Below are 55,253 nucleotides of genomic sequence, written 5' to 3'. Positions count from 1 at the left end.
AGCAGTGACACCGTGGTCAGCACGACGATGCAGATCAGCGGCGAGGGGACAACCTTGGTCAGCCGCGGCAGCAGATAGATGATGGCAAGGCCGGCGGCGACCATCACATAGGTCATCCAGGTGACCCCGATCAGTTCGGGAAGCTGGGCCATGAAAATCAGGATGGCGAGCGCGTTGACGAACCCGGTGATGACCGAGCGCGACACGAACCGCATCACATAGCCGAGCCGAAGGAGCCCGGCGCCAACCTGCAGGACGCCCGCGAGCACCGTCGCGGCCAGCAGGTATTGCAGGCCGTGGTCCTTGACCAGGGTGACCATCAGCACGGCCGTCGCAGCGGTGGCCGCGGAGATCATGCCAGGGCGGCCGCCGACGAAGGCGATGATCACGGCGATGGAAAACGAGGCGTAGAGCCCAACCTTCGGGTCCACACCAGCGATGATGGAAAAGGCGATCGCCTCGGGAATGAGCGCCAGGGCGACGACCAGCCCGGCAAGAATATCGCCGCGCATATTGCCAAACCATTCGGTGCGCAGGCGGGATATGAAAGCAGAGCTTAGCATGGAACTCCTGGGGGAATATCGGGGGAACAGGTAATGGGGCGATGCGACAACGGCGCCCGTGCGGCTGCGGAACCGGGTGGACAGGTTCGGCGAGCGATCAAGGGTGCGGCTGGAGTCACATCGGCGTCGTTCCCCGCGGTGCAGGAGGTGGCGAGGACGCACGGACGCGTCGCGGCAGTTTACTAAAGTTATTGAAGAGACAGCGCAATCCCGGCGTGCGCGGGGCTCCGTTGCGTATATGTTCAGCGACGGCGCTTTGGCCATGCCGCCGGCATGCCTGTCCGCGATGGACCCGAACCGCTATAACGGAGTTCGTGTCCCTCGGGCACAAATGCAGGGTGTGCACGGCGCACGATAAAGGCGACGCCATGGACAATGGGTTGATATACGACGTGGGCGCCCACCGGGGTGAAGACAGCGACTATTATCTCAGGCTGGGCTATCGGGTCGTCGCCGTGGAAGCCAACCCGCATCTTGTCGACTGGCTTCGTACGCGCTTCCGGCAGGAGATTGCTGACGGTTCCTACATTCTCATCCCCAATGCCATTGGCGAGCGCGGCGAGCAAATCGACTTCTACGTAAACCGCGAGAACTCGGCCTGGGGCACCACCAACCCGGAATGGGCGGGACGCAACAGGCTGCTGGGCGCGGAGTCTGACGTTGTCACCGTCGACTGCGTGCGCTTTGCCGACATCCTCCATGAGCATGGCTGTCCGCACTATCTCAAGATCGATATCGAAGGTGCCGACATGCGCTGCGTCGAGGACCTGGCCGAGGCAGCGGTCACACCGGCCTATATCTCGATCGAGTCCAGCAAGACATCATGGCGTGCGCTCCTCGGGGAATTCGAGGCGCTGAGCAGCCTGGGCTACACCCGGTTCAAGGTCGTCGATCAGTGCCAGTTCGAAAAACGGCAGCTCTCCGACAGCGATGGCAACGTCATTGATTATACCTTCGGACCCGGCGCGTCGGGCCCGTTCGGCGAGGATCTGGCCGGCAAATGGCTGACGAGGCGCCAGGCCATCATCCGCTATATTCCCATCTTCCTGGTCTACAAGACGCTGGGCGACAACACTCTGCTGTCGCGGCTGCTCGCGCGTCTGCCGGTTTTCAACCGCCTCCTGCACCTGGTCAGCTGGTATGACACACACGCCAGGAAAGGCTGAGTTCCAGCCCCTTTCGCGCGCCCGGTTACCCGCCGACACGGCGGCGATGGCGCGCTTCCTGATCGGCAAGCTGCTGGTGCGCAACTCGTCCGAGGGCCGCTCGGCCGGGCGCATCGTCGAGACCGAGGCCTATCCGCCCGGCGATGCCAGCGGCCACGCCTTCCGGGGCGAGACGGCGGCCAACCGGTCCATGTTCCTCGAGCCGGGACGCGCCTATGTCTATTTCATCTACGGCGTCCATTTCATGCTCAATGTCAGTGCCGAGCCGGCGGGTACCGGCGGCGGCGTTCTGCTGCGGGCGCTGGAGCCGGTGGACGGCATCGAACTCATGCGGGCACGGCGCGGCCCTGTCCGCGACCGGGACCTTGCGCGGGGGCCAGGCAGGCTGGCGCAGGCCATGGCCGTTCGGCCGGACCTGAACGGTCTGGACATGTGCGGGGCAGGACCCATCTGGTTGGCCGAGGCACCGGGGCCGGTGGGAGAAATCGGCATGAGCGTCCGCATCGGCATAAGCAAGGAAGCGCATCAGCTTCGCCGGTATTACGAGCGCGGCAATCCATACGTCAGCGGCCCGACTGCTCTCAACCGCCCGGACCCCTAGAGCATGGCGTCGGGGCAACGAGATTTTCGGCGCCTGCGTCAGAACTCCAGCGGCAGCTTCAGATAGGTGCGGTAAATCCGGTCCCGGTGCTCGATCAGGATCGGATCCAGGTCGGCCTGCAGCCTCTCCCCCATCTGGCCCCACACCTTCCTGAGAAATCCCGGCGTGGCCGACCATTCCGTGGGAAGCTGCGAGACGCCGATCGACATGCAGGCCCAGAAGATGTCTGCCGCAGTCAGGCTGTCGCCGACGAAATAGTCGCTGCCTTCCTCGCGCTGCCGGTGCAGCTGGGCGGCGAGGAAGCGCAGCACCGTGGCGGCGCGCTCGGGGGCCTGCTCGACCTGCGCGCGGGACGCGCCGTATTGCTTGTGCAGGATTTCGTCCCACGCGCCCTTCTCGGCGCTGGTGTCGTTGGCGGCTTCCTGCGGGAACATCATGAACCGGGAGTTCCAGGCATAGCCGCCTTCGCCGCAGATTTCGTGGCAGATGCCGAATACCTGTGCCCGCTGCGCCCGGTCGGCGGGCAGGAGCGGCGGCTCGGGCTTCAGCCGCTCGGCCAGCATCAGGATTTCCGCCCATCCGGCGCGGGCCGGCTCGTCGTTCCAGACGGCGACGGGCGCGTTGCGGTGACCGCTCCAGGCCTTCAGATCCTCGTTGGGCTGGGCGGCGTGCTGCGCGACCGGCGTGAACGCGATGCCTTTCACATGGAACAGGCTTTTCGCCGCCTCGCAGAACGGGTTCGGGATGTTTTTCGTCACGGCCAGCCTGAGGCCGGGCAGATCGCGGGCGTCCCTGGCGTCGATGTGTTCCATGTGGCGTTCCTCTCCGCGGCAAGACTGGCACAGGCGGTGGGCATCTGTCTCGCGCCCGCGAGCGGGCTCTCCACTTTCAGCCCGGATTCTGCTACCTGTGGCGCGGGGCTGCAACGAGGGTAAAGGGCTGTGACCAGACTGACATTCGCGATCGTCGCCGCAGCGTTCCTGACGCTGGGCGCCGGACAGGCGCACGCCGGCACGACCGAGCAGGCGACCACCGCCTATCAGCGCGGCGACTATCCGCTGGCCCTCCAGCTGTATCGGGGCCTGGCCGACGAGGGCGAGCCCATGGCGTTCTCGATCCTCGGCCTGATGTATGCGAGCGGGCAGGGTGTGCCGCAGAACTTCACCGAGGCGGCGCGCTGGTACAGGCTGGCGGCCGAGCAGGGTATCGCGGTGTCGCAGGCCAGTCTCGCCGGCCTCTATTTCGCCGGCAAGGGCGTGCCGCGCGACGTGATGGAATCGATCCGGTGGTATCGGGCCGCGGCGGACCAGGGCGACGCCTCGGCCCAGTTCAACCTGGCGAGCATCTACGAAAGCGGCGATGGCGTGGAACCGGATTACGGCGAGGCGATCTACTGGTTCAGGCGTGCCGCGATCCTTGGCAACCCGTCGGCCCGCTACAGCCTGGCCAGCATGTACGAAGCCGGGCGCGGCGCCGCGCAGGATTACGTGCGGGCTTATATGTGGCTGGATTTTGCCTCCTCGACGGGCTGGAAGCTGGCGGTCAACGCCAAGAACAAGCTTGCAAAACGCATGACCACCGACCAGATCGTGCAGGCGCGGCAGATGTACCTGTCCTGCCTCGAGAATAGCTTCCAACTCTGCGACTGAACGGTTTACGGGCCTTTGGACCTCATATCGATACGCCTGTGCACGTCACAAACCGACGCGAACCAGCATGCGCTGGTGCTGACCGCCATCGGCATCCAGTCCTATACGGTCGTCGAGGACGCGGGCATCATGTTGTATGTCGGCACCACCGACGCGGGTGAAGCGATCCGGCAACTCGCGGCCTATGACGAGGAAGAGGTGCGCCGTGTCCGCACACGCCCGCGCACCAAATTTCTCGTGCCAAAGCCGGAAGGGCCGCTGGCCTTCATCGCGGTGATGCTGTTCTTCTTCGCGGCTTCGGAAGCCGCCGTATGGGATGCCGGTTGGCTGGTGAAAGGCGCGGCGCAGGCCGGCCTGATCATGAAGGGCGAGTGGTGGCGCACGGTCACGGCCTTGTTCCTGCACGCCGACGGCGGTCATTTGCTGGGCAATCTGGGCATGGGCGTGGTGGTCGGGTTGCTGGTTGCGCAATTGCTGGGATCGGGCGTCGCCTGGCTTTTCATCCTGATCTCCGGAATCGTGGGCAATGCGCTGAATGCCGCCCTGCAATTGCCGTCGCACACCGCCATCGGCGCCTCGACCGCCGTGTTCGGCGGCATTGGCCTGCTGGCAGGCTTCACCCAGATGTCGTCGTCGGCGCCGTGGCACAAGGGCGCCCGGCGCTGGGCGCCGGCTGGCGCGGGCCTGGCCTTGCTGGTGCTGATGGGTACGGCAGGCGAGCGTACCGATGTCTGGGCCCATGTTACCGGCTTCGTCACCGGCGGACTCATGGGACTGGTGTTCGGGCGGTACGGCGCCGGGGTTGTTGCCCGGCCGGCAGTCCAGGCGGCCTGCGGGCTGGCGATTTTCGCGGTGATCGGCGCGGCGTGGACGCTGGCGCTGCGGACATGAAAAAGCGCCGGGAAACGGGCGTTCCCGGCGCTCTATGGATCAGTTTGCCAACCTAGTTCGGCAGGGGCCGATAGGTCTCGCGGTAATATTGCTGCCAGCGCGGACGCTCCTTGTAGAAGGTCCGGGTCTTGTAGTTGGTGTCCCAGTAATCGTCGAGACTGAAGGTCACCACCCCCACATTGGCCTGCGGCGCGACCTCGACCAGCGCAGTGCGGTTATTCTGATATTCAAGCGCCAGGGCATTACCCTCGACCCAGCCGCGATTGTCGCCGATGGTCACATCGCACCAGCTCCAGCTTTGCAGGCAGCCGTTCACCTCGACGGCACTGTTGGTCTCGATGATCCCGACGCTCGGATAACCGGCGCCTGGTCCTGACCGCAGCTCGATGCTGTTGGTGGTAAAGCCCGCAGCGGCCTGCGCGGACGTTGCGGCGGCAAGAGCGCCGGCGGCGATCACCGTGCCGGCCAGAATTTTCTTCAGCATTGGAAGTCCTCCATGGATGCCTGTGTTATCCGGCGTATCCGTGCCGGGGCGGGCCGTCGCAAGGTCCGGATGTTCCGTTCCTTGAACTGTTCCCATCGGCAACGCAAACATCATGTATTCTTGGAAGTTCCATTATTAATTAGGATATGAGGTAGCCGAATACTGTAATTAGTGAGTTGTTTGGGGCCGGTGTCAGGCACGCGACAGGACGCCGCGCCGTTGGGCTGCGCTTATAATTGTTGCCCTGCATCGGTGTGGAATGATATCGGCGAAGACGGAAACCGTCGGGGAGGACGTCCATGGACAGGGTTGCAGGCAAGATCGCGCTGGTTACCGGCGCGGCATCGGGGCTGGGCAAGGCCATCGCCGAACGGCTGGCGGCGGAAGGCGCGGTGGTCGTGCTGACCGATATCGACGCCGACGCCGGCGCGGCGGTCGCCGCGTCGATCGGCAATGGTGCATCGTTTCACCGCCATGACGTCACCAGCGGCGACGACTGGGCGCGGATCATCGGCGGCGTCGAACAGGCGCATGGCCGACTGGATGTGCTGGTCAACAACGCCGGCATCACCCTGATGGGCACCATCGAGGACATTTCCATCGAGGCCTGGCGCCAGACCTTCGCCGTGGACGTGGAAAGCGTCTATTGGGGATGCCGTACCGGCATCGGGCTGATGAAACGCACCGGCGGCTCGATCGTCAACATGGCCTCGGGCGCGGGCATCAAGGCCAGTGCCGGGCTCGTGGCCTATAATGCGGCCAAGGCGGCGGTGATCGCCGCCACCAAGGCCATCGGCCTGCATTGCGGCGAACAGCGCTACGGCATCCGCTGCAATGCGGTGGCGCCGGGTGCGATCCGCACCCCGATCATCGACAAGGTACTGGCCCAGGTACCCGATCCCGACGCCATGCTCAAGGGCATGGAGGCCAGCCACCCGGTCGGACATCTCGGCAAGCCAAGCGACATCGCCAGCATCGTGCTCTACCTGGCGTCGGATGAATCCAGCTTCGCCACCGGCGCGGTGTTCTCGGTCGACGGCGGCATGATTCTCTAGGCTACCTTGTCGAACTGGACGTGCAGTTCCTTCAAGGCGCGCACCCACATGCCGTGGACATGGTCGTAGGTATTCTTCTCCGGGGCCGGCCGGAAGTCGTGGGCCCGGCGCAGCAGGATGTCCCAGGCGCAATTCTGCTCGAACCGGCTCAGTGACGCCCCGGGACAGTGGTGCTCGCCCAGGCTGAACGCCAAGTGACGGCCGGCGTTCTTGCGCCCCAGCTGGAGCTGATCCGGCTCGGGGAACATGCGGTGGTCGTGATTGCCGGCGCCGAAGCGGATGCTCAGGGTGGCGCCCTTCGGCACCTTCACGCCATTGATCTCCACGTCCTGGCTGACGAAGCGATAGAGGCCCTGCGTCGGGCTTTCCATGCGCAGCACTTCCTCGACGAAATTCTTGACCTTGGACAGGTCGGCCTGCAGTTCCCGGTACACGTCGGGGAAGCGGAACAGCAACCACATGCCGTTGGAGATGGCGAAGGTGGTGGTCTCGTTGCCGCCGATCAGCAGGTGGTCGATGATGCCGATGATCTCGTGTTCCATCAGCGGACGATGCTTGCCCAGTTCGACGTCGAACAGCTCGGTCTGCGTCAGATGGGTGATGATGTCGTCCTTGGGATTCTTCAGCTTGTCCTTGATGGTGTCGTGAATGTAGTGCTGCAGCTCGATATGCTTTTCGACCGCCCACTTCTCCTGTTCCTCGGTCAGGCCACGAGAGAACGGCCAAACCCAGGCGAACGACCATTCCTTCAGCATGGGCAGGTCCATGCGCGGGAAGCCCAGCAGTTCGGCGATCACCATCATCGGCAGTGGCTCGGCGAAGTCCTTCATGAACTCGATCTCGCCCTTGTCGATCCAGGTGTCGATCAGCTCGTTGATGGTCGCCCGGATGAACGGCTCCTTTTGCCGCACGGCGCCCATGGTCAGTTTGGGATCGACGAGGCTGCGATAATGCTGGTGCTTGGGCATGTTCTCGCCCAGCGACGTATAGCGGCGCCAGCCCTTGGTGTCGTACAGCGCCCGGTTTGAGGGGAACTTGATCAGCGGCTCGGCGGCCTGCACATCGCCGCCGGTGGTGAAGATCTCGGGACGGCGAATGATGTATTCCAGATCCTCGTACCGCGTGACCACGTACATGCCGATCTGCGGCATGAAATAGACCGGCGATTCCTCGCGGATGACGTCATAGGCCGGGAACCAGTTTTCCTGCACCACAGGATCCATGAAGCTGATCTCGGCGGCGGACTTGAACGGGCAGCCCGAGGCGCTGGCCTGGCTTACGGCGGTTTCCTTGTTCACGGCGTCATCTCCCCGATGTCAACGTCCCGGCGCGGCCGGGCATGCGAGCCGATATCATAAAAGTCATTGGTGCATGAGTCACGGGGTTGTTGGATGAGCCAATAGCAGTTCATGGGTGGCGGCCGGTTCGAATCGCTCGGTCCCGGGTACGAAGTCCCATTGCCGCACGTCGCAGCGACCGGGCTGGTCGTAATGGATCACGTTCACCGAATTGTCGGACTCGTAGCGGATGCGCCGCGACAGCGCCGTGCCGGCCTGCACCGCCCAGACCGGGCGCGTCAGATCCGGGTAGGCTGCGTGGAGCGGACTCGTATAGGGCAGGTGGATATGTCCGCCCATGATGATGTCGGCGCCGGCCTCTGCCCAGGCGTGTACCGCGCGCTCGTGGCCGTGCAGCAGGTCGTTCTTGTCCTCCTCGCGGATCACGAACACCGGCTGGTGCGTGACCACGATCCGCAATTGCCGGGGTGTCGCAGCCCGCAGGCGGGCCGCGACCCGTTCCACCTGTTCGGCCGACACCTCGCCGTCGATGTGGCGGTAGCGGCGGGTGGTCTTGACCGTCAGCGCCAGCAGCGTCTCGTTCTCGAAAGCCGGCTCCAAATCGTTGCCGAACACGCGCTGGAAGCCCGCATAGGGCGCGGCCAGCCGCGCCGCCAGGTTATAGAGCGGTACGTCGTGGTTGCCCGGGATCACCAGCCATTCGGGCACGTGCAAGCGGTCGAGATACGCCCGCGCGGCGTCGAATTCGTGGGCGCGGGCGCGCTGGGTGATGTCGCCGGACAGGATCGCCAGATCGGGCGCCTCGTCCTCCACCAGCCGAAGCAGCGCTTCGGCCACTGGAGGGCGGACGGTGCCGAAATGCGGATCGGAAATCTGGATGATCTTCATTGCGGCGGCTCGGCGGTACCGGGTGGCGGCAACAGCGCATAGAGCGGTTCCTCGGAGACGCGGAACGCCAGCGGTCCCGGCAGTAACTCGATCTCGCCGTCGATCGCCACCTTGACCAGCTTGCCGGGTGTCGAACTGGTCCGAACGGTCATGCGCCTGAAGCTGAATGACGCCACATCGGCTTCCTCGCCCAGCTTGCCAAGCATGCCGCGCAGCGTCAGCCACAACAGTTCCATCGTCCCGGCCGGGCGCAGCCGGATGGCCGCAAGGCTGCCCGAATCCACAGCCTGGTCGAGGGGAATGCCTACCTGCCGCATCTGCAGGGGATTGTTGCCGACGAACAGGGTCAGTGCCGGCACCGTCCGGGACTCGCCGTCGGCGTCCATGGTGATGTAGAGCGGCCGATGCTCACGCTTGATCAGTGTTGCGATGCCCGACAGGAGCGCATTGAACTGCCCGCGGCCATGGCGCTTCTTGAACGCCTCGCGGTCCTCGAGCAGCAGCGGGTACAGGCCGACGCTGGTGTTGATCAGGAAGATGCGGTCGTTGACGAAGCCGACCTGGACCGGCTGCAGTTCGGCCTGCAGCAGCGCCGTTGTGGCCGCCTCGATTTCCAGCGGGATGCCGTGCCAGCGGCCGAAATAGTTGAAGGTTCCCTGCGGCAGGGCGCCGAAGGGGCAGCCACTGCCGAGCACGGCCTGCGCGGCCGCGTTGATGGTGCCGTCACCGCCCGCGGCGATCACCGCGCCATGTGCCTCCCTGGCCCGTTCGACGGTATCCCCGATCGTCGCCTGGATACGCTCGGCGTCGGTGATCACCACGATCTCGTGGTCGCGTCCGGCCGCCTTAAGGACCCGCTTGATTGTCTCGACCGTGGTCTCCTTGTCGTTCTTGCCGGAGCCGGCATTGACGAGCACGAACAGCTTGGTCCGGGATGTATATTCTATCGGCGGCATCGTTGGCCTCGATTGCTGCTCTCATATGGGAAAACGGCGGGGTCTGGACAACCCCGCCGCTGAAATCTCCGAACGCCCGGCGCCGGGCGGTCTGGCTATGCCGCTATGTTATCGCCTTGCCGATGAACAGGCCGATCAGCAGGAAGATGACGAAGATCGCCAGTGCCAGGAAGAACAGGAACTTGGCGATACCGGCCGCTGCGCCGGCGATGCCGGTGAAGCCGAGCAGGCCGGCGATGACCGCCACGACGGCGAAGATGAGAGCCCATTTTAGCATGCTGAAACCTCCGGGTTTGCTTGTTCCCTCAACGCCAGGTCGCGCCGGTTGGTTCCGCGACCGGCTTGATCTATCTCAGGGATAACACAGGCAGCAGGAGACACGCGCATGGCGCAGGCGGAATGGAACGGCGAGGTCATCGCCCGGTCGGACGATACGGTGATGGTCGAGGGCAACCATTATTTCCCCGAGGACGCGCTGCCCCGCGCGCTGCTCAAGCCCAGCGACACGACCAGCTTCTGTCCGTGGAAGGGCACCGCGCACTATTACACGCTGGTGGTCGACGGTCAGGAGAACAGGGATGCCGTCTGGTATTATCCCGATCCCATGCCAGCCGCGAAACACATCAAGGGCCGCGTGGCGTTCTGGAAGGGCGTCAAGGTTTCCTGACCATCGGGAAAATCAGATAAACGTCACCCGGTTCGGCAACTCGTCCGTGTCACCGGAAAGGATCGGGAAATCCTTTTCCAGCAATGCGGCGCAGCGCCCCACCGCGTCGATGTAGCCGTCGGCCAGCTTGCCCTCGCGCAGGCTGGCGGCGAATTTCTCCACCACCACGTTCCAGGCCTTTTCCGGGATCCGCTCGCCGATGGCGCGGTCGACCAGGATCTCGATGTGGTGCTCGGCCAGCGACACGAACAGCAGCACGCCGATACGATCGGCGGTGCGCCGCTGGACGACGGCGGCGAATTGCAGCCGCGCCAGCCTGGCGGCTGCCTCGCGCCGCAGCGAGGGCGGGGCCAGCAGCGGCCGCATACGCGGCAGGTGTAGCACCAGCCCGGCAACCACGAGCACCGCGACCTGCGTGCCGAACAGGTGCGTCGCGGGCAGGCCCGGTTCGATCAGTGACAGCGCGCCGCCCGCCAGCAGAGCCAGAAGGGCGGCCCACAGCGCAGGCCATGCCTCGTAGCCGTCGGCAACCTCCGCCAGCACCAGCGCGAATTCAGCGCTGGTGCGTGTCTCGGCGGCTGCCACGGCCGCTTCGATCCTTGCCTGTTCGCCAGTGCCCAGTTTCATCTCACCACCGTCCCGATGCGCCGCCGCCGCCGAACGAGCCGCCGCCTCCCGAGAATCCGCCTCCGCCGGAAAACCCGCCGCGACCGCCCCAGCCGCGCGATGTGGTGCCCCACACGCCCCGGCTGCCGCGCCGTCCGAAGATCGACCGGAAAATGACGAACAGGAAGAACGCGCCGAAATAAAGGAACGGCAGACCGCTGGAATCGCCGGACCGCGGCGCCGCGACCGGCCGGGCCGCCGCCGGTGCGCCCTGCCAGCCCAGCACAGTCAGCATGGCGGCGGCGCCGTTGACGATACCGGTCTCGTAGTCGCCCTGCTTGAACGACGGGATGATCTGCTGCTCGATGATCGCCCGGCTCATGGCGTCGGTCATCTCGCCTTCGAGGCCATAGCCGACCTCGAAGCGCACCTGCCGTTCATTGGGCGCGACCAGCAGGATAATGCCCGTATCCTTGTCCTTCTGGCCGATGCCCCATGCGCGGCCCAGGCCGACGCCGTATTCCTCGATCTCCAGCCCGTCCAGGCTTGTCACCGTGGCGACGACGGCCTGCTTGCCGGTCTCGGTCTCCAGCCCCTCCAGCCAGCCGGACAGCTGGCCTTCGGTTGCCGCCGACAGGATGTCCGCCTCGTCGACCACGCGGCCGGTGAGTGCCGGATAGTCCGGCGCGGCAGCCCATACCCCCGGCGCGAGGCAGAGCAGCGCCAGGACCAGCCCCGCCCGGACGCCGGCAGAGAACGGCATTGTCACTGGAAATTCACTTTTGGCGCCGACTGGGATTCGGCGGCAGCGGCGAAGGTCTCCTTTACCTTGGCGTCGGGATAGAAGATTCCGGCCACCCAGCGGCCCGGAATGGTGCGCAGCTCGGTATTGTACTTCTGCACCGTCAGGATGTAGTCGCGCCGCGCCACCGCGATGCGGTTCTCGGTGCCCTCGAGCTGGGATTGCAGCGCGAGGAAGCTCTGGTTGGCCTTCAGGTCGGGATAGCGCTCGACCACCACCATCAGCCGGGCGAGGGCGCTCGACAGTTCGGACTGGTTCTGCTGGAACTGCGCGAACGCCTCGGGATTTTCGGTGATGTTGGCGGGCAGGGTCATCTGTGTTGCCTTGGCGCGGGCCTCGACCACGGCGGTCAGCGTCTCCTGCTCGTGTTCGGCATAGCCCTTGACCGTCTCGACCAGATTGGGGATCAGGTCGGCGCGGCGCTGGTACTGGTTCTGCACCTGGCTCCAGGCGGCCTTCACCTCCTCGTCATAGGTCGGCACGTTGTTGATGCCGCAGGCCGACAGGCCCACCGCCAGCGCCATGGCCAGGAAAACCTTCTTGCCGGAAAGCAGTGCACGGATCATGGGTCGTTCCTCTCCAGGGGATGCGTCAGTGTAGCACGCCAGCGGCATGTAGTGATGACAAGCGCGGCGCACAAGCCGTGTCCCCGCGCTGCCCGCAATGACGGCTTGGTTTTGGATGCGGGGCTGGTTTAGTGTCCCGCCACATCGCAGCAGGGAGTGACGCACATGGACACCATCGGAATCGGCTTCTACTTCGAGGACATCCACGAAGGCTTCAAATTCCGCACACTGGGCCGTTCGGTGACGGAAGCCGACATCGCCAACTTCCTGGGCGCCACCGGCATCACCGAGGTGCTGTTCACCAACTTGGATTACCTGCAGAACCATACCGACTTTCCGGCGCGCCTCGTTCCCGGCGCCCAGGTGTTCGCCGTCGCCGAAGGGCTGGTGATGACCGCCTCGATCCAGGAAACCGGCGTCGCGTTCCTGGGGATGGACCTGAACATCGAAGGCCCGGTATTCGCCAACGATACATTGCATGTGGAGGTCGAGGTCATCGAGGCCCGCCGCACCAGCAAGCGCCCCGACCGCGCCCTGGTCCGTACCCGCAACACGGTGAAGAAGCAGGACGGCAAGACGGTGATGGTCTACACGCCCCTGCGGATGATGAAGTGCCGTACGGACGGCCAGGCTTAAGCCTGGATTACGCCCTGTCGGCGTAGATCATGCGGCCCTGGCCGAGGCGCTCGAGGACCGTGTGCAGCTTGTCCTGCTCGAATGCGAAGCAACCCTGGCTGCGGCCCAGCACGCCGTGGTCGCGGACCATGTCGCGGCTGACATACCAGGCGCCGTGAACGACGATGGCCCGGTCATAGGCGTTGTTGTTGCTGGAATCGAGGCCGTGAAGACGCATGGAGCGGCCATGTCGGCCGGTGTAGTAGTCACCGGTCCTGTAGGCGCCCGACGAGGTGGCTTCCGAGCCGACCTTGTTGGAAAAGCGCTTCAGCCAGCCGGTGTGCTTGGGATCCGAGCCCTTGCCGTGGGCGACCAGGAACGAGCTGACGTTGCCGTCGCCCACATTCACCACGTGGAACCGCGGCGCGCGCGAGGCGACCGAGAAATCGGCGATGGCGATGACGTCGCGGTTGGGAATCCGGGACTGGTGCTGTTCCAGTGCGTCGAGCGCGCGGCGCAGCATGGCCGGATCGAGACTGCCGGTGCCGGGGAACTTTTCCGTCCGTCGCTTGTTGATGGCAAGAGCGGGACCCGCGATGACCGCGGTGGAAAGGGTTGCGATGCCTGCGCCCAGAAGGGCGCGCCGTGACAAATCCAAGCTTGTGTCCTCCGCACGACCGTGGCGCGCTAGTTGTACCTGCTAGTTTGCGGGATCGGCGGAAGCCGTTCACCTGTTGCAATCACCCCCTTGTATACACGCCGATCGCCAAAATGGCACCGCCCAAAAATGTCGGGGCGGCGACGCGTGCCGGTATGACTAGGTATTTTTCGTCTTCCGTTCCGCGTCGAGCAGGGCGATTTCCGCCAGCCGCTCGGCGATGATCCGGCGCACCAGCGCCTGGGGCAGCGGCCGGTCGGGCGTGAACCGGATCGTGCCTTTCGACGTGCGCCAGCCCTGAAGTTCCGCCGCCAGCCTGTCGAACACTCGGCTGCTCATGCCGAACAGCGAGCAATGGTGCGTGAACGCGGCGAACGACACCAGCGGCCGGCCGAGCTTGTAACTGGGCATGCCGTAACTGATGTGCTCGGTGGCGTCAGGCACGGCGGCCCGGATCACCGTGCGCAGCGACTGCAATGCCGAGCGCGCGGGCTCGGGCACGGCGGCGAGGTAGTCGTCGACTGAGGCGAACTCCATGGTGGCTCTCCACGCGCTACTTCCGGCAGGATAGGAGTGCGCGGCGCTTCGCGCCATGGCCGCGTAATCGGCGCACAGGGCGCCGATGGCAGCAGGGACGGCACAGATGCAGCACCAGATTTCCGTCATCACTCTGGGGGTCGCCGACCTGGCGCGCTCGCGGCGCTTCTATGGGGACGGTTTCGGTTGGACGCCGGTGTTCGAGAACCCGGAAATCGTCTTCTATCAGATGAATGGGCTGATGCTCGGCACCTGGCTGGCCGGCGCGCTGGCCGATGATCTGGGCCGGCCGGTTGCGGCGGCGCCGGGCCTCGTGTCGCTGGCGCACAACGTGCCCGCGCAGACGGACGTAGCGCCGGTCATCGAGCGGCTGTGCGCCTCGGGCGGGACGCTGGTGATGGCACCGTCCGCGCCGCCCCATGGCGGTTTCCGCGGCTACGTGGCCGACCCGGACGGCCATGCCTGGGAAATCGCCTGGAATCCTGACTGGCCGATCAGCCCGGAAGGTCATGTCCGATTTGGATAGGGCAGGGCACGGCACGGCGGGCGGTCACGCGCCGGCCAGCCGCTGCCGACCCCGGCGGGCGTGTTCGAAGTGGGCCAGCAGCACCACGCTGCCGACGGCCGCGAAGAAGCACCAGACCGAGACATAGAATTCCCAGTAGAACACATAGGCGGTAAAGGAGCCGACCAGCAGGATCGCGCCCAGCGCCGAAACCGCGCGGCGCGACGACAGCAGGAACGGCAAGCCGGTCGCCGCCAGATAGGCCAGGCCTATCCATTCGCTCGAGCGGTGATCGGTCAGGTACATGATATGGCCGTCCTGGATCATGGCGCCGTGCGTGCGGGTCAATATCGACCAGAGCAGATAGGCCGACACGCAGATACCGACGGCGGCGCAGCCCAGCATCATCTGCCGCCGTTTCCTGTCGGTCTCGAGCAGCAGCGCCGCGATCGGCGCGAATACCGGCCAGAACGGTTCCGCGAAGAGCAGGAATGCCAGGGGCAGCATGGTCGCCGCGGCACCGTCGCCGCCATGGGGCAGCGTCAGCCACAGCGCCCCTTCAATTGCTTGCTGGACGGCGAACACGCATGGCATGGCGGCCACCGGGAACTCGCTTTTCCGGGTTGCGCGGGTCATGGTGATCACGCCGACCATGCCCGTGAAACCGGCGGCAACGAAACTGGCCGTGGCCGAAAAGCACATGGGCCTACCTTTGCTTCGCCTTCCACGCTGCACCTGCGGGAAGGTCGAGTCCAGCGCTGCGGTATCGTCCGGCAGGCTGCGGCGCGTCCGATCAGGTAGCGTGCCCCGCCTTGAGGTGATCGGCGAGGCGGATCGACAGGGCCACGATGGTCAACGTCGGATTTGCCCAGCCGCCGCTGGGAAACACCGAGGATCCGGCGACGTAAAGATTGCCGACGCCGTGCACCCGCGAATTCGCGTCGACCACGCCGGCCCTTGGCGAGTGGCTCATGCGTGTCGTGCCCATATGGTGACTGGACGCGCCGGTGCCTTTCATGATGTCGCCGCCCTCGGCCTCGGGTTCCCAGATCAGCCGGCCCATGCCCGAGCGGGCGATCATGTCGGCCAGCACGGCATGAGCGCGGGTAACCCCGTCGCGGTCCAGGCTGGAAAGCCGCCAGTCGAGCGCGGCCAGCGGTTCGCCGAGCGCGTCGCGCCGCGCCGACAAGGTCACCCGGCTGGAGGGATTGGGAATCTGCTCCACGTGGTTGCACAGATGGAAGCACCAGGGCGCGCCGCGCTGGCCGGCGGCCAGCCGTGCAAGACCGGCCGGATGACGCGCCACCTCGGCGGCGGCGGCGGCGATGGTGTCGCGGCCATGGCTGCCGGGGCGCAGCAGCACACTCCTCACCGCCCATCCCAGCAGCGGCCTGAGGAACAGTTCGGCACGGAACTGCGGAATGCGCAGCCGCCTTGCCAGGTCGTCGGTCGCCGCCACATGGAAGCGGACCTCGTGATCCCCGAACGGCACCTGCTGCCAGTAATGCGGATAATCCGCGTGCAGGTCGTAGGGACGGCTCGGCGCCAGGATGCCCCTGAACCAGCCCAGATGATCCATGAAGTAGCGACCGACCACGTCGTGTGCATTCCCGATTCCGGCAGGGAGTTGCTCGTTCGACGCCAGCAGCAGCCGGGCGTTCTCGATGCCGCCGGCGGCCAGTACCACGGTCGCGGCGTGGATCGTACGCATGCGCCCCCCGGCGACCTTCACGGTCACGCCTGCAACGCGGTCCAGCGTGTCGCCGAGTACCAGCCTCGTTGCCGTGCCGTTGACCAGAATGGCCATATTGGGTGCGGCAGCCAGCCTTGCCGCGTGGGCCTTGCCGAAATCCAACGCGTTGTAGTGGGACACCACATTTTCGAAGCCGCTGTCCATCGGGAGCAGCTTTGCCCCCATATCCCGCGCTACGGCGACGGCGTCGAAATCTGCGTCTGGCAGCCCCACTGTCTCCAGAGCCCGCGGGTAATAGCGGCTCAATTCGTCGTGGGAGACCGGCCAGGCGCTGCCGGGAATCCAGTCGCGCTCGCCCATCTCCAGCGGCGACAGTTTCACGCAATGGCCGCCCCAGAGGCCAGACGTGCCGCCCAGGCGAAAGGCGCGTGACGTGCCCAATGTGGTGTACGGACGGCCGATAACATCGATCGGCCCGCGCAGGGCATCGCCCGAGTCATCCTGCCCGCCGCTGTTCAGCAGGCAGACGCGTCGGCCGGTGCCCTCCAGTTCGAGCGCCAGGGTCATGCCGGCCGGGCCGGCGCCAATGATGCAGATGTCGGCGTCGATTACGTCGCCTGCCGCATCCGACCGCATGTCGATGATGCCATTGATCATGTTTCCCCCGCGCCATGCGGCCAATCCCAGCATATAGCGCACGGCGTCATGGGGTTGAACTCTCATATTGATCTGTTTGCATCGATCGCAGGCGCCGCATCGCCGCGCGGGTTTTGCAACCCCATTCTTGCCGCGCACCCATGTTTGCGCCGCTCCGACAGCGCTTCCCACCGGTCAACCGTGACGGTAAGGTCGAGGGCGGAGTGCGCGGCCAACCGGGAAAAGGTCATGACCATCCAGCACAAGCGGACGTTCTGCCGGGTCTGCGAGCCGTCCTGCGGCATGATCGCGACCGTCGAGGACGGCAGGCTTACCGCGCTGCAGCCTGACCGGGATCATCCTGTCACCAAGGGGTTCGTCTGCCACAAGGGCATCTACGGCCTCGATATCCACAACGATCCCGACCGCCTGAACGTGCCGCTGCGGCGGGTCGGGCCGGGACAGTTCGAGGAAATCTCGTGGGACGCCGCGCTGGACGGCATCGCCGCCGCTCTGGCGAAGATCATCGCGCGCGACGGCGCTCGTGCCGTCGCCGGATATCGCGGCAATCCGTCGGCGTTCAACGCCCTGTTCGGGCCGGCCTGGGGCGGCTTCATGTCGAGCCTGGGCGATGTGCGCATGTTCAGCTCGGGCACCCAGGATGCGGCCAACAAGCCGGCCGGCGCCGAGGCCAGCTTCGGGAGCCGCACGGTTCATACCATTCCGGATATCGAGCACACCGATTTCCTGCTGATCTTTGGCGAGAACCCGGCGGTCAGCCACATGACCTATATGTCGATCGCCGATCCGGTCGGCGTGTTGCGCGAGGCCGAGGCGCGCGGCGCGCGGATCGTCTACGTCAACCCGCGCACGATCGAGACGGCCCGCTTTGCCGGCAAGGTGCAGCACATCCGTCCCGATACCGATGCCTATCTGATGGCGGCCATGCTGCACGAGATCGATCGCACCACCGGCTTCGACGCCGACGCGGTGGCTCGCCACGGCCGCAATGTCGATGCGCTGCGTTCCTTTGTGGCGGCCTACCCGGCCGAGCGTGTCGCCGGCATCACCGGCATCGATGCCCAGACCATCCGCGCGCTGGCGCGGGACTACGCGGCGGCGCCGCGCGCCGGCATCCACATCGCCACCGGCGTCAATATGGGCCGCCAGGGTACGCAGGCCTACTGGCTGATGAACATGCTGGCCTTCGTCACCGGCAATCTGGGGCGCCGGGGCGGCAACATCTTCTCGCCGGGCTTTTACACCCGCAGCGCCTCGGCCGGCCGGGGCAGCACCGACGAGGCCGACTATCTGGAAACGCCCTTTGGCACGGTCCGCAAGCCCGGTGGCGTGGGCATCACCTTGCCCGGCGTATTGATGGCCGACATGATCCTCGACAAGGCCGATCCGATCCGGGCGATGTTCATCAATGCCGGCAATCCGGTGTTGTCGGTGGGCGGCGAGGCGCACACCCGCGAGGCTCTGGAATCGCTCGAGCTGCTGGTCTGCGTCGACATCTATCGCAGCCCGACGGCCGAGTTGGCGCATTACGTACTGCCCGCCGCCGGCGCGTTCGAGCGCGAGGACGTCAACGCGCTGGGGATCGGGCTGCAGCATCAGCCCTTCGTGCAATACACCGACGCGGTCGTCGAGCCGGCCTTCGAGCGCAAGCCGGAATGGTGGATCTATGGTCAGCTGGCCCGGCGCATGGGCCTGCCGTCGCTGTTTGACGATGGCGGCAGCCCCGATCTCTGGGGGCGGATGAACGCCATGCTGCGCTCCAGCGGCTACAGCATGGATCAGTTGAGGCGTGATGAGATCATCGTCCTGGAACCATCCGATCCTGAAGCATTTTTCGAAACCGTGATCCAGACCGAGGACAAGAGGGTCGACTGCCTTCCTCCGGTGCTTGCGGAGGCCCGCGACCGGATGGCGGCGATCTTTGAGGAACTTGAGGCCGAACCGGCAGGCCAGCTCAAGCTGATCACCCGCCGCGACGGCTACATGATGAACACGTGGTACGCCAATCTGCCAAAGATGAAGCGCAAGGGCAGGGACCGAAACTTCCTGCTGATGCACCCGGACGATGCCCATTCCCGGCAACTCCGCGACGGCATCACGGTCAAGGTCCGCTCGCCCTGGGGCGAACGCGAGATCGAGCTGAAGGTCGACGCCGACATGATGCCGGGCGTGGTGGCCATCAACCACGGCTGGGGCCACACCACGGCCGCAGGCATGCGGGTCGCCCGCGCCACGGCCGGGGTCAACGCCAACGCGCTGTTGCCATCCGGGCCGGGCGCGTACGAACCGGTTTCCAACCAGGCACATATGACCGGTATTTCCGTTGAGGTAATGCCGGTGCGCCTGATTTGAAGATCGCCTGAGCGCATCCAGCAATATCGCTCCAAGCGTACCCTATAAGGAAATCGGTCTCGCGCGGCGTTCGCAAGCGGAAGACAGTCTTGGACCAATGACGCGAACCGATGGCCTCCAGGAGTTATCCTACATCTGGATTTTCTTACGTTCAGTCAGGTCCGGTTTGCGATCCTTTGCGCGCGCCTTGGCCATTTCCCACATGGTCTTGATGGTGCTGCTGGTGCCGTCCCAAAACTCGGCGTAGGACGGCGACACTGTTACCGCAACCACGCTCGCGTTCTCGGGCCCTCCCACAAACCAGGCGTCGGCTGCCTTGTTCCAGAGTTGCTTGATCAAACCGCGATCTTGGCTGATCGTCGCCGTCCCCGAGATCGAGATGAAATTGCGGTCGGTCGGCGCGATGAAGGCGAGGAGAACATCCTGGTCCTGCTGGAGCTGCACGGCCATGGGGGCGGCATTCTCGACCAGGAAGCGAATAACGCCAGCTTCCTTGTCGACCCTCGGGGCCATGGGCCGGGAGCGCATGGTCTCGCCGTCATGTGTCGTCGCCATACAGAACTCAAAGTCGTCCAGCAGGTCCCAAAGTTCTTGATGATCCGACATCGTCAACTCCTCATGCATCCGGGGAATGTGGAACTGCTCAACGGCTATTTGGTTCCGCTTCGCAGCGCTTCGGCGGCTCCTGCGTGAAACCCGACCACCGTTGACGGCCGGCCGGCGCAGCGTTGAGGTCGCGAGTCCATGTCCAGATCGTGGTAGGCGGCTTTTCTGGGATGAGGCGAAGAACGCGCTGCTCAAGCAAGCCGACCTGTCGCTGCCGTGTACTTGATGGAAGGCGGGGCTGTAGCGGCGGCTGTCCACATCACTGTTTTCGTTGCAGGAAACGTGTTAAGTTCTGACCTTGCAGCGTGACGGGCAGTTTTTTCCGGCCGCGCCGCCAGGATCGGTATCTCCGGGGGGAGAGCAGGCCGGTCTTCAGCCTGGAGGCCAACATCGTTGAAGTGCCGCTCGCGAGGGGATGGGCAATGCAGTGGTGTCGGTTTCGGTTGGTCGCGGCTCTGGCTGCCGCATGCGTGATGTGCACATTATTCTGGGGCGAGGCGCGGGCGCAGAGCATGCTCAGCGGCGACTATGTCGCCACCAACGCACCCTATACGGAAAGCGAGCGCGCCGGTCGCGAGGTCTGGTTCTTCGCCACCGCGTTCAATGACCGCTTTTTCACCTATGCCTATCCGCAGCGTCTGGGCGCCGCCATCGACTGGTACAAGGTGCTGGCGGCCGAGCACCGCGACCAGCTGTTCCAGGGCTGGGGCGCCATTCCCGACCCTGACTGCTGCATTCCCGGCCAGCCCAGTTGCCCGGCGAAGAGCCTGGATCAGACCTACGGCTTCCCCTATTGCCCGGGTGACGCCGACCTGCTGCGCCATGTGGGCAAGCAGGGATACAAGGATCCCGCCTGCCTGTTCCAGGATGGTCCCTACAACAAGTCGACACCCCACGGCGCCGTGGATCAGCGCCAGAGCGCCTGCGACCTGCGGTTCGGCACATCGACCGGCGCGCTGGGATTTCGCAAGTTCCCCAACCCGCGCTTCGACGCGGAGAAATGGAAGGCGCTGAACGGTTCGCTGGCGTCGTGGGACGGCTACCGGAAATTCCTGTCCAACGATCCCGCCAAGGCCGACAGCCGCATGAACCGGCTGTTCGACGGCTCCATCGAGCCGCCGTTCCGCATCGGCATGGCCTGCGGCGCCTGCCATATCAGCTACAAGCCCGACAATCCGCCCGCCGATCCGAACCATCCGCAATGGGAGAACATCGACGGCCTGGTCGGCAACCAGTACAGCCGCGTCTCCCAGATGCTCGCCTCGGGCATGGCAAAGCACCGGCTGGAATGGCAGCTCATCGGCTGGGCACGCCCGGGCACGGTCGATACCTCGGCATTGCCCATGGATACGGCAGCCAATCCGGGCACCATGAACGCCATCATCAATTTCATGAAGCGGCCCTTGCATCAGCACGACGTGCTGAAATGGCGCAAGGCCTCGGCCTGCGCCGAGGGCGCCGATCCGGCAGCCTGCTGGTGCGAGCCGGGCAAGCCGGGCAAGTGCTGGGAACGATCGCAGAAGACCGAGATGGTCGCGAACATCCTGAAAGGCGGCGAAGATTCCATCGGTTACGAGGAAGCCATTCAGCGGGTCTTTTTCAACATCGGCTCGTGTTCGGAGCAGTGCTGGCTGAATCATATTCCTGACCTGCGCGCCGTCGATCCGGCCCAGCGCAATTACGGCCAGACGCCGTTCGACATCGGCCAGTGCCGCCGCGATTGCGCCAGCTTCCGCGCCATCGAGGACCGGCTCGGCGACGTGGTGGCGTTCTTCCTCACCGCGCGGCCGACCGATCTCTACAAGGCGCGCGGCATGGCGAGCGAGCGCGATCTGGAAGTGGCGCTGGAGCGTGAATTCGGCGCGGGCGCCGTCGCGCAGGGCAGAAGGGTGTTCGCACAGGGCTGCGCCCGTTGCCACTCCAGCCAGAAGGGGCCCTACGACAACGTGGATTTCCGCGCCGTCGATCCGGCCGACCCCACCTTGCGCGTCGACTGGCTGGGCAATGACGAGGCGACCTTGGCCACCGAGGTGGGCACCTACGATGCCCGCGCGCTCCACGCCAACCACATGCCCAGCCGGGTCTGGGCGCAATATGCCTCGAACACGCTGCATCAGCGGCCCGCCGATCCGAACCTGAAGGAGCTGCTGAAGGGGAGCGGGCGCGGTTATTACCGGAATATTTCCCTGCTCAGCGTCTGGGCGCATGCGCCGTTCATGCATAACAACGCCGTTGGGCCTGAAATCTGCGGCAAGCCGACCGATCCGGACTATGACCTGTATTACTCACCCTATGTGGATGATGCCGGCCAACCGCTTGCCGATCCGCCGCCCTGCTGGCCGTTCGACCCGTCTGTCGAGGGCCGCTACAAGCTCTACAAGGCGTCCATGGAGGAACTGCTCAATCCGGCATCGCGGGTGCCGAAGATGTTTCTGGTGCAGGACGACATCATCATCGACGTGGCGCCCGAGCTGAAGATCGGCGACATCACCACCGGCCTGACTCTGAAGATACCCCGGGGATTTCCCGCAGTGGCGCTGAACAGCCTGCGCTACAAGGACCTGATGCATGACATGGTGCTGCTCGAGCGCCATCAGGACGAGCTGGACGCCAAATACAAGGATGTGCTCACGCCTGCCCAGTATGCCGACCTCAAGACCGGTCTCAATGACCTGCGTGAGCGTCTGCTGAAGGAACGGGAGGCGTTCGTCATGGATATCACCGGCGACCCCAACACGTTCGTGCAGCGCTACTATTCCAACGTGCTGGAGCGGATCGAGAACAAGGGCCATCGCTTTGGCGAGGACCTGTCACCCAACGACAAGAAGGCGCTGATCGCCTTCATGGCAACGCTGTAGGGATCCGGGCCATGAAAAGGATCGTCAACGCGGCCCTCGTGTTGTCTCTTGCCGCCACCGGCCTTGCGGCCTGCGACCGCAAGCCCGACATCCCGTTCGCACCGGTCGATTCGAGCCTGGTCGACCCGGACAACCCCACCAAGGTATTCTACGCCGACCTGGCACGGGTCGAGTACGAATACCCGCTGACGCGCGAGCAGCGCCTGGCGCTGACGCCCGAGAACCTGAAAAGCTTCACCCAGGAAGAGGTCGACCAGATCTATGGCCGCCTGACCGCCGGCCCGATACCGGACGGCGGTTTTGAGGGCGACCTGTTCTTCGCCCGCGGCGAGGACCTTACGACCAGGTTGGACGAGATCGTCGGCGGGATCGGCGGGCGCATTGCCGATGCCAAGATCAAGACGCTGGAAAAGGTCGGCCGCCATCTGTGGAAGGGCAAGATGTTCTACCGCGACGAGGGCGTGCTGCGGAACTTCATCGAGGATCCGAAGGCGCTCGACGTGCTGATCGATGATCCCGGCGCCATGATGACAACAGAGATCGACAGGCGCGGCTGGCTCGGCATGTTCGACAGCAAGTCCACCGTCTACCTGATGTTTCCGGCCAAGCTCTATTGCGGCCAGAGCCTGATGGATGGACGGCGCGAATCCATCATCGTCGACTACAATTATGGCGATGAGATCCCGTTTTATCAGGAGAGGCCGGACAGCCTGGCCGGCCGCAACGGCCTGAGGGTACGGGATGAGGTGCGAATGGTCCGCCCCGGCTTCTATCTGGGCCGCGCCTACATGAACCGCATCTTCCTGCTGAACTTCACCGTCTACAACGAGGCCCACGCCAGGGCGGGCGAGAAGGCCTTCCGTGACGGCGAGGCCATCGAGGAGGACTGCTGGGCCGGAGAACAGGTTGCGCAGGCCGGTCGGCGCTGACCGGCTGATGTGGGGGGCGGCGAGGGGGACGGAAGGAAGGTTGTCGATGGCTGCTGCGATCGCCACGTTCATGGCACTGCCTTCCGTCTCCCAGGCTGCGCCGCTGGCCCTGACCGATCCGGCGAGCCCGGGAGAGACACGGCCCGCCGCAGGCCAATCGCTGTTCGATGATTTATTCAGGGATGGCGATGGCTATGCTCTGCCCTATCCCTTCGAGCGGCTGACCGCCGCCATCGCCAAGCAGAATGGCGGCGTGCGGCCGCGTGCAGTGCTGATCCCGCTGGGCCGCTCGCTGCAGCGGCTATCGGCCGACCCGGACTATTTCGGCTCGCCACGTGTGGTCGTCGGCGTCGATGCGGCGGGGGCGCGAGCCGCACGGCACCTGAAAGACCGGCTGTTCATTGGCTACCAGCCGAAATCCACGTCCCTTGAAGTGATCAGCTACAACCAAGCGGCGGGCCGTTTCGAGTTCCAGGTGGTCAGCAACTACACGGACGCCCGCAAGCCGCTGGTCGAGTACGCCGACCGCGAGTTGTGCACCGGCTGCCATCAGGGACACGCGCCGATCTTTCCCATCGCCCAGTGGAACGAAACCAACGCCAATCCGGGTATCGCCGCGCGCATGACCGGGCTGGGCGCCGCGTTCCACGGTGTGCCGGTGAATCGTGGCATCGACGAGCCAGACGCTCTGGACCAGGCGGTGTTGCGCGCCAACCGCCTGATCCTGGCGCCTTTCGTGTGGCGGCAGCTCTGTGCCGCCGCGCCTGGCCTGAAGCCGCCGGACTGCCGCGCCGCGCTGCTGCTGGCCGCACTCCGCTGGCGGCTCGGCGGCTCGCGCGGACCATGGCGGACAGCGGAGGACGCGGTCCTGGCAGCCGCGCTTCATGCCGGTCTCCGCAAGCTGGCTCCCGATGGCGTCGCCATCGCCAGTCCCAGCCTGCCCGACCGTAACCCGCTGATCGAGCTGGATGCCGGCGTCAGGCCCATGGAAGCAGTGGAGCCGGAAGGCGTCTACGATCCGGCCCTGCCGCGCGCAGCCCACCTGCTGGTTGGCCCGGCCGACTCGGCGGCGGACCTGTTGGCGCTGGCGGTGGGAGCGATCGGCGAGACGATCCCGCCCGCGGTGATCGTCGCCATCGACGCGGCGCTGGCACGTCACGCGGGGGCCGCGACCAGCGTCGCCGCTGACTGTGCGGTCGAGCGTGTTGCCGGCGAAATCCGTTTCGAAAGCACCGATCCCGCGCTGGCGCTGTCCGGCTATGTATCGTCCAGCGGCGGCGGCGCGATTAGCCGGCTGGCGCTGCGGGGCCGCGCGCCGCTGGGCGGCCTGAAAGTGTCGGCCGGCCCCGGACGGGAATTGAGACTAGCGGAAAGCGCCCTCGGCTTGACCGCACGCCTCGCCACGGGCGAGCGATTGTCGCCGCTGCGCCTTGGTGATGGCAGGGCGGAGATCACCGTCATCGATGACGTGGCCGCGCTGCGAAGGGCGGTGGCGGCCATGGATCCTTCGATAATCGAGGCGGGTCCCCAGGGATTTGCGCCGATGCTTATGGGCGGACTGGCGAGGCCGGCACCATGAAAGCCTGGCTGTCCCGCGCCAGCGCCCGGATCGCCGCGTTCCTCCGCTGGCTGTGGCGTAACCGCTGGAAGCTGGTGCTCGGCGTGGTCCTGCTGGCCGTGCTGCTGGGGCTGTGGCTCTGGTGGCACCTGAGCCGTGACGAGCCGCAGACGTTCGACGACCCGGTGCAGCACTTCAAGTACGGCTCGACCGGGGGGGACAGGATCGCCGGTATTCCCATCGGCATCTGGAAGGGTCTGCCCAAGCTGTGCGCGCCCTATTTCGGCGGCGATACCTGGGAGGCGCTGGGCTTCAATTTCGAGCCGGGCATGGACCGGCCGGTCGGCACCAGCATGCGGCGGACCATCGGGCTCGACCGGGTGTTCCTGAACTGCGCCGCCTGCCACTCCGGTACCTGGCGGGCCGACCCGTCGGCCAATCGCACCCTGGTTGTCGGCATGCCGGCGAACCGGCTCGACCTGGCGCGGTTTGCGCGCGGCCTCGGTGCCTGTGCCGCCGACGAGCGGTTCAATCCGTGGCAAGTGGTGCAGGCCGCGGAAGATGCCGGCGCGCGCTATTCCCTGCTGGAGAAGTACCAGCTTTTCCTGGCCGTGCCGGCGATCAAGGAGTTCCTGATCCTGGCCCGGCACCGCTTCCGGTTCTTCGACCGCGAGCCGGAATCGGGCCGTGGCCGTTTCGACACGTTCAATCCGGCCAAGGCGCTGCTGAACTGGCCGCTGGAAATGCTGCCGGATGAGGAAATGATCGGCAATGTCGACTTCCCGTCCGTATGGCTGCAGGGCCAGCGCACCGACATGCGGCTGCACTGGGACGGCAACAACGATTCCGTCGAGGAACGCAACCGCAGCGCCTCGTTTGGCAGCGGCGGCGTGCCGACCACGCTCGACCGGAAGGCGGTGGAGCGCATTGCCGATTGGCTGCGCGAAAGGGCGGCGCCGCCCGCATACCCGTTTCCCATCGACAAGCAGCGGGCGGCGCGGGGCCAGCAGCTTTACACGATCTATTGCGCCGATTGCCACGGCGCGACGGGCCGGGATTTCTCGGGGGAGCAGGTCGGCAAGGTGGTGCCCATCGAACATATCCGCACCGATCCGTGCCGGCTCGACAATTACACCTACGCACTCGCCGTCGAACAGTCGAACCTGTACGCGGCCTATCCGGACGAGCGCTTCAGGCGGTTTCGCAAGACCCATGGCTACGCCAACATGCCGCTCGACGGCGTCTGGCTGCGCGCGCCCTATCTGCATAACGGCTCGGTGCCGACCATCCGCGACCTGCTGGAGCCCGCCCAGAGGCGTCCCGCGATGTTCTACCGGGGCAACGACGTGATCGACCGCCGGAAGCTGGGCTTCGTGTCCGACCTGCCGGCGCAGGGCAAGGAGCGGTTCTTCCGCTACGAAACCCGCTGCATCGACGACCCGGCCCGCAAGACGCCCTGCGCCAACGAGACGAACCCCGAGAACCTGCACGCGGCCAATAGCTGCGTCGCCGGTCCCTGGGCCGGCAACAGCAACCGGGGCCATGAGGGTCCGGAATATGGCACCGACCTGCCTTCTGACGACAAGGATGCGATCGTTGAGTACCTCAAGACCTTCTGAGGCCGCACGCAGACCCAGGAAATGGCGCCGCCGTGCCATCGGCGGCCTTGTTGTGTTGCTGCTGGGATGCGTTCTCGTGAGCGTCCTGATCTGGAGCAAGTTTTTCAGGTCCGAGGAGCAGCTATTTGCGGCTGACCCGGAAACGGGCGCCAGCGCCGAACTCCAGCGCTTCCAGTATGGGACCATGGGCGGCGACCTGATCGCGGGCATTCCCTATCCGGTGATGTTCATTCTGCCGCGGGTGTTTCCCGACCTGATCGGCGCAGCGGGCGGCTATGGCGCCTTCGGCCTGTCGTGGGAGCCGGGCCAGCGCCTGCCGATCGGCTTTTCAATCAAGCGCAAGGGCTACGAGCGGGTCACGGTGAACTGCGCCTTGTGTCATACAGCCCAGTACCGGCTGACGCCGGGCGAGAATCCGCGCTTTGCAGCCGGCGGGCCGGGGCACACGGTCAGGCTTCAGGCACTGCTGCGCTTCCTGTTCGCCTGTGCCCATGACGAGCGCTTCACCGGCGACCGGATGTTGCCGGAACTGGCGCTTCATTTCCCCATGGATGCGGCCGACTTGGCGCTCTACAAGCTGGTGATCATCCCGGCCACGCGAGCCGCCCTGCTGGAGGCCGAGAAGCAGCTCGCCTGGATGGAGACGCGGCCCGATTGGGGGCCGGGGCGCGACGATGCGTTCAATCTGCCGAAATTCGTGCTGACCCTGGCGGACGAGGACGGCACCGTCGGGACCACCGATTTCCCCTCGCTGTGGAAGCTCGGGCAGCGCAAGGGCACGTTGTATCACGCGGGCGGCGAGGCGGGCGCGCTTTCCACCGTCGTCGCCACCTCGGCGCTCGGCTCGGGTGCGCTGCCCGGCCCGGACTTCAACCGGCGAAACGACTGGACCGAAGCATTCATCCAGGACCTGTCGCCGCCGCCGTTTCCCGGCCAGACCGATGCGGTCAGCGTGCAGGAAGGACGGTCGCTCTTCGGCCAGCATTGCGCCTCGTGTCATGCGCCGGGCGGTGCGCGCACCGGGACCTCGATCCCGCTCGCTGAAATCGGTACCGACCCGGAGCATGTGAAGACCTGGCAGGAAGACGATGCCCGGCGGATGAAGAGGGTCAGCGCAGTCCTCGGCGTCAAGGAGGCGCCCATGCTGGCATCCACCGGCTATGTAGCCAAGCCGCTCGTCGGCGTGTGGCTGCTGGGGCCGTATCTGCACAATGGTTCGGTGCCGACCTTGGTGGACCTGCTGGCGCCGCCGGCACAGCGGCCGCGCGTATTCTGGCGCGGCTACGACGTGGTCGACCTGGAGAATGTGGGATTTGTGTCGTCGGGGCCGGATGCCGAGAAGGCAGGGTTCCGCTACGACACAGGTTTACGCGGCAACGGCAATGGCGGCCACCTCTGGGGCACGGACCTGCCGCCCGGGCAGAAGCGGGCGCTGATCGACTATCTGAAAGGCTTGTAGCCGGAAACGGGAGCCGGCGGACCGGCTCCCGATGGTCCGTCTTACGGTGAAATCGGCTTGTGCTGGCGCTTGCCCGTCGCCATGCCGCTGGCGGCGTCGCGCGGCGCGCTGACATCGCAGACCGAGGCGTCGGTGACCGCCTTGCCGCTGGCGTCGACGCAGGCGCCGGAGGCGCAGACCGAGGAGTCGGTGACCGGCTTGCCGCTGGCGTCGACGCAGGCCGAGCTGCTCGAGGAAGAGCTTGCCGCCGGTGCTGTCATCAATTGTGGCGAGCTCTTGTCGATATTGCCCGCATGGGCCGAGCCGGCAATGGCGAGCGCGAACACGGCACCAAGCGCCGTTCCAAAAAGAGTTCCCTGTTTCATGGTACTTCCTGTCTTGAAGAGGCCCCCGCATTGAATCTAGACGGATGTTGCGGAGACGCAATGGTAGGCTCGATTAAAGTTTCCTGGCCGGTTCGTTGTCCACCGCCTGACCGGAGACCATTGCGATGACGAAGCCGTCATGTCCCTTGACGCCAACCGTCTGCAGCGCAGTCGCCTCCAATCGTGGCTCCGCCGAGATCAGGTCGATGAAGCGCCGCACGCCCTGGATGCGGGGATCAGCGCTGGCCTCGTCCAGGATGCCGCCTTCACGGATCACATTGTCGCCGATAATCAGGGAACCGGGACGGGCCAGGCTCAGCGCCCATTTCAGATAGCGGGGATTGTTGGGTTTGTCGGCATCGATGAAGATCAGATCGAACGGGCCGGCGCCTTCCGTCGCAAGCGCAGGGAGAGTCTCCAGCGCCGGGCCTTCGCGCAGGTCGACCATCTCCGCGGCTCCGGCGCGGCCGAAATTGAGCCGTGCCATGGCGGCGTGATGCGGATTTTCTTCCAGTGTTGTGAGCCTGCCGCCGGGCGGCAAGGCGCGGGCCAGCCAGAGGGTGCTGTAGCCGCCCAGTGTCCCGATCTCCAAAATCCGGCGGGCGCCCATCAACCTGGCCAGCAGATACAGCAACTTCCCCTGGTTGGGCGCAACGTCATGTGCGGGCAGGCCTGCCGCCGCATTGGCGGCCAGCACCGCCGCAAGCACGGGATCGTCCGGTACGAGTTTACCGGTGATGTACTGGTCGATGTCGGTCCATAAGGGCTGGGTCATCAAATCGGTCCCTTCCATCGGGCAAATGACGCATCATGTAGGGACGGGAAGCGGCCCTCAAGCGGCGCCAGAACGAGGAGAGAAATCGTGAGTGAGAAGGTCAGAAAAACCGAAGCGGAATGGCGCGAGCAGCTATCGCCCGTCCAGTATGCGGTCACCCGCGAAAAGGCGACCGAGCGGCCGTGGACCGGCGAGTACAACAGCACCACGGCGCCCGGCGTTTACAAGTGCGTCTGTTGCGGCGAGGAGTTGTTCGAATCCGACGCCAAGTTCGAGTCCCATTGCGGCTGGCCCAGCTTTACCGCACCCATGAAGGATGGGGTGGTCGACGAGGAAACCGACCGCAGCCACGGCATGGTGCGTGTCGAGGTGCTGTGCTCGAAATGCGACGCCCATCTGGGCCATGTGTTCGACGATGGCCCTGGCCCGACCGGCCTGCGCTACTGCATCAACTCGGCATCGCTGAAGCTGGATCCGAAGACGTAGTTATTGCCACAGCGCCGCTTCCCGGGCCGGCACCGGCCGGATGCGCGGATAATAGGGGCTGCGCAACGGATCGCCCGGTTTCAGCTTGAGCTTCAGGCCCGGCGTCAGCGGCACGGTGGGGCGGCTGTCGGGGCGGGTGTCAAAGACGATGTCGTCGCCATAGAGACGCGCCGAGAGCGTCCGCCTGCGCCTGCCATTGGTGGTGTGGCCGCCGCCGTGGAGCACGCCGGGATGCAGCAGCACCACGTCGCCCGGGGCGATGTCGAACGACACGATGTTCCATTTTTCCCGCTCTTCCTCGATGTTAGGAAGTCTGGGCAAGTCTTTTCCATAAAACCCTTTTGTCGGATCGTTCGCCGCATCGGCAGGACTGAAACCGTCATACATGGTCTGGCGGTGCGAGCCGGGAATGAACTCCAGGCACTCCTCCCTGGGAATCGGGTCGAGGGTGATCCACATGGAGGCGACCTGCTCGCCGGCGATCGGCCAGTAGGGCATGTCCTGATGCCATGGCGTCCGGCGGCAGAAGCCACCTTCCTTGACGAATACGTGGTCGAACAGCAGCCAGATATTCTCCGACCCGAGCAGCTTGCCGATCATGTCGGCGATGGGACTGTCATAGAGCAGGCGCTGGAATTCCGGCGTCACCGCGAAGTGGCGCACCATGTCCCTGAACTCGCCGGGCAGGTCCTTGAAGAAGGTCTGGATGTTGGGACTGCCGCTGCCGAGAATGCGCTGGATGCCATAGTCGATCAGCATCAGCCATTCCGGATGCAGCGCCTGCGGCAGGAACACGACGCCGTCGCGTTTGTATTGTTCGATCACTGCGGGCGTGATCAACCCCAGCGGATCGTCCCACGGCTTGGCGCCGGTTGGCGCTGACTGTCCGGCAAGCTGCATCCCGCTCTCCCCTTTGGCTGCAAGCACTCATGACGGTAAAAACCTAGCGTGCTTTTCAACGCGGGGGAACTGTCAGGATTTGCGGTCACGCCGTCACCGCCGGCGCCAGCAACCTGGTACCGTAAAGCGCGCCGAGCGCGGCGACCACGAACACCAGCACCTCGCCGCCATGGGCGGGCAGGGCAAAGCCGACAAGGTTGATGCCCAGCACGTAGAGCCCGACGACGATTGCGGCGCTGAGCACCGCAATGCCCATGGATTTGGCGAATGCACCTGCGGTCTTCGAGCGGGAGCGTTTGCGCAGCAGGCCGCCGGCCACGCCGCCGACCAGCGCCGCACCGAGGAAACGCCAGGGAAAGATATACTCCACCTTGGCCGATGCGCCGTCGAGGCCGGCGCCGCGGCCCGACACCTGGCCGGTGCCGACGGATTCCGATCGGATCGAGACCCTGGCGTTGCCGCCCTTGTCCAGTCGGGCCTCGGTGGCCGACAGGCGGCCCATGGTGGAGGACAGCTGCAACATGTTGGCTCGCGCGGCATCGGCGGCCTGGGCGCTTACCAGCACGTCGGCGGTCTCGAGGCCCCAGCCCTGGATGCGCGGCGGTGTGACGGTCAGGCTCAGTGAGGGCCGCACCTTGAGAACCATCCGCTCGCCGGCGGGCGCCACGCTCGAGACCACCGTCACCTCGACTTCGGCATCGGGTGCCTCGGCGGCCACCTTGATATCCCTGTAGGGCGGCGCGGTCGTGCCGATGCTGAGGGTCTCCGGATCGCTGGCGACGGGGCCCAGCACCTGGAACGCGATCGGCCTGGACAGCGTCCTGGCGCCGCTGCCATCGACCTCGATGACGCCGACGCTGACCCCGCCTTCGAACCTTCTGGTCGCGGCGTTGTATCGCAGCGGCGCCCTTGGGAAGGCGACCGCTTTCAGGATCAGTTCCTTGGCCTGGCTATCCGTGGTCTGTACGACGCCCTGGAACACTGCCGCCTGACCGCGCAACGAGCCCGGTATCGACAGCTTGACGATGTCCCGGGTGGTTTTCTCGGCCTCGTTGTCGAGCTTGATGAACCGGGTATCGCCCAGCTCAAGCGGCGCGGACGTGGCGACCGGCGCCTGGGGCGTAGCCGGTTGCGCCGCCCTTGGCGCTTCGCCGGCCGGTATTGCCGGCGTCTCGAGGACCACCGCCCGATTGCGCAGGATGCGCTGGCGCAGTGACTGGATCTCTTCGGGCGAGCGGATGCTCCCGGTGGCGGAAAAATCGCGCGCCGCGCGCGCAGGCTCCTGCGCCGAGACCGGCACCATCGACAGTCCCGTCAACGCCAGGGCACACAGCACCAGTCCCCGTGCCAGGTCGATGTGTCGCATGCAACCCCATCCCCTCGTTGCTGGGGTCAGTCTCGGTACGGATCAAGGCGGGATTATGGCCGCGTGGCGGGGCCGGCCGATTGCCACTATGATCCGGCGGCTGGAACCTAACGGATCGTGACCATGCCTGACGCGCTGCGGCCCTTCCATCTGGCGTTTCCCGTCCATGACATCGCCGTGGCGCGGGCCTTCTATGGCGGATTGCTCGGGTGCCCGGAAGGACGTAGCGCCGATAGCTGGGCCGACTTCAACCTGTACGGCCACCAGATTGTCGCCCATCTTCAACCCGGCCTGGAACCGGGTCGCCGGGTTCACCATAACCCGGTCGATGGCGACGACGTGCCGGTGCCGCATTTCGGCGTGGTGCTGTCGCTGGACGAATGGGGCGCGCTGGCGGCCCGGCTGCAGGCGGCCGGTATCTCGTTTGTGGTCGAGCCTCACGTGCGGTTCCGGGGCGAGGTGGGCGAGCAATCCACCATGTTCTTCCTCGATCCATCGGGCAACGCCCTGGAGTTCAAGGCGTTTCGCGATCCCGCGATGCTGTTCGCCAGATAGTCCTCAGATGGCCAGGTCTGCGGCCTGTCGGCCTTCCGGTGCGGGCGGCATGAGGTCGTCGCGCAGCACGTACTGCTTGCCCCAGAACAGGTCGGCGCCCACGGTCGAGACCGCGTTCAGCCAGTCCCTGGCGTCGTCGCAGACCTCGTTGTCGCTGGCGAGACCGCGGCAGGCGGCGGCGGAGCCGTCGGGCAGCAGCAGCACGTTCATGCCGGGAAGAGGGCGCACCACCATGCCCTTGGGCATGCGGGTCATGTCCATCACCGAAGGCAGCGGCTCGCCCAGCAGCGACAGCACGACGGACGGCAGGCGGTAAAGCGGCACGCTGCCAAGCTTCACCGGGCCATTGCGGCCATCGATGACGATGAGCGGCGTGGAATACTGGTCGCGGAACATGCGGTCGTCGAATTGTGCACGGTCCCGGGCCAGCACACCCGACTTGGCATAGGACTCCAGGTTGCCGCCGAGGAACGGCAGATGGTCGCCGAACATGACGATGACCGCATCCGGATCCTTGCTCCGCAATTCCTTCAGAAACGCCATTAACTCGCGGGACTTGTAATAGACCGTATTGGCGTAACGCTCGACGACGGGGTCGGCGTTGGCGGCGCGCGCCTTCACCACGATCGGGCGATCGGTGCTGAGCGGATATTCCAGGTGGCCGAAGAAGGTCAGGATGTAGTTGAAGGTCGGCGTCCCGGTCTCGATCAGCGGGTCGATCTTCGACAGAACCTGGCGATACAGGGACGAATCCGACAGGAACGCGCCGTTCATGTCGTCAAGGCTGAAGTCCTTTGCCGACCAGTAGAGGTTGAATCCCGCCCGGTCATAGGCATTCACCCGGTTCCAGAACGCGGCTGCATTGGGATGCGATACCAGGGTGGTGTAGCCCGCGTCATGCAGGGTGCGCGGCAGGCACGGCGAGGGGTTGCGCAGGCGGCCCTCGAAAAACACCCAGTCCTGGGTAACCGGGAAGCCGCACAGGGCCTCGAATTCCGAATTGGCGGTGTAGCCGCCGAACACGGGCACCAGCGCCCGAGAATTGCCGGTTGTCTCCCACAGCGCCCTGAACTCGGCGTCGAACGGATCGCGCGAAAAGTCAGCCTTTTTCAGCACCGACGGGTCCCAGAAGGATTCGAGCAGGATCACATGCACGTTCCGCTTCACCTCCGGGGCGATGTGCGCGGGAACGGGCGCGGTCTCGCCGGTCAGCACCGCCATGTGCACGACGGGTTGCAGCGACTGGGCCGCTTCGGAGACTTTCGCCAGGCCCGGCGCCGCATCGGCGCGCGCCGCGTAGCGGGCGCTCTCCTGCAGGATGTGCACAAGGGGACCGCGGGACAGGTAATTGCCATGCTGGTTCCAGACGACGTTGCCGAAGGTGTCGTCCATGGTGCGGGTGACCTGCTCGGGCCAGCATGCGACGGCGGCGACGATGCCGGCAAGCACGCCCGCTGCCGCCCGCGCCCGGCGGGTCCGCAGATCGAGCGTCAGCCCGAGGGCGATGGCCAGCAGGACGAGGAAGCTGATCGCAAGCGTGAGCCACCAGCCTTTCAGCAGTAGCAGAAGCGAGCGTATGGCCAGCGCGTCGTCGGGCATCAGCGGCCCGCCCAGGATGGACAGCTTGATGGCATTGCCGATGTGCAGCAGGGCCATGACCGCGGTCATCAGCAACAGGAAGGTGATCCGGTTGCGGGACATGGCGAGCAGCAATCCGCCCAGGAGCAGGTGCAGCCCGAGATCGGCCCAGGCGGCGCCCGGGTACAGCGTGGTGCCGAGAAACGCCGACGCGGCCCACTTGAACGCGAAGTACAGGATCGCGACACCCGCGAGCGGCAGGATCCATTGCTGCAGCAACGGGGCCAGGCGCTTTCTCAACAATTCCGTTTTGATCATGTTCTGTCGAGGTGTCCGATTCCTGTGGGCGCACGAAGTGTTGTAACAGAACCGTCATGATCGCAATGCCATATGAACTTTATCTGAACGATCTGGGGGACGCCGCGGGGGGCTGGTGGACGAACATGGCGCTGTCGGCTGCGGCCGATGCCTGCAGGCCGGGAGCCCAAACCCGTTGATTTCGAGAGCGAAAGACCTTCGGCTACGCCTCACTTAGGGCTGGACGGTGGGTCGGGCTCGGACTTAACTTCGAGCTATCCTACGCCCGCCAGGAAGGGGCTCGGCTCTGCGCCGGAATCGGCAATGGGCCGCCTCGGCCGTCAGGGGCGCGCCGTTTGAACACAGGTGATGTCATGGACGTGCAACTCGCCGAAGAGCGCATGTTTGTTCTGAACGACAAGTTCACGATGGATCACGCCGAAGGGCGGGCCGCGACGAAACGTGTCGATGCCTTCGGGACCATGGCCAAGGTTGCCGGGTTTCTCTCCAAGCCGAAGGAAAACGAGTTCGAACTGGTATACCGCGAGCGCCGCCTTCAGCCGTTCTGGAGGGTCACCTGCGATGCGGTATTTGCCTATGAGCGCCAGCGCGAGCACGTGTTGCGGCTGGCGCCCGAAGTCCGCGAGATCACCCTGTTCGGGGAATCGCGTCTCGCGGTGAGCCAGCAGGTGCTGTTGCCGGTGATGGAATCCTGTCGTGAAGAGGTCCAGCGCGACGTGACCTTTGATGCGATCACCGGCCAGACCGCGCCCGAACTGGCGGCCCGGCTGCTTTATGAAACCGAAGTTGTCGATGATTCACGCCTGGCGGCGATTGCGGGCGAGGGCACCGTGATCGTGCCGCCGCAAGCGTCGGCGTCGGTGGTGGTTCGTCAGGTGCTCACCACGCTGATGAACAAGATCGAAGCCGACCGGGTGATCGAGGAGAACGTCGCGTTCACCAGCGTGGATCTCTACTACAGGCCGGTATACGCGTTTCGCTATCGCCGGCAGAACAAGGAGGCCGTGGTGGAACTCGACGGCCTGACCGGCGATGTCCAGACCGGAGGCGCCACCTTCGAGACCTATCTGGGCAAGGTCCTCGATACCCGATTCCTGCTCGATGCGGGCGCCGAGGCGGCCGATCTGCTGATTCCGGGCGTCAATCTGGCGCGCCTCGTCGTCGGCAAGGGCATCGAAATGCGCAAGAGGCGGCCCTGAACGTCAGGATGGGCCGGCTGGACGGCAAGGTGGCGCTGGTCACCGGAGCGGCGCGCGGTATCGGCAGGTCCATCGCCGCCTCCATGGCCGCCGAGGGCGCGCGGGTGCTGCTGACCGACATCCTCGACCTGGAAGGGGACGCCGCCGCCACCGAGATCCGTGTACAGGGCGGGCAGGCCCTCTACGTCTCCCACGACGTGACAACCGAACAGGGCTGGCGGCGCGCGCTGGAGGCCGCCAACGATGAATTTGGCGGGCTCGATGTACTGGTCAACAACGCCGGCCTGTTCCTCGGCAAGCCGCTGGCCGAGACCAGCGTCGCCGACATGAACCGCCTGCTTGCCGTCAACGTGGTCGGATTGATGCTGGGCAGCAAGCTGGCGCTGCCGTTCCTTGCCGCCCGCGCGTCGCGCTGGGACGGTGGCGGCGCCATCGTGAATCTGTCGTCGGTGGCCGGCCTGATCGGCGCTTCGTTCCAGACCGTCTACAGCATGACCAAGGGCGCCGTGCGGCTGTTCTCCAAGTCGCTTGCCATGGAATGCGCCGACCTGAAGCTGAACATCCGGGTCAATTCCATCCATCCCGGCGTCATCGATACCGACATGGCGGCCGAGGTGGTGCGCGGCCAGATGGAGGCGCGGGCCATGGACGCCGAAAAGGTGCAGCGTTTCATGGTCGGCGGCCATCCGCTCGGCCGCCTTGGCCGGCCCAGGGATATCGCCGATGCGGCGGTATTTCTCGCGTCCGCCGAGAGCTCGTTCATGACCGGCACGGAACTGGTCGTCGATGGCGGCATGACGGCGCGGTAGCCTCGCACGCGCACGCGCCGGCTAATGGTAGGTGATGTGCTCCGGCTCCATCTCGCCGGTTACCAGTCTCGTGTTCGGCGTGATTTCGCGCGCCGGCGTATCGGTGTGGGAGGACAGCACGCCCAGCAGCGCTTTCCAGATCGCTTCGGCGTCACCCGCCGCACCATCGCCGCGGAGCCTGGCGTAGTTGAGACCGGCGGCTTTTTCCGCGAGGTCGCGGACCGTGCGGCACCCGGCGGGGAAGCGGCCCGGATCGAACAGCGGCAGCAGAAACGCCAGTGCCAGGGTCATCAGGGCGGCGGGCCAGTTCAGCGGCAGCGGGGGAATGCCGAAGGCAAGGCCGGCGGCGGCGCCGAAGCACAGCATCATGGCGGCCCAGCCGAGCCATGAGCTGTCGTGCTCGGGCATCTTCAGTCCGGTCTGGCCAGCAAGGCGCTTGAGGAACCGGCGCGGCTGAAGCAGCTCCAGCTCGCGCAGCGGCAGGTCGGGCGTCACGTCGTCGCCCTTGCCCAACTCGCGGATGCCCCGGCGCAGATAATAGTATGTCAGCGTGCCGGCATTCGCCTTGCCGCCGTCTGTGGCGGGGCCCAGCCGCATGGCGATCGAGCGATAGATGTCGCCCACGAAATACCACATCTGGGTCTCGTCGACGGGCAAGCCCACGCCGAAGGACGCCTGCAGGTCCTGCACGAGCGCGGCCTGGCCGAATTCTCCCTTCAGGACCAGTGTGTCGGCGCTTCCGTGCATGGTCAGTTGCGGGCGCTCATGCCGCCGTCGACGGTGTAGATGACACCGCTGGTGTAGCCGGCGCGCTCCGACGCCAGGAACGCCACCAGGTCGCCGATCTCGCGCGGGGTCGCACCGCGTCCTTGCGGCATGGACGCGGTCAGCTCGCGCCAGCGGCTCTCGTCGCCCCATTTGGCCTGCGCCTGGCCCTTCAGCAATGTCACCATGCGGTCGGTCTCGACCGGGCCCGGGTTGATGCCGACGGCGCGAATGTTGTCCTCCAGCAGGCTGCGGCCGCCCAGCGCGCGGGTAAATGCCATCAGCGCGGCGTTGCCGGCCGATCCGGTGATGTAGTTGAAGTCGAAACGTTCGCCGGCCGCGCCGATGACGTTGACGATCACGCCCTGGCGGCGCGCTTTCATGGCGCCGTAGATCTGCCGGGTCAGGTTGATGTAGCCGAACACCTTCAGCTCCCAGGCATGCCGCCAGCGCGACTCGTCGACCTCGGTCAGCGCGCCGCGTGGAATGTCGCCGGCGTTGTTCACCAGGATGTCGATATCGGCGCAGTCGGCGGCGAGATTCTGGAGATCGCGGTCATTGCGCAGATCGGCCACATGGGCTGTGGCCTGTACCTGGAAGGTGGCGCGGAGCCGTTCCGCATGGGCTTTCAATGCGTCGCCGCTGCGGGCGGCAAGACGCACATTGCATCCTTCCGCAGCCAGCGCTTCGGCGGCCGCGAGGCCGATGCCTTTCGATGCACCGGTAACCAGCGCTGTCTTGCCCCTCAGATTCAGATCCATCGGCTTCCTCCCACGGTCGGTCGGCGCCACCGTAGCGGACAAGCCCGGGCCGGGAAATGGTCAGTTGGAGGGCGGATAGCGTCTGATCAGATTCTGCTGCTTCAGATGGGCCCGGGCGAGCGCCCTCCAGCCGATGGGCCGGTGACCCATGCGGCGCATGTCGTCAGCCATGGCAAACAGCGCCCGCTGTTTGGCGAACACGCCTCTGAAGGTGCCGAGGAAGGAATATTTGGGATCCCAGTACTGGATTGCCTCGGCGCCGGCGCCGTTGATTTCGAGGATGGTGAACCCGCCGGCCCGCAGCGCCTCGGGCGAGGCGAACTTGATGTCGAAACGGCCGTAATGGAAACCATCCATGGATCGGCTCAGCGCGTCGACCGCATCCTCGAGCGCCGGGGTGATCAGCGCATCGCCGTCCTCGTAGCGGCCGCCGGCCCGGATCGAGGCGATATTGGCCAGCATCACCCGCTCGCCTCGTTCGGGAACACGCGCCATGCCGGCCGGCCCCAGTGTCTCCTCGTAATCGGCGGCGTTGCGTGCCATGCGCAGGTCCGACGCCACCAGTGCCGCCACGTCACGGGCGCCGTCGCCGATAACATGGGGCAGGTGCCGGACGGTGAGCGCGATCACGCGCCCGCGCGGATTGGACGGATGGCGAATATAGAACAGCGCCGCCTCATGCGGCTGATCGATCAGCCGTTGCAGCAGAAAGGCCTCGCCCGGCGGAAACGCGGCGGCATAGCGGCGCAGCTCCGTCTCGGTGTCGATGCGCCGTACACCGTAACCGCACCAACCGATGTCGGGCTTGGCGATCAGCGGATAGCCGAGGCCCGCTGCCAGCCGGACCGCCTCGGGATCGGCGCCGGCCGCAACCAGCGCCGTGTCGGCCACCCGGTCGCGGAAGCGCGGCGCGACCAGCTCCAGGCAGGCGAACTTGGATTCGCCGACCAGCCCGCCGGTCTCGATCCCCGGATTGACCACCGAGGGCAAGGTGATGCTGCGATATTTGAAGCCCAGCCAGAACCACTGGATGGTCATCGGCGTGAACAGCAACCATTTGGGCAGGATCTCGACCGGCGCGATCGTCCGTGCACGCTGTTCCGGCCTGCTGGCTTTCGCGGGATTACGAGCCGCACGGCCGCTGAAGGGCCGTGTCAGCTTCCAGCCGAAGCCCGCCATGACGGTTTCCTTTCCATGCAATATCGGGCCAGCGAGCGGCCGGCGAAGGTCAGCGCGGTCAGGCCGGCCAACAGCGCCAGCCACGGCCACCACCGTCCGGTCGAGGCGACTGCATCGCCGAAGCGCAGCACGGCGTAGAGCAGGGCGGACGTATAGATCGCGGCAGTCAGCACGGTGATGACGGCAAAGCGCCGGAAATTCAGGCCGAGCAGGCCGCAGCTGGCAAAGGTTGTGAACAGCAGGCCCGGGACGAACCGGCACACCGGAATCAGCCAGACCAGATTACGGTCGAGCATCGCGCCGGGGCCGGAGCGGGCCGGCAGCCATGCGGCGATCCGGGGATGCCGGCGCGCGATTCGGCCCAGGCCGTAGATCCCCAGGTCGCTGGCGATCACGCCCGCCAGCAGCACCGAGAAGCACAGTCCAACATTCATGCGCCCGCTATGGACCAGGAACGCGCCGCCGACAAAAGCGAGGCTTTCGTGCAGGAACGGCGCGACGAACAGGGCGGCGGCCTCCAGCACCTGGTCGAAGCTGTCCGTGGTGGCGCTGGCAATCACACAATGGTCCTTGTTGCGCCGCTAGACGGCGGGCAGGATTTCGTAGTGGATCGGCTTGAAAGCGTAGTTGTTGGACTGTTCCGCCGAGCATGCGGTCATCCCGACCAGCAGGTCCATGCGGGCCTCGATCAGGATGTGGTCGCCGGGGCGGCTCAGGGGTGGCTCGACGCTGAGTGCTCCTGTCTGCCCGTCGATGGGAACGTTCATGAACACGTTGAACGCCGTGGGAATGCGGTCGGTCTCGACGCCGTAGGGATTCAATGCTTCGGCGAGATTGCCGAGGCAGCCGCGGTGCGGATGGTCGTGGCCGTAGATGATGCGGAACGTGTCTGCCGAGCAGGGCGTCAGCAAGAAATCGTGACGTCCGACCGTGTCCTCGAGGATGTCGAACAGGATACGGCTGCGGTTGGAATAGACGGGATCGCCGGCGCCGATGAATATCTTGTTGAGATAATCGAATGTGCGGCCATTCGAAATGGCCTCGGCGGTATCATGGCGGTTGAAGGCCACAAGGTCCGAGACCTGTTCGCCGTTCGGGTCGATGATTTTCAGGCGCTCGCCTGCCCGGAGTTCGAATGCCGTGCCCGAGCGCGGCGGTATAACGTTGATCATGGCGTCCTCACACGGGCCGGAACGGGCAGCGCCAGTCCGGTCCCACCTCACGGCCGCTGTATTGCGGCGCTTCGCTCTTGCTACCATGTTCAGCCAGCATCGGGTTGGGGAAGCCGTCGAGCGCGCTGTCGCGAGTGACGGTAACATCCTTCAGCCGTTGGTAACGGCCATCGGCGCGCAGGATCTCGAACTGCTCGTGCGGATTGAAGATGAAGGCCGGATGGGCAAAGCGCCGCGCCGTCCGGCTGGCATTGGGATGCAGGCCGACGATGAAGAAAGCCATGCCGCCAAGGCTGAACCCGAAACGCGGCGATACCGGATCAGGGCTCACTTCCGGGCTCCAGTCGTAGCACAGCGAATCCACCTGGTGGAGCGCGGCAAGCCGCTGCCACAGGACTTCCTCGAATTGTACTTCATCCAGATCGCCGGGGCCTTCGAAAGCCACGGCGAAGCTGCTGAACAGGGATGAATCAGCCCTGTAGCGGGCGATGAAATGATAGAGCGTGCGCAGGATCGCCTGATCGGACGAATCGTCTCGCAGGTCGCCTGCCTCAACCACGGTGATTTGCGCCCGCGCCAGCGCGGATTTGGCGCCGACACAGGGGAAGTTCTCGTCACGGATGAAGTCGGCCAGCGCGTTGGCAAGGGTCGGGTGTCTCGAGAAAGCTCTCAAGGCGTCCTCTCAGGGGGCTGTTGATTGTACCTGAGAAACGTCCCCGGGTGCGGGCCGGTTCCCACTAGCCGGCACCCTTGCGTGCCACGAACGCGGCGCGGCCGGTAGAAAAGCCGAATTCACCGAAGCGGGCCGTCGCCTCGGAACTGGAGCCCAGATCCTGCTGGTAAAATCCCGTCATGGCTCCTGACCTCCTGATCAGGCCTTGGGTTCGGTGCCCAGTGCCCGCAAGACGGGCGGGTCGCGGTCGTACAAATCGGGGAAGAAACGCATGGTCCCGTCGCGGTCGAGCTGGGCGGTCCAGTACATGATGACGATGGGCAGCCGCTGCTTGAGCACGATGTTCTGGAGTTTACCAGCCGCCAGCACGGCGTCGATGCGCTCGCGCGGCCAGTCCTCGTCGCCGGCCAGCAGGTAATAGGCGAGTTCCATCGGGTTCTCGAGCCGGATGCAGCCCGAACTGGCGGCCCGGTCGGCGCGGCTGAATATCTCGCGGTGAGGCGTGTCGTGCAGATAGATGGCATATTCGTTGGGGAACAGGAATTTCACCCGGCCCAGCGCGTTATCCGGTCCCGGCCCCTGCACGAGGCTGTATGGAAACCGCCGCCTTGCCTGCTGCCAGTCTATGGTCGACGGATCGACCCTGGCGCCGCTGCCGTCCACCACCCGCATGTTGCGCGAGGCGAGATAGGACGGGTCCCGGGCGATTTTGGGAAGCAGGTCCTGCTTGAGGATGGTTGGCGGGACGGTCCAGGTGGGGTTGAGCACCACCGTTCGCATGTTGGACTTGAACATCTCGGTCTGTCTGTAAGTGCGCCCGACGACCACGCGGCTGTCCCAAACCGGCACGCCATCCTTGATCACATAGAGATGAAAGCCGGAAATGTTCACGATGACGAATTCGTCGCCGATCTGGTTCATCACCCAGCGGGCGCGCTCCAGATTCACTCTGACCTGATCGACCCGCTCCTGCGCTGTGACGTTGAGTTCGCTGATGGTGCGCTTGCCCACCGCGCCGTCCGTGTCGAGGCCGTGCAGTTCCTGGAATCGCTTGACCGCCGTGACGAGGCCGTCGTCGTACAGGTCGGGGTCGGCGGGTGCGGGAGCGGTGTACTCGCCCGATGCCGCGAGCCGGGTGCGTAACGCCGCTACCCTCGGATCGGTCATGCCGGGTTTGAGCGTCTCGCCGGATTCGGTGGTGGGCCAGCCACCTTTGGCGACGTGGGCGCGCTGCGCCGAAAGCGCCTTCTTGAGCTGGCCGTAGAACCAGTGATGGGGCGCCAGGCCCCTGGCCGCGGCCACCATGTCGGGTTGTGCCGTCACCCCTGAGACCAGTTCGAGGAAATCGCCGGGTGCGATGGGCGCGCTGATGTTCCAGTTGCGATCGAACGCGCGGGGGTCGGTCTTGCCGTAATGCAGATGGATGGCAAGGCGCGCGAGCGCGTCTGTCGCCAGCAGGTCGAGCCGCGCGGCCTGTTCGGGATTGCGCTGGTCCGTGGTGCCGATCAACGCGGTCAGCGCCGTCAGGTGATAATCCTCGGGTATCAGTCCGTCCGCGGTCACGCCGGCGATGGCGCCGGTCAGCGCCCGCAGGTCGTCGCTGGATTGCCACAGCGGCTTGTAGTCACGCTGGGCATAAAGCGCTGCCAGCAGGGCGGGCTGCGTCAGCGGGGCGTCGCCGATCCTTGCGCTGCGGCCCTCGGTCAGTGACGGCGCAAGCGCGCGCAGGGCATTCGCGGTATCGCCGGCGGCGGCGAATGCCGGTAGCGATATGCTGAGGAAAAGGACGGCGGCAATGAACGGGGAGGCGGCACGGAAAGTTTTCATTCCATGAACTTAACGCACCAGCACTTAAAGAAAAGTTGCCGGTGACGCGATTCCACCCTGTTGCCTCACACGTTGTCGAGAGGAAGGCGGTGCAGCCCGCCCGCGCCGGCCGGGCTGCGTGTTCGTCGGTGAGTCCGGAGCCTAGACGATCTTGACCAGCTCGACGGCGAAGGTCAGCGCCTTGCCGGCCAGTTCGTGGTTGCCGTCGAGGGTCACGGTGGCATCGTCGAAGTCGACGACGGTCACGACCATGGGCTGCGAGCCCTCGCGTCCCGCCTGGAGCTGAAGGCCTTTTTCAACCTGGATGTGGTCAGGGAGACGCGCCCGCTCGATCTGCTGGACCAGGCGCTCGTCGACTTCGCCATAGGCGTCTTCGGGCTCGATCCGGACGGTGCGCCTTTCGCCCTCGGACAGGCCGGTGACCGCGGCGTCGAAGCCGGGGATGACCTGGCCGGAACCCAGGGTGAACTCCAGCGGCTCACGTCCCGACGAACTGTCGAACTGGCTGCCGTCATCGAGGGTGCCGGTATAATGGATCTGGACGGTATCGCCGGGTTTCGCGGTGGCCATGAGGCGCTCCTTCTACAAAGACAAACGCCCGGCATCCGGCCGGGCGTCAATAAGGGTCGCCCTGACCCTACGAAGCCGAGGCTTTCGGGGCAAGGATTCTTTCCTCCCGGCATCGTTCTTGACGGCGGCGGGCATGCCTGCCAGCGTCGTTTCCGGCGTCGCAGGGAGACAGGAATGAGCCAGCCTAAGGTCGCGCCGGTGATGAGCAAGGGCCCGATGCGCCTGTTCACGCGGCTCAACGTATTCGTTTATCGGCTATCGGGCGGGCGGCTGATGAACAGCATGTACGGCACGCCGATCTGCCTCGTCACTATGACCGGGGCGAAGACCGGAAAAACGCGAACGATTCCGCTGATGTACAACCCGATTGGACAGGACGTTGTCCTCGTCGCCTCGCTTGGCGGCGCGCCGCAAAATCCGCTCTGGTACTACAATCTGGTGGCCCATCCCGATGTGGAAATCCAGGTCGGCCAGGTGAAGCGCAGGATGCACTGCCGCCAGGCCTCAACCGACGAGAAGGAGGCTCTGTGGCCCGCCATCGTCGCCAATTTCTCCAGCTACGGCGCCTATCAGCGGCGCACCGACCGGGATATTCCGGTGATGATCTGCTCGTCGGTGTGATGGGACGTCGATAAGCCGTCACGGATGGCTGCGGTCATCCGTATCCAGGAAATATGGCAGGTCAAATCGACCGCTGACTATTTCAGGGCGCGACTGGCGGCCTTCCGGCCTTCACGCGTTCATTTACAGCGTTCAGCGCCTTTTCCCGGTACATGGATGCTTGGGAATTGCCGGGATCGAGCGCCAGCGCTCTGCCGAAATCTTCAGCGGCGGGCACGAAGCGACCTAGATTGAAATAGGCCATGCCGCGATAGAGGACAGCCTTGAGAGAACTGCCGTCCCGCGCGATCGCCATGCTCAGTGTGTCGATGGCGGCCTGATCCTGACGCATTTCCATCAGCACGCTTGCCTTGTTGATGAAGACGCCTGTATTCGACGGATCCATGGCTATTGCCTGATCGTAATCCTGTAGCGCGAGAGTCCGTTCGCCCAATTGCTGATTTGACACGCCTCTGTTGAGGAAGGTTGTCGCGGTCGCGCGGCCGGCAACGACGATCGCGTCCAGGTCGGCCAGCGCGGCGCCATAATCGCCGTTAGCCATCAGGATGGAAATTCGCATGTCGCGGGCGGTGTCATTCGCCGGCGTGATGGCGATCACCTTGCCCAGCTCTTCCAGCGCCGATGAACTGTCGCCCGAATCGATCAGATAGCGGGCAAGAGCTACCCGGGCCGACGCGTCTGAAGGATTGCCTGCCAGATAACGACGAAGTTCGTCGATTGCGCCCGGTACATTTCCGGATGCGGCTTGCATGGCGGCGGCATTGACCGGCGAACGATAGGCGTTGTTCTCGGTGCCATCCTGAGCCGTCCGCGCTGGTGACACGGGCGAGGAAAGGCGATCCGGCGTCGTGACGGGCGATGGGGTTGGATCGCCATCGAGCCCCGGCTCCATCGCAATCTCCAGCCGCAACAGCTTATGTTCGATTTCGTCCTTGCGGGAAGCCGGCAGGTTCGTTCCGCTAAGGGCATCTCCATACGCCTTGCGCGCGCCCGCAAGATCCTTCTTGCCCACGAGTACTTCGGCCAACAGATAGCTGCCTCGAGCGCTGCGAGGATCGGTCCTTAAGCCGGTCAGCGCCAGGATGTGTGCCGTATCCAGGTCACCGGACTGCAAGGCTGCGCCGGCGGCATCGAAATCCGAACCGGAAATCGTCGCGGCAGGATTTGCCGCCGGCGGCGCGGACCCGGAAACCGGCGTTCGCAGGGGCAGTGGTTCCGCAGTGCGGTCCGTCGGTGCCAATCGCGTTGATGAGAGGCGCTTTTCGGCGAGCATGGTCTCGATAGCCTGCGCTTTTGCCTCGACATTCTGCCGAAACGACGGATCGATTGACCGGACCTGCGCGGCCCGGAGAGTTGTCAGCGCGCTCATCAGGTCGCCGCTGCGATAATAGGCTTCGGCGAGGGCATAATGGGCGTCGGGATCGCCAGGCGCTGCCTGTACAGCTTGTTGCAGGAACGGAATTGCTTCACCCGGGCGTCCGCCTTCGATCAGGTCGCGTCCCTGCTGGAATGACTCGGCTCCGGTCGCGTAGGGCTGGGCATTAGCTCCTTGGATGCACAGGGCAAGGCCCAAGGCCACGCAGGCAGTACTCGCGCGCAGGCCCAGTCTAAGTCTGCCGCTTTCCATGATCACCAGTTCTGCAGGCTCGGGGCGGGAGCAGGGCCTGACCTGGGAATGGGTGCCGGAGCAGGCGCGGGACGGGCATTCGACTTGTTCCTTGCGAATGACGTGACGAAGTCGGAGACCACCTCCTTGTAGAGCTCCGAGAAAATAGCGCGCTCGGCGTCCTCGGGCCGTTCGGAAATACTGACAGCGACGGTTTCACCGGCCGCTGCCTGTCCGGGCGCCTGCGCGACGGCGCGTCGGATCTGGTTCGTCTGGCACTGGCTCAAGACACCGTCCAGGCAGGTCAGAAGCACGTTATATCCCGACGCCGCGTCTTCGGGCGCCCGCGAATGGGTCCAGCGATAGTACCAGATGGACTGGCCCGTCTGTACCCAGACGGCAACCGCATCGAGCGTTACCGCATAGGCCCGGGGAATGCTCTGCGCCTCGATCGCCGTCAGGTAGTTCTTTGCCACAAGGTTGCGTTGTGCGGGCGCCAGGGACAGAGGCTGGCCGATGGCGCCGGAGGGGCTGCTCATATAGTAGCTTCGCTCCCACAAAGCATCCTGGCCCAGCGTCTTGCGCGAGTTTTCCAATGAATTGATCTGGAACAGGACCTGGGCGCCCAGCTTGCTGGCGATTTCGACCGGCGATTTGTTGCCAGCCATTTCGCGGTCGAGGACGTTCCATGAGATCACGTTGTAACCGGCCCGCGTCAGGGCACGCTCGATCTCGCCCATCTCTACGCCGCAATTCGTCTGCAAAATGGTCCCGGCCGATGCAGCATTGCCGGTCGCCTGGTTGGTGGTTGCGTTACTGCAACGATCCGGCGCGCGCACGGCGACTGTTCGCGCCGAACCCGTGAATTGGGTATAGGCCGGAGTGGGGATGATTTCGGGCGCCTGCTCTCCCTGCGCGCTAGCCATGTACCGGGAACTTACCCGGTAATAGGTGTAGGACGGTCCGCTGCTGCATGCGGCGAGGGTTACCGCTGCGAGCGCCATGACCAGACAGTTTCTGTAATAGGTCATGTTAAACCCCTGTAAATAATAGCGTTATGATATCACGCATTCGGGCGTAGTCGGTCAAGGCCGTCCGGAGCGTTGACTAGGACACGACCCAGGTGAAGGGAAAATTCCATTTCACGCCGGTATGCATGCCGGCGAGTTGGCCATCTGCGAAGTGCGCGCGAAGATTTGTGCAGGCTTCGGGCAGCCGGAATGGCGCGCTCGTCTGCGGCGGGATGGCTGGCATGGGCAACTGCATCCACGCATTCGCCGCTGCGCCACAAGGCTGATAGCTAATCGACGCTATGGCCCGCCCGGTTCGGTTGATCACGGTCGCGTCTGCACCGGTTTGCTGCCTGGGCGGTTCAGTGGCGCACGCCGCTAGCAACGTCATTGCCGCAAATGCGACAAGCGTCGTCAGTCTCATCCGCTTCATGTATTGGCCTCCTGTCCTCTAGGTGATTGAAGTACACCTGTCGGACTTTGTCGACGCCAATCTTGTGCTAAACAGCGGGGGGAGGACGTGGGGCGATGTTTGCCCGACCCGCTAGGTCTTCAGCCGCCTCTCGAACATCTCAGACATTTTCTGCCAGGCGATTTCGGCGCGGTCCTTCGCGTAGGCAGGGCGCTGCGGGAAGCAGAAGCCGTGCTCGGTTTCCGGGTGGATTTCGCATTCGTAGGTCACGCCGTGATCTTCCAGCGCCTGGGTCACCGCCGGAATGACGTCGTCGGACACCCATGAATCATGCTCGGCGAAGCCGAGATAGATCTCGCCCTTGATGTTGGGCACCAGCAGGTGCGGCGAGTCTGCCTTGTCGGTGACGATGCCGACCCCGTAGAGCGAGGCGGTCGCCACGATCTTGTCCGGGAAGGTGCCCGCCGCGGCCACCACATACTGGCCGCTCATGCAATAGCCCACGCAGCCATAGGGCGCCTTGGCGGCGGGATGGGCGTCCAGATAATCCAGCATTCCTTGAGTGTCGCGCATCACCCGCTCGACGTTCAGCGTGGCCATGGTCGCCATAACCAGCTTGAACGCGTTGTCGCGGTCCATGGAGAAATCGAAGCGCAGCACGCCGTTGCGATAGTACATATCGGGCAGCAGGCAGAAATAGCCCTGCGCGGCCAGCCGCCGGGCAAAATCCCGCAGTTCCTCGCGGATGCCGGGCGCGTCCATATACAGGATCACGGCCGGGAACGGGCCGTCGCCGTCGGGGTGGGCGACGAAGCTGCCCATCCTGCCATCGGGTGTTACCACCTCGGTCTCGAACTCGGCCATGTGCATCTCCCCGCCGCTGAATCCGGCATGCATTCGTGATTGTGTTGGCTATAGTAGCGGCCTCGGGGAAGAGAGAAAGTCATTTTGGGGAGGATGCCATGCTGATCGGAGCAAGTTTTCCGAGCGTCGAGATCGGGAACGATCCGGGCGCCATCAGGGACTTTGCCCAGGGCGCGGAAGAACTGGGTTTCGACTACATCACCACCACCGATCATGTGCTCGGCGTCGATCCCAAGGGTGATCCGAACGTGTTCGCGCCCTACAAGCTGGATGATGCGTTTCACGAGCCGTTCGTGCTCTACGGCTTCATCGCCGCCTGCACCAGGAAGGTCGGCCTTGCCACCGGCATCCTGATCCTGCCGCAGCGCCAGGCGGTGCTGGTCGCCAAGCAGGCCGCCGAGGTGGACGTGCTATCGCAGGGACGCTTGCGGCTGGGCATCGGCGTCGGCTGGCAGGCCAGCGAGTACACGGCGCTGGGCATGGACTGGCACAATCGCGGCAAGCGGTCCGAGGAGCAGATTGCCATCATGCGGGCGCTGTGGATGAACCGGACCACCGAATTCAAGGGCCAGTTCCATGAAATGGCCGAGCAGGGCCTCAATCCCAACTCGGTGCAAAAGCCGATCCCGATCTGGTTCGGCGGCATGTCGGACGCGGTCGCCGACCGGGTTGGCCGCATCGGCGACGGCTGGATTCCCATCGGCACGCCCGAGCAGCTGAAGCCCCAGTTCGAGATCATGCACAAGGCCGCCGAGAAAGCCGGGCGGGATCCCGCGAAGATCGGGCTGGAGGCCATGACCGGTTTCCAGAATGCCTTCCGCGACAAGCCTGCCGCCACCATGGACCAGGTGCTCAAGGGCGCGGCCATGTGGAAAGACGCCGGCGCCACACACCTGGCCATCGGCACCGCCATGATCGGGCTGAACACCGATGTCGCCGCCCATCTCAAGCTGCTCAAAGAGGCGAAGGACGGCGTGCAAGCGATTTGAATCTATCAGGGAAAGTGAGAGGGAAGAGCCATGGAATACAAGAACATGATCATCGAGAAGGACGGCGCGGTCGATTGGGTAACCTTCAACCGTCCGGACAATCTCAACGCGCTGAGCCGTGAGTTCGTGCGCGAGCTGAACCATTATTTCGGCAGCCTGGAGACCAATTACGATGTCCGCGTCGTGGTGCTGAAGGGCGCGGGACGCGCCTTCTGCGCCGGTCTCGACATGAAGGATCCGGAACGGCCGCTCGACAGCACCACCAATACCGGCATGAAGAGCCAGCGCAACTTCTCGGGCATCATCATGCGCATGCGCCGCTGCCCGCAGCCGATCATCGGCCTGCTGCATGGCTATGCGGCCGGTGGCGGCTTCTCGATCGCGCTGGGCTGCGATGTCCGCATCGCCGCCGAAGGCACCAAGATGAACTGCGCCTTCATCAAGATCGGCCTGTCGGGCTGCGAAATGGGCGCGTCCTACCACTTGCCGCGCCTCGTCGGCACGTCGGTAGCGGCCGAGCTGCTCATGACCGGCCGCTTCATCGATGCCGACCGCGCCCTGCGCACCGGCCTCGTGTCGGACGTGGTGCCCGCGGACCAGCTGGTCGCCGCCGGCAAGTCGCTGGCCGACGACATGATCGCCACCGCGCCCATGGGCCTGCGCATGACCAAGGAATGCTTCTGGGCCAATGTGGACGGCAACGACCTGAACAGCGCCATTGCCATGGAGGACCGCAACCAGATCCTCGCCGTCTCCAACGGCGACGTGTCCGAGGGCATCAAGTCGTTCCTGGAGAAGCGCAAGCCGAACTACGCGGCCTAGGTCAACAGAAGGGAGGGGCGGCTGTGGATTTCGTGCTGACACAGGAGCAGGCAGCCGTCCGCCGCGCCATCGAGACGCTGTGCGTGCCGTTCGATGATGCCTACTGGCTGGCCCGCGACACCGACGCGCAATTCCCCGAGGAATTCGTGCGGGCGGTGATCGGGGGCGGCTGGCTGGGCATCGCCATGCCCGAGGAGGTGGGCGGCGCGGGCCTCGGCGTCACCGAGGCGGCGCTGATGATGCATGCCATCAGCCGCTCGGGCGCCGGCTTCTCGGGTGCCTCGTCGGTCCACATGAACATCTTCGGCCTTAACCCGGTCGTGGTGTTCGGCACCCGGGAACAGCGCGCGCGCATCCTGCCCCGCATCATCAGCGGCGAGGACCGCGCCTGCTTCGGCGTCACCGAGCCGGATGCTGGCCTCAATACCACGGCGATCAAGACCCGTGCTGAACGGGTGGGGAACGGCTACGTCATCAACGGCAAGAAGGTCTGGACCTCGACCGCCCAGTCCGCCAGCAAGATCCTGATCCTGGTCCGGACCACGCCGCGCGAGCAATGCGCCAAGCCCACGCTGGGCCTCAGCCTGTTCTATACGGACCTGGATCGCCGTTATTGTGACGTGCGCGAGATTCACAAGATGGGCCGTGCCTCGGTCGACTCCAACGAGGTATTCATCGACGGCCTGCCGGTGCCCGAGGAGGATCTGATCGGCGAGGAGGGCAGGGGTTTCGAATATTTGCTGCACGGCCTCAATCCCGAACGGGTGCTGATCGCCGCCGAATGTGTCGGCCTGGGGCAGGCGGCACTGGCCAAGGCGGCGCATTATGCCGGCGAACGCGTCGTGTTCGACCGGCCGATCGGCAAGAACCAGGCGATCCAGCATCCCCTGGCGCTGGACTGGATGCAACTCGAGGCCGCGTTCCTGATGGTGCTGAAGGCGGCCAGCCTCTACGACCGTGGCGAGCCTTGCGGCGCCGAGGCCAATGCCGCCAAGTACCTGGCGGCCGAGGCGGGGTTCACCGCCTGCCAGAACGCGGTGCTCACCCATGGCGGTTTCGGCTATGCCAAGGAATTCCACGTCGAGCGTTATCTGCGCGAGAGCATGCTGGGCCGCATCGCGCCCGTCAGCCCGCACATGATCCTGAACTTCATCGGCGAACGGGTGCTGGGATTGCCCAAGTCCTATTGACGGTGGTTTATCGGGACGGGCGCAGCCATCATCGCCTGATGACAACGCTTACGCGCGGAATCGCATGTCCAGCGATGTAGAACCCATGGGCGGAAAGGTGCTGGCCGGGTCGATCTGGATGATCGGTCTGCGCTGGTCCATGCGGCTGCTGGGTTTCGTCAGCACCATCATCCTGGCGCGGTTGCTGACGCCCGACGATTTCGGCCTCGTCGCCATGAGCGTACTGGCGACGGGCTTCGTGCTGGCGTTGACCGAGGCGGGGTCGGCGCAGGCGCTGATTAGGCACCCCGACCCGCAGCGGGTTCACTACGACACCGCGTGGACGATCAACGTGATGCTGGGCCTCGTTGCCGGGCTGGTCATTGTGATGATGGCGCCGCTGGCGGCGCTGTATTTCGACGATGGCCGGATCACCGGCGTGTTGCTGGTGACCGCGCTGTCCACCGCCATTGCCGGTTTCAGCAATATCGGCACCGCCGACTTCCGGCGGGATTTCCGGTTCGGGCGGCAATTCTGGCTGCAGTTCTGGCCGCGCATCGCCGGCTTCGCGGTCACCGTCGCGCTTGCCATCGTCTGGCGCAGCTATTGGGCGCTGATCCTCGGCTGGCTGGCTGGCGCGGTCGCCCAGCTCGTTGCCAGCTATGTCATGCATCCCTATCGCCCGCGCTTCTCGCTGGGCGCCCGGGCCGAGATGCTGGCGTTTTCCATCCATGCCTCGCTCAGCAGCCTGGCCTGGTTCCTGGAGCAGCGGCTCGACCAGATCGTGCTGGGCGGCATTGTCCGGCCGGCGATGCTGGGCCTCTATTATCTGGCCAGCAATCTGGCCGAGATGGCCACCCGCGAGCTGGTGGCGCCGCTCGGCCCGGTGGTCTATTCGGCCTATAGCCGCATCCATGCCGACGGCGAGCGCATGATCGGCGCGGTCCGCAAGTCGGTGGGCGCGGCCGCGCTGCTCGGGTTTGGCTCCAGCCTGGGTCTTTACGTGGTGGCACGGGAATTCATCCTGGCGATCTACGGCCCGCAATGGGCGGGCGGCGTGATGCTGCTGGAAATCCTGGCGCTGTCGGCGCTGGGCGCCTGCATCCGCACCGTGACCCTGCCGCTGCTGACCGCCCAGGGCCGCCAGCGCGCCACCAATATCGCGTCATGGTCGCAGGTCGCCGGCCTTGCCGTGCTGTTGCCGCTGGCATTTCGCTTTGCAGGTGGCGAAGGGGTGGCCGGGGTGCGCGCCGTCATGGAAATCGTCGCGGCGGGCGTCTCGATGATCCTCGCCTTTGCACCCTACAAGGGCCTTCTCGGCGGTGTTCTGCGATCGTTTGCCCGGCCGTTGCTGGCAGGGGCGGCCATGGTGGCGGTGGTTCGCGCCAGCCAGTCATTGCTGCCGCTCGATCCGGTCCCGTCCCTTGCACTCAACGTGCCGCTGGGCGCGCTGGTCTATGTGGTTGTCGTGCTGTTGCTTTGGCGGCTTGCAGGCAGGCCGGACGGCGCGGAAAGCGGTATTCTCGAGCAGCTCGCCGATGCGGGACGCGCGCTCGCGCGGCGTCGCCGGCGTGGCGAGGGGAAATAGGGCGGCGACGGTTGCGCCGTTGGGCGGCTTGTTCTAGCGTTGCAGCCGAACCGACATTTATCCAAGGGGAAGACCAAATGGCAGACGTAGATCCCGCCGATTATCACGAGAGCGGCCGTTCCTCGCCCACGGGCGCCACGTTCTGGGACGAGGACAAGAAGAAGGTCCTGCTGGTAACCCGCGGCCATCCGTTTGCCCGCGACCAGTTTTACCAGATTTTCGAAGCCAATCCGGACATCGAGTATTCGGCCGTGGAGCATCCGGCCGCCCAGCTGATGTTCACCCCGGAATTCGCCAAGAACTTCGACTGCTACGTCATGTATGACATGCCCGGCATCGAGTTCAATCGAGACCCGGACGGCGACGGCAGGCCGCGCTTCGTCGAGCCGCCGCAGTCCTACAAGGACGGCGTGATGGCCATGCTGGAAGCCGGCTTTCCGCTGGTGATCATGCATCATACCTGTGCCGCCTGGCCGGCCTGGCCGGAATGGTCCGAGATCGTCGGCGGCCACTTCCTCTATGTGCCGATGAAGTCGCGCGGCGTGGACAAGCAGGATTCGGGCTACAACATCGACGTGCCGCACAAGGTGACGCCGGTGATGAATCATCCGATCACCGAGGGCATCGAGCCTTTCGACATCGTCGACGAGGTCTACATGTCCGAGGTCTTCGAGGACTCGGTCGTGCCGCTGTTCCGCAGCTCGTGGGAATTCACCGACAAGAACTTCTTCTCATCGGCGCTGGCGCTGAAGGGCAAGTTCTACTCCAACGAAGGCTGGTCCCACCCGCCGAGCAGCAATCTCGTGGGCTGGATCAAGACCTACAAGAACAGCCCGATCGTCTACCTGCAGTTCGGCGACGGTCCCGCGACCTACAAGAACGAGACGTTCCGCAAGATTCTGCGCCAGGCCATCAACTGGGCCTGCTCTGATGAAGCGAAAACCTGGGCGCGCGAATACAACGCCAAGAAGGCGGCGGAATAGTCCCGCGCTGCATTTCAGGATCGGAAGGGAGCCACATGGCTCCCTTCTTTTTGTGACCGGCGCGCGATGTTTGGCAAAACCCTGGTTTCCGTTCTCGTGGTGGCGGTGCTTGGCGCCGGTCTGGTGTTTGTCGTGGTTCGCGGATTGGACATGACCGACCAGAAATTCAACGAGATCGAGGCCGAGTTCCACGGACAATGTGTCGCTGCGTTCAACGTCCATGTGAGCAAGGCCGCGGGCCTGTGCACGTGCCTGTGGGAAGAAGTACGCGGGGAAAGCCGGATGGAGATGTTGCGACGTCTGAGGGCGTTGCAGACGGACACGGCAGGCGCGAGGGACCGGTACATGGCCCGAATTTCCAACAAATGCGCGCAACGCCTGCATATCGAGCGGCGGTAGCGGCATGCCGCCTGATTTTCTTCCGCGGCTGAGATGATGCCTGCTAAGCTGCCGCAATCGTGCCGTTTTTTGGGGAAACGGATGGGGCTTCGAGAGTTTCGTTTCACGATCTGGGTGCTGACGGCCGGCGCGCTCCTGGCTGGCTGCGGCGTCAAGCCGCGCGAGACCAGGGACGAGAAGCGCTATGTCAGGATCTGCACCCAGTATATCGGCGAGAAATACACCAACGCCGATGCGCTGTGCCGCTGCCAGTGGAGGGGCATCCGCGCCGAAGTCCCGAAGGAGGATCTGGACGAGTTCTTCTTCAAGCTGACGGCCGGCCGCCGCTTCGAGACCAGGGCCTCGAAGCTGGTTGACCGGATTGCGGACAAGTGCCTGGCCCAGCTCGGACCCAACAAGTGACCCCTTACATCGCTGTCATGCCGCCGTCGACAGTGAATTCGGCGCCGGTCACGTAGCTCGATTCGTCCGAGGACAGGTAGAGGACGCAATTGGCGATGTCCTCGGGTTCGCCCAGGCGGGAAATCGGGAAGCCCGCCGTCGCCGCCTGGCCGGCTTGCTTGTTGGCGCTGTCGCGGGCGCCGGCCTGCATGTTGGTCCAGATCACGCCGGGATGCACGGAATTGCAGCGGATCTTGTCCTGGCCGACCTCGAGAGCGATCGACTTGGTCATCAGGCGTACGCCGCCCTTGGAGGCGGAATAGGCGACGCAGCGCTGCAGGCCGATCAGACCCGCCACCGACGACAGGTTGACGATCGAGCCGCCGCCGGCCTTGCGCATTTCGGGAACCGCGTACTTGCAGCCAAGGAAGACGCTGGTGAGGTTGACGTTGACCTGCCGGTTCCAGTCATCCAGCGAAAGCTCGTCGAGAAGCTTCAGCACGGCGATGCCGGCGTTGTTCACCAGCACGTCGAGCCTGCCATAGGTCGCGATGGTGCTGGCGATGACGTCCTTCCAGCCCTGTTCGGAAACCACGTCCTGGCGCAGCGCGATGGCTTCGCCGCCCGCGTCCCGGATCTTCTGGGCGCAGTCCTCGACGCCCTTTTCGTCGATATCCGTCACGACCAGTCTGGCGCCTTCGCGCGCCAGGGCCATGGCGGTGCTCCGGCCAAGGCTCGGCTCGGAGGCGGCACCCGTGACGATGGCAACCTTTCCCTGAACGCGTCCCATGATTTTCTCCCGTTTCGTGGTTATGCGCGGTGGCGAGTATGGCAACAGGGTATGCGCGATTGAAAGCCAATTCGCCTTGTGGA

59 protein-coding genes (1 of these 59 only partly in view) are annotated in these 55,253 nt (G+C 65.1%); 26 read left to right on the top strand and 33 right to left on the bottom strand.

Annotation, left to right across the window (positions count from 1 at the left end; genetic code table 11):
* Positions 1-563: the 5' portion of a SulP family inorganic anion transporter gene (locus WJU21_RS02810; protein ID WP_346321855.1), read on the bottom strand. The gene continues 931 nt to the left of window position 1, outside the view; only the first 563 of its 1,494 coding nucleotides appear in the window; the start codon lies at positions 561-563; its stop codon lies off the left edge, out of view.
* Between the two features lie 368 nt (positions 564-931).
* On the opposite strand from WJU21_RS02810, the gene WJU21_RS02805 reads away from it, so the two are divergent.
* Both WJU21_RS02805 and WJU21_RS02800 read left to right on the top strand, forming a co-directional pair.
* Positions 932-1,729, top strand: a complete 798-nt coding sequence (locus tag WJU21_RS02805) for an FkbM family methyltransferase (RefSeq protein WP_346321854.1) — start codon at positions 932-934, stop codon at positions 1,727-1,729.
* Positions 1,704-2,330 (top strand): DNA-3-methyladenine glycosylase, encoded by a 627-nt coding sequence (locus WJU21_RS02800; protein ID WP_346321853.1) that lies wholly within the window; start codon positions 1,704-1,706, stop codon positions 2,328-2,330. The genes WJU21_RS02805 and WJU21_RS02800 overlap by 26 nt, the downstream gene beginning before the upstream one ends.
* Before the next feature lie 38 nt (positions 2,331-2,368).
* Here the strand turns inward: WJU21_RS02800 and WJU21_RS02795 are convergent, their stop codons facing one another.
* Positions 2,369-3,142, bottom strand: a complete 774-nt coding sequence (locus WJU21_RS02795; protein ID WP_346321852.1) for a glutathione binding-like protein — start codon at positions 3,140-3,142, stop codon at positions 2,369-2,371.
* 129 nt (positions 3,143-3,271) lie between these two features.
* Between WJU21_RS02795 and WJU21_RS02790 the strand changes: the two genes are divergently transcribed.
* On the top strand, positions 3,272-3,979 hold the full coding sequence (locus tag WJU21_RS02790) for a tetratricopeptide repeat protein (RefSeq protein ID WP_346321851.1): 708 nt from the start codon (positions 3,272-3,274) through the stop codon (positions 3,977-3,979).
* Positions 3,980-4,054: 75 nt separating this feature from the next.
* On the top strand, positions 4,055-4,870 hold the full coding sequence (locus WJU21_RS02785) for a rhomboid family intramembrane serine protease (protein ID WP_346321850.1): 816 nt from the start codon (positions 4,055-4,057) through the stop codon (positions 4,868-4,870).
* A 52-nt stretch (positions 4,871-4,922) separates the two neighbouring features.
* Here the strand turns inward: WJU21_RS02785 and WJU21_RS02780 are convergent, their stop codons facing one another.
* Complete coding sequence (locus WJU21_RS02780; RefSeq protein ID WP_346321849.1) at positions 4,923-5,354, bottom strand: hypothetical protein; 432 nt, start codon at positions 5,352-5,354, stop codon at positions 4,923-4,925.
* Positions 5,355-5,653: 299 nt separating this feature from the next.
* Between WJU21_RS02780 and WJU21_RS02775 the strand changes: the two genes are divergently transcribed.
* Positions 5,654-6,409 (top strand): glucose 1-dehydrogenase, encoded by a 756-nt coding sequence (locus WJU21_RS02775; RefSeq protein WP_346321848.1) that lies wholly within the window; start codon positions 5,654-5,656, stop codon positions 6,407-6,409.
* Here WJU21_RS02775 and WJU21_RS02770 read toward each other — a convergent pair.
* The 4 genes from WJU21_RS02770 to WJU21_RS02755 all read right to left on the bottom strand — a co-directional run bounded on the left by WJU21_RS02770 (position 6,406) and on the right by WJU21_RS02755 (position 9,828).
* Positions 6,406-7,707 carry a cytochrome P450 gene (locus WJU21_RS02770; RefSeq protein WP_346321847.1) on the bottom strand — a complete coding sequence of 434 codons (1,302 nt, stop codon included), beginning with the start codon at positions 7,705-7,707 and terminating at the stop codon, positions 6,406-6,408. The two genes, WJU21_RS02775 and WJU21_RS02770, sit on opposite strands and share 4 nt — an antisense overlap.
* Positions 7,708-7,785: 78 nt before the next feature.
* Complete coding sequence (locus WJU21_RS02765) at positions 7,786-8,595, bottom strand: metallophosphoesterase (protein WP_346321846.1); 810 nt, start codon at positions 8,593-8,595, stop codon at positions 7,786-7,788.
* A complete protein-coding gene (locus WJU21_RS02760; protein WP_346321845.1) occupies positions 8,592-9,551 on the bottom strand; it encodes a diacylglycerol kinase family protein in 960 nt (319 codons plus the stop codon). Before WJU21_RS02760 ends, WJU21_RS02765 begins: the two co-directional genes overlap by 4 nt.
* Positions 9,552-9,654: 103 nt before the next feature.
* On the bottom strand, positions 9,655-9,828 hold the full coding sequence (locus tag WJU21_RS02755; RefSeq protein ID WP_346321844.1) for a DUF1328 domain-containing protein: 174 nt from the start codon (positions 9,826-9,828) through the stop codon (positions 9,655-9,657).
* A gap of 108 nt (positions 9,829-9,936) precedes the next feature.
* On the opposite strand from WJU21_RS02755, the gene WJU21_RS02750 reads away from it, so the two are divergent.
* Positions 9,937-10,218, top strand: a complete 282-nt coding sequence (locus tag WJU21_RS02750) for a DUF427 domain-containing protein (RefSeq protein ID WP_346321843.1) — start codon at positions 9,937-9,939, stop codon at positions 10,216-10,218.
* Between the two features lie 12 nt (positions 10,219-10,230).
* On the opposite strand, the gene WJU21_RS02745 is transcribed toward WJU21_RS02750, so the two are convergent.
* The 3 genes from WJU21_RS02745 to WJU21_RS02735 are packed head-to-tail and all read right to left on the bottom strand — an operon-like array spanning position 10,231 to position 12,192.
* Positions 10,231-10,845 (bottom strand): TPM domain-containing protein, encoded by a 615-nt coding sequence (locus WJU21_RS02745; protein WP_346321842.1) that lies wholly within the window; start codon positions 10,843-10,845, stop codon positions 10,231-10,233.
* A 1-nt stretch (position 10,846) separates the two neighbouring features.
* Positions 10,847-11,587, bottom strand: a complete 741-nt coding sequence (locus WJU21_RS02740) for a TPM domain-containing protein (RefSeq protein ID WP_346322442.1) — start codon at positions 11,585-11,587, stop codon at positions 10,847-10,849.
* Positions 11,588-11,589: 2 nt separating this feature from the next.
* Positions 11,590-12,192: a LemA family protein gene (locus WJU21_RS02735; protein ID WP_346321841.1), complete on the bottom strand. Its 603-nt coding sequence runs from the start codon at positions 12,190-12,192 to the stop codon at positions 11,590-11,592.
* Positions 12,193-12,357: 165 nt separating this feature from the next.
* Here WJU21_RS02735 and WJU21_RS02730 point away from each other — a divergent pair, with 165 nt between their 5' ends.
* Positions 12,358-12,828, top strand: coding sequence for a MaoC/PaaZ C-terminal domain-containing protein (locus WJU21_RS02730; protein WP_346321840.1), 471 nt, complete (start codon positions 12,358-12,360; stop codon positions 12,826-12,828).
* Between the two features lie 7 nt (positions 12,829-12,835).
* On the opposite strand, the gene WJU21_RS02725 is transcribed toward WJU21_RS02730, so the two are convergent.
* Entirely contained in the window at positions 12,836-13,465 is a 630-nt protein-coding gene (locus WJU21_RS02725; RefSeq protein ID WP_346321839.1) for a murein L,D-transpeptidase catalytic domain family protein, read from the bottom strand.
* 159 nt (positions 13,466-13,624) lie between these two features.
* Positions 13,625-14,002 (bottom strand): DUF1801 domain-containing protein, encoded by a 378-nt coding sequence (locus tag WJU21_RS02720; protein WP_346321838.1) that lies wholly within the window; start codon positions 14,000-14,002, stop codon positions 13,625-13,627.
* A gap of 106 nt (positions 14,003-14,108) precedes the next feature.
* Between WJU21_RS02720 and WJU21_RS02715 the strand changes: the two genes are divergently transcribed.
* Positions 14,109-14,528, top strand: coding sequence for a VOC family protein (locus WJU21_RS02715; protein WP_346321837.1), 420 nt, complete (start codon positions 14,109-14,111; stop codon positions 14,526-14,528).
* A 24-nt stretch (positions 14,529-14,552) separates the two neighbouring features.
* Here the strand turns inward: WJU21_RS02715 and WJU21_RS02710 are convergent, their stop codons facing one another.
* Positions 14,553-15,209 (bottom strand): DUF6629 family protein, encoded by a 657-nt coding sequence (locus WJU21_RS02710; RefSeq protein ID WP_346321836.1) that lies wholly within the window; start codon positions 15,207-15,209, stop codon positions 14,553-14,555.
* A gap of 91 nt (positions 15,210-15,300) precedes the next feature.
* Positions 15,301-16,923, bottom strand: coding sequence for a GMC family oxidoreductase (locus tag WJU21_RS02705; protein WP_346321835.1), 1,623 nt, complete (start codon positions 16,921-16,923; stop codon positions 15,301-15,303).
* 162 nt (positions 16,924-17,085) lie between these two features.
* Between WJU21_RS02705 and WJU21_RS02700 the strand changes: the two genes are divergently transcribed.
* A complete protein-coding gene (locus WJU21_RS02700; protein ID WP_346321834.1) occupies positions 17,086-19,209 on the top strand; it encodes a molybdopterin-dependent oxidoreductase in 2,124 nt (707 codons plus the stop codon).
* Positions 19,210-19,338: 129 nt separating this feature from the next.
* Here WJU21_RS02700 and WJU21_RS02695 read toward each other — a convergent pair whose 3' ends face one another.
* Positions 19,339-19,815, bottom strand: coding sequence for a pyridoxamine 5'-phosphate oxidase family protein (locus WJU21_RS02695; protein ID WP_346321833.1), 477 nt, complete (start codon positions 19,813-19,815; stop codon positions 19,339-19,341).
* A 473-nt stretch (positions 19,816-20,288) separates the two neighbouring features.
* On the opposite strand from WJU21_RS02695, the gene WJU21_RS02690 reads away from it, so the two are divergent.
* The 5 genes from WJU21_RS02690 to WJU21_RS02670 all read left to right on the top strand — a co-directional run bounded on the left by WJU21_RS02690 (position 20,289) and on the right by WJU21_RS02670 (position 28,238).
* Entirely contained in the window at positions 20,289-22,673 is a 2,385-nt protein-coding gene (locus WJU21_RS02690; RefSeq protein ID WP_346321832.1) for a cytochrome c, read from the top strand.
* Positions 22,674-22,684: 11 nt separating this feature from the next.
* Positions 22,685-23,602, top strand: a complete 918-nt coding sequence (locus WJU21_RS02685; RefSeq protein ID WP_346321831.1) for a hypothetical protein — start codon at positions 22,685-22,687, stop codon at positions 23,600-23,602.
* Between the two features lie 46 nt (positions 23,603-23,648).
* Positions 23,649-25,181 (top strand): hypothetical protein, encoded by a 1,533-nt coding sequence (locus WJU21_RS02680; RefSeq protein WP_346321830.1) that lies wholly within the window; start codon positions 23,649-23,651, stop codon positions 25,179-25,181.
* Entirely contained in the window at positions 25,178-26,779 is a 1,602-nt protein-coding gene (locus WJU21_RS02675) for a cytochrome c (RefSeq protein WP_346321829.1), read from the top strand. The genes WJU21_RS02680 and WJU21_RS02675 overlap by 4 nt, the downstream gene beginning before the upstream one ends.
* 76 nt (positions 26,780-26,855) lie before the next feature.
* Complete coding sequence (locus WJU21_RS02670) at positions 26,856-28,238, top strand: cytochrome c (RefSeq protein ID WP_346321828.1); 1,383 nt, start codon at positions 26,856-26,858, stop codon at positions 28,236-28,238.
* Between the two features lie 41 nt (positions 28,239-28,279).
* Here the strand turns inward: WJU21_RS02670 and WJU21_RS02665 are convergent, their stop codons facing one another.
* Both WJU21_RS02665 and WJU21_RS02660 read right to left on the bottom strand, forming a co-directional pair.
* Positions 28,280-28,603, bottom strand: a complete 324-nt coding sequence (locus tag WJU21_RS02665; protein WP_346321827.1) for a hypothetical protein — start codon at positions 28,601-28,603, stop codon at positions 28,280-28,282.
* 73 nt (positions 28,604-28,676) lie between these two features.
* Positions 28,677-29,378 (bottom strand): O-methyltransferase, encoded by a 702-nt coding sequence (locus WJU21_RS02660; protein ID WP_346321826.1) that lies wholly within the window; start codon positions 29,376-29,378, stop codon positions 28,677-28,679.
* A gap of 87 nt (positions 29,379-29,465) precedes the next feature.
* Between WJU21_RS02660 and msrB the strand changes: the two genes are divergently transcribed.
* Entirely contained in the window at positions 29,466-29,864 is a 399-nt protein-coding gene (msrB, locus tag WJU21_RS02655; protein WP_346321825.1) for a peptide-methionine (R)-S-oxide reductase MsrB, read from the top strand.
* Here the strand turns inward: msrB and WJU21_RS02650 are convergent, their stop codons facing one another.
* Positions 29,865-30,764, bottom strand: a complete 900-nt coding sequence (locus WJU21_RS02650; RefSeq protein ID WP_346321824.1) for a phytanoyl-CoA dioxygenase family protein — start codon at positions 30,762-30,764, stop codon at positions 29,865-29,867.
* Positions 30,765-30,849: 85 nt separating this feature from the next.
* Positions 30,850-32,130 carry a hypothetical protein gene (locus WJU21_RS02645; protein WP_346321823.1) on the bottom strand — a complete coding sequence of 427 codons (1,281 nt, stop codon included), beginning with the start codon at positions 32,128-32,130 and terminating at the stop codon, positions 30,850-30,852.
* Positions 32,131-32,253: 123 nt separating this feature from the next.
* On the opposite strand from WJU21_RS02645, the gene WJU21_RS02640 reads away from it, so the two are divergent.
* Positions 32,254-32,685: a VOC family protein gene (locus WJU21_RS02640; RefSeq protein WP_346321822.1), complete on the top strand. Its 432-nt coding sequence runs from the start codon at positions 32,254-32,256 to the stop codon at positions 32,683-32,685.
* 3 nt (positions 32,686-32,688) lie between these two features.
* Here the strand turns inward: WJU21_RS02640 and WJU21_RS02635 are convergent, their stop codons facing one another.
* Positions 32,689-34,581 carry an LTA synthase family protein gene (locus WJU21_RS02635; RefSeq protein WP_346321821.1) on the bottom strand — a complete coding sequence of 631 codons (1,893 nt, stop codon included), beginning with the start codon at positions 34,579-34,581 and terminating at the stop codon, positions 32,689-32,691.
* Between the two features lie 335 nt (positions 34,582-34,916).
* Between WJU21_RS02635 and WJU21_RS02630 the strand changes: the two genes are divergently transcribed.
* A complete protein-coding gene (locus WJU21_RS02630) occupies positions 34,917-35,780 on the top strand; it encodes a hypothetical protein (protein WP_346321820.1) in 864 nt (287 codons plus the stop codon).
* A gap of 8 nt (positions 35,781-35,788) precedes the next feature.
* The gene (locus WJU21_RS02625) at positions 35,789-36,589 is read left to right on the top strand and encodes a glucose 1-dehydrogenase (protein ID WP_346321819.1); all 801 of its coding nucleotides are present in this window, start codon (positions 35,789-35,791) and stop codon (positions 36,587-36,589) included.
* Positions 36,590-36,610: 21 nt separating this feature from the next.
* On the opposite strand, the gene WJU21_RS02620 is transcribed toward WJU21_RS02625, so the two are convergent.
* The 8 genes from WJU21_RS02620 to WJU21_RS02585 all read right to left on the bottom strand — a co-directional run bounded on the left by WJU21_RS02620 (position 36,611) and on the right by WJU21_RS02585 (position 43,536).
* Entirely contained in the window at positions 36,611-37,336 is a 726-nt protein-coding gene (locus WJU21_RS02620) for a hypothetical protein (RefSeq protein ID WP_346321818.1), read from the bottom strand.
* A 2-nt stretch (positions 37,337-37,338) separates the two neighbouring features.
* Entirely contained in the window at positions 37,339-38,115 is a 777-nt protein-coding gene (locus WJU21_RS02615; protein ID WP_346321817.1) for an SDR family oxidoreductase, read from the bottom strand.
* Positions 38,116-38,175: 60 nt separating this feature from the next.
* Positions 38,176-39,294, bottom strand: coding sequence for a hypothetical protein (locus WJU21_RS02610; RefSeq protein ID WP_346321816.1), 1,119 nt, complete (start codon positions 39,292-39,294; stop codon positions 38,176-38,178).
* Positions 39,270-39,854: a hypothetical protein gene (locus tag WJU21_RS02605; protein ID WP_346321815.1), complete on the bottom strand. Its 585-nt coding sequence runs from the start codon at positions 39,852-39,854 to the stop codon at positions 39,270-39,272. The genes WJU21_RS02610 and WJU21_RS02605 overlap by 25 nt, the downstream gene beginning before the upstream one ends.
* 21 nt (positions 39,855-39,875) lie before the next feature.
* Positions 39,876-40,466 carry an urea carboxylase-associated family protein gene (locus tag WJU21_RS02600; RefSeq protein WP_346321814.1) on the bottom strand — a complete coding sequence of 197 codons (591 nt, stop codon included), beginning with the start codon at positions 40,464-40,466 and terminating at the stop codon, positions 39,876-39,878.
* Positions 40,467-40,473: 7 nt separating this feature from the next.
* Complete coding sequence (gene gntA / locus WJU21_RS02595) at positions 40,474-41,139, bottom strand: guanitoxin biosynthesis heme-dependent pre-guanitoxin N-hydroxylase GntA (RefSeq protein WP_346321813.1); 666 nt, start codon at positions 41,137-41,139, stop codon at positions 40,474-40,476.
* A gap of 198 nt (positions 41,140-41,337) precedes the next feature.
* Positions 41,338-42,966 (bottom strand): L,D-transpeptidase family protein, encoded by a 1,629-nt coding sequence (locus tag WJU21_RS02590; RefSeq protein WP_346321812.1) that lies wholly within the window; start codon positions 42,964-42,966, stop codon positions 41,338-41,340.
* A gap of 141 nt (positions 42,967-43,107) precedes the next feature.
* Positions 43,108-43,536 carry a peptidylprolyl isomerase gene (locus WJU21_RS02585; protein WP_346321811.1) on the bottom strand — a complete coding sequence of 143 codons (429 nt, stop codon included), beginning with the start codon at positions 43,534-43,536 and terminating at the stop codon, positions 43,108-43,110.
* A 174-nt stretch (positions 43,537-43,710) separates the two neighbouring features.
* On the opposite strand from WJU21_RS02585, the gene WJU21_RS02580 reads away from it, so the two are divergent.
* A complete protein-coding gene (locus WJU21_RS02580; RefSeq protein ID WP_346321810.1) occupies positions 43,711-44,157 on the top strand; it encodes a nitroreductase family deazaflavin-dependent oxidoreductase in 447 nt (148 codons plus the stop codon).
* A gap of 82 nt (positions 44,158-44,239) precedes the next feature.
* Here WJU21_RS02580 and WJU21_RS02575 read toward each other — a convergent pair whose 3' ends face one another.
* The 4 genes from WJU21_RS02575 to WJU21_RS02560 form a co-directional block, all read right to left on the bottom strand.
* A complete protein-coding gene (locus WJU21_RS02575) occupies positions 44,240-45,784 on the bottom strand; it encodes a tetratricopeptide repeat protein (protein WP_346322441.1) in 1,545 nt (514 codons plus the stop codon).
* A 2-nt stretch (positions 45,785-45,786) separates the two neighbouring features.
* Positions 45,787-46,767, bottom strand: a complete 981-nt coding sequence (locus tag WJU21_RS02570; protein WP_346321809.1) for a hypothetical protein — start codon at positions 46,765-46,767, stop codon at positions 45,787-45,789.
* A gap of 103 nt (positions 46,768-46,870) precedes the next feature.
* Positions 46,871-47,206 carry a hypothetical protein gene (locus WJU21_RS02565; RefSeq protein WP_346321808.1) on the bottom strand — a complete coding sequence of 112 codons (336 nt, stop codon included), beginning with the start codon at positions 47,204-47,206 and terminating at the stop codon, positions 46,871-46,873.
* 111 nt (positions 47,207-47,317) lie between these two features.
* Entirely contained in the window at positions 47,318-48,049 is a 732-nt protein-coding gene (locus WJU21_RS02560) for a dienelactone hydrolase family protein (RefSeq protein WP_346321807.1), read from the bottom strand.
* 98 nt (positions 48,050-48,147) lie between these two features.
* Here WJU21_RS02560 and WJU21_RS02555 point away from each other — a divergent pair, with 98 nt between their 5' ends.
* The 7 genes from WJU21_RS02555 (at position 48,148) to WJU21_RS02525 (ending at position 54,401) form a co-directional block, all read left to right on the top strand.
* Positions 48,148-49,038, top strand: coding sequence for an LLM class F420-dependent oxidoreductase (locus WJU21_RS02555; protein WP_346321806.1), 891 nt, complete (start codon positions 48,148-48,150; stop codon positions 49,036-49,038).
* A 30-nt stretch (positions 49,039-49,068) separates the two neighbouring features.
* Entirely contained in the window at positions 49,069-49,860 is a 792-nt protein-coding gene (locus WJU21_RS02550; protein WP_346321805.1) for an enoyl-CoA hydratase/isomerase family protein, read from the top strand.
* Positions 49,861-49,883: 23 nt separating this feature from the next.
* Entirely contained in the window at positions 49,884-51,050 is a 1,167-nt protein-coding gene (locus tag WJU21_RS02545) for an acyl-CoA dehydrogenase family protein (RefSeq protein ID WP_346321804.1), read from the top strand.
* A 64-nt stretch (positions 51,051-51,114) separates the two neighbouring features.
* A complete protein-coding gene (locus WJU21_RS02540) occupies positions 51,115-52,617 on the top strand; it encodes a lipopolysaccharide biosynthesis protein (protein ID WP_346321803.1) in 1,503 nt (500 codons plus the stop codon).
* Between the two features lie 77 nt (positions 52,618-52,694).
* Positions 52,695-53,600 (top strand): ThuA domain-containing protein, encoded by a 906-nt coding sequence (locus WJU21_RS02535; protein ID WP_346321802.1) that lies wholly within the window; start codon positions 52,695-52,697, stop codon positions 53,598-53,600.
* 66 nt (positions 53,601-53,666) lie between these two features.
* Entirely contained in the window at positions 53,667-53,999 is a 333-nt protein-coding gene (locus WJU21_RS02530) for a hypothetical protein (protein WP_346321801.1), read from the top strand.
* A gap of 81 nt (positions 54,000-54,080) precedes the next feature.
* Positions 54,081-54,401, top strand: coding sequence for a hypothetical protein (locus tag WJU21_RS02525; RefSeq protein ID WP_346321800.1), 321 nt, complete (start codon positions 54,081-54,083; stop codon positions 54,399-54,401).
* A 4-nt stretch (positions 54,402-54,405) separates the two neighbouring features.
* Here the strand turns inward: WJU21_RS02525 and WJU21_RS02520 are convergent, their stop codons facing one another.
* Positions 54,406-55,170 carry a glucose 1-dehydrogenase gene (locus WJU21_RS02520; RefSeq protein ID WP_346321799.1) on the bottom strand — a complete coding sequence of 255 codons (765 nt, stop codon included), beginning with the start codon at positions 55,168-55,170 and terminating at the stop codon, positions 54,406-54,408.
* Positions 55,171-55,253 lie beyond the last annotated feature (83 nt).

This window comes from Emcibacter sp. SYSU 3D8, assembly GCF_039655875.1.
Lineage (GTDB): Bacteria > Pseudomonadota > Alphaproteobacteria > SMXS01 > SMXS01 > RI-34.
This window is presented reverse-complemented; position numbering and strand designations above follow the sequence as displayed.

Coding starts and splice junctions, on each gene's coding strand:
- WJU21_RS02650 (WP_346321824.1), bottom strand. CDS start 30,764: ATGCAGCTTGCCGGACAGTCAGCGCCAACCGGCGCCAAGCCGTGGGAC.
- WJU21_RS02640 (WP_346321822.1), top strand. CDS start 32,254: ATGCCTGACGCGCTGCGGCCCTTCCATCTGGCGTTTCCCGTCCATGAC.
- WJU21_RS02540 (WP_346321803.1), top strand. CDS start 51,115: ATGTCCAGCGATGTAGAACCCATGGGCGGAAAGGTGCTGGCCGGGTCG.
- WJU21_RS02700 (WP_346321834.1), top strand. CDS start 17,086: ATGACCATCCAGCACAAGCGGACGTTCTGCCGGGTCTGCGAGCCGTCC.
- WJU21_RS02560 (WP_346321807.1), bottom strand. CDS start 48,049: ATGGCCGAGTTCGAGACCGAGGTGGTAACACCCGATGGCAGGATGGGC.
- WJU21_RS02775 (WP_346321848.1), top strand. CDS start 5,654: ATGGACAGGGTTGCAGGCAAGATCGCGCTGGTTACCGGCGCGGCATCG.
- WJU21_RS02570 (WP_346321809.1), bottom strand. CDS start 46,767: ATGGCGCTCGCAGCGGTAACCCTCGCCGCATGCAGCAGCGGACCGTCC.
- WJU21_RS02665 (WP_346321827.1), bottom strand. CDS start 28,603: ATGAAACAGGGAACTCTTTTTGGAACGGCGCTTGGTGCCGTGTTCGCG.
- WJU21_RS02660 (WP_346321826.1), bottom strand. CDS start 29,378: ATGACCCAGCCCTTATGGACCGACATCGACCAGTACATCACCGGTAAA.
- WJU21_RS02745 (WP_346321842.1), bottom strand. CDS start 10,845: ATGAAACTGGGCACTGGCGAACAGGCAAGGATCGAAGCGGCCGTGGCA.
- WJU21_RS02730 (WP_346321840.1), top strand. CDS start 12,358: ATGGACACCATCGGAATCGGCTTCTACTTCGAGGACATCCACGAAGGC.
- WJU21_RS02715 (WP_346321837.1), top strand. CDS start 14,109: ATGCAGCACCAGATTTCCGTCATCACTCTGGGGGTCGCCGACCTGGCG.
- WJU21_RS02550 (WP_346321805.1), top strand. CDS start 49,069: ATGGAATACAAGAACATGATCATCGAGAAGGACGGCGCGGTCGATTGG.
- WJU21_RS02610 (WP_346321816.1), bottom strand. CDS start 39,294: ATGGCGGGCTTCGGCTGGAAGCTGACACGGCCCTTCAGCGGCCGTGCG.
- WJU21_RS02600 (WP_346321814.1), bottom strand. CDS start 40,466: ATGATCAACGTTATACCGCCGCGCTCGGGCACGGCATTCGAACTCCGG.
- WJU21_RS02720 (WP_346321838.1), bottom strand. CDS start 14,002: ATGGAGTTCGCCTCAGTCGACGACTACCTCGCCGCCGTGCCCGAGCCC.
- WJU21_RS02675 (WP_346321829.1), top strand. CDS start 25,178: ATGAAAGCCTGGCTGTCCCGCGCCAGCGCCCGGATCGCCGCGTTCCTC.
- WJU21_RS02750 (WP_346321843.1), top strand. CDS start 9,937: ATGGCGCAGGCGGAATGGAACGGCGAGGTCATCGCCCGGTCGGACGAT.
- WJU21_RS02635 (WP_346321821.1), bottom strand. CDS start 34,581: ATGATCAAAACGGAATTGTTGAGAAAGCGCCTGGCCCCGTTGCTGCAG.
- WJU21_RS02805 (WP_346321854.1), top strand. CDS start 932: ATGGACAATGGGTTGATATACGACGTGGGCGCCCACCGGGGTGAAGAC.
- WJU21_RS02585 (WP_346321811.1), bottom strand. CDS start 43,536: ATGGCCACCGCGAAACCCGGCGATACCGTCCAGATCCATTATACCGGC.
- WJU21_RS02555 (WP_346321806.1), top strand. CDS start 48,148: ATGCTGATCGGAGCAAGTTTTCCGAGCGTCGAGATCGGGAACGATCCG.
- WJU21_RS02765 (WP_346321846.1), bottom strand. CDS start 8,595: ATGAAGATCATCCAGATTTCCGATCCGCATTTCGGCACCGTCCGCCCT.
- WJU21_RS02565 (WP_346321808.1), bottom strand. CDS start 47,206: ATGAAGCGGATGAGACTGACGACGCTTGTCGCATTTGCGGCAATGACG.
- WJU21_RS02575 (WP_346322441.1), bottom strand. CDS start 45,784: ATGGAAAGCGGCAGACTTAGACTGGGCCTGCGCGCGAGTACTGCCTGC.
- WJU21_RS02740 (WP_346322442.1), bottom strand. CDS start 11,587: ATGCCGTTCTCTGCCGGCGTCCGGGCGGGGCTGGTCCTGGCGCTGCTC.
- WJU21_RS02755 (WP_346321844.1), bottom strand. CDS start 9,828: ATGCTAAAATGGGCTCTCATCTTCGCCGTCGTGGCGGTCATCGCCGGC.
- WJU21_RS02690 (WP_346321832.1), top strand. CDS start 20,289: ATGTGCACATTATTCTGGGGCGAGGCGCGGGCGCAGAGCATGCTCAGC.
- WJU21_RS02795 (WP_346321852.1), bottom strand. CDS start 3,142: ATGGAACACATCGACGCCAGGGACGCCCGCGATCTGCCCGGCCTCAGG.
- WJU21_RS02710 (WP_346321836.1), bottom strand. CDS start 15,209: ATGTGCTTTTCGGCCACGGCCAGTTTCGTTGCCGCCGGTTTCACGGGC.
- WJU21_RS02535 (WP_346321802.1), top strand. CDS start 52,695: ATGGCAGACGTAGATCCCGCCGATTATCACGAGAGCGGCCGTTCCTCG.
- WJU21_RS02530 (WP_346321801.1), top strand. CDS start 53,667: ATGTTTGGCAAAACCCTGGTTTCCGTTCTCGTGGTGGCGGTGCTTGGC.
- WJU21_RS02590 (WP_346321812.1), bottom strand. CDS start 42,966: ATGAAAACTTTCCGTGCCGCCTCCCCGTTCATTGCCGCCGTCCTTTTC.
- WJU21_RS02625 (WP_346321819.1), top strand. CDS start 35,789: ATGGGCCGGCTGGACGGCAAGGTGGCGCTGGTCACCGGAGCGGCGCGC.
- WJU21_RS02735 (WP_346321841.1), bottom strand. CDS start 12,192: ATGATCCGTGCACTGCTTTCCGGCAAGAAGGTTTTCCTGGCCATGGCG.
- WJU21_RS02645 (WP_346321823.1), bottom strand. CDS start 32,130: ATGCGACACATCGACCTGGCACGGGGACTGGTGCTGTGTGCCCTGGCG.
- WJU21_RS02620 (WP_346321818.1), bottom strand. CDS start 37,336: ATGCACGGAAGCGCCGACACACTGGTCCTGAAGGGAGAATTCGGCCAG.
- WJU21_RS02705 (WP_346321835.1), bottom strand. CDS start 16,923: ATGAGAGTTCAACCCCATGACGCCGTGCGCTATATGCTGGGATTGGCC.
- WJU21_RS02615 (WP_346321817.1), bottom strand. CDS start 38,115: ATGGATCTGAATCTGAGGGGCAAGACAGCGCTGGTTACCGGTGCATCG.
- WJU21_RS02680 (WP_346321830.1), top strand. CDS start 23,649: ATGGCTGCTGCGATCGCCACGTTCATGGCACTGCCTTCCGTCTCCCAG.
- WJU21_RS02760 (WP_346321845.1), bottom strand. CDS start 9,551: ATGCCGCCGATAGAATATACATCCCGGACCAAGCTGTTCGTGCTCGTC.
- WJU21_RS02520 (WP_346321799.1), bottom strand. CDS start 55,170: ATGGGACGCGTTCAGGGAAAGGTTGCCATCGTCACGGGTGCCGCCTCC.
- WJU21_RS02525 (WP_346321800.1), top strand. CDS start 54,081: ATGGGGCTTCGAGAGTTTCGTTTCACGATCTGGGTGCTGACGGCCGGC.
- WJU21_RS02780 (WP_346321849.1), bottom strand. CDS start 5,354: ATGCTGAAGAAAATTCTGGCCGGCACGGTGATCGCCGCCGGCGCTCTT.
- WJU21_RS02685 (WP_346321831.1), top strand. CDS start 22,685: ATGAAAAGGATCGTCAACGCGGCCCTCGTGTTGTCTCTTGCCGCCACC.
- WJU21_RS02580 (WP_346321810.1), top strand. CDS start 43,711: ATGAGCCAGCCTAAGGTCGCGCCGGTGATGAGCAAGGGCCCGATGCGC.
- WJU21_RS02800 (WP_346321853.1), top strand. CDS start 1,704: ATGACACACACGCCAGGAAAGGCTGAGTTCCAGCCCCTTTCGCGCGCC.
- WJU21_RS02695 (WP_346321833.1), bottom strand. CDS start 19,815: ATGTCGGATCATCAAGAACTTTGGGACCTGCTGGACGACTTTGAGTTC.